Genomic DNA, 57,671 nt, shown 5'->3' with positions numbered 1-57,671 from the left:
GAATTTCATTGATGGAAACAATCGTTCCTTCAATTTCGGAAATGACAGCTTGACCTTTAGGGTTTCTTGCTTCAAATATTTCTTGGATACGAGGAAGACCTTGAGTGATATCGTCCCCAGCAACCCCACCTGTATGGAATGTACGCATCGTCAACTGTGTACCAGGTTCTCCGATTGATTGAGCGGCAATGATACCGACTGCTTCGCCCACTTCAACTTCTTGACCGGTAGCCAAGTTGCGTCCATAACATTTTTTACATACACCATGGCTGGTGTTACATGTAAAGGCAGAACGGATCCATGCTGTTTCGATTCCAAGTGATTCAATATAGTTAGCAAGATCTTCAGTAATAAGATCATTTTCAGCCACGATTACTTCATTTGTTTCTGGATGTCTGATCGCTTTTCTTGCATAACGGCCAACTAGGCGCTCTTCAAGATGCTCAATTATTTCAGTACCCTCTCTCAAGGCTGAAATTTTCAAGCCGCGGTCCGTTCCACAATCGTCATCACGGATGATGACATCTTGGGCAACGTCAACAAGTCGACGGGTAAGGTAACCGGAATCGGCCGTTTTAAGCGCTGTATCGGCAAGACCTTTACGCGCACCATGTGTAGAGATGAAGTACTCCAATACGGTTAAACCTTCACGGAAACTTGATTTGATCGGTAATTCAATGATACGTCCAGCCGGGTTGGCCATCAAACCACGCATACCAGCAAGCTGCGTAAAGTTGGAAGCATTACCACGGGCACCGGAATCACTCATCATGAAGATCGGGTTGCGTCGGTCCAGGGAGTCCATAAGTTTGGACTGAATGGTATCCTTGGCAGCACTCCAAATTGAAATGACGCGATCATAACGCTCATCCTCAGTAATAAGACCGCGTCTGAATTGTTTCAAGACGTTATCCACTTTGGTTTGAGCCTCAGTAATGATTTCTTGTTTTTCTTTTAAAACGACAATATCAGCCACACCAACGGTAATACCAGCTTTTGTCGAATATTTGAATCCAAGATCTTTCATCCGGTCAAGCATTTTGGATGTTTCGGTAATTTTAAAGCGTTTAAAGACTTCCGCGATGATATTTCCAAGAATTTTTTTCTTGAAAGGATCGATAGCAGGTTGTGACTTAATCAATTCAGGGATATTAGCGCCCTTTTCCACAAAATATTTCTCTGGAGTTTTGGTTTCCAGATTATAACGTGTCGGTTCGTTAATATACGGGAATGATTTAGGTAAAATTTCATTGAAGATCAATTTCCCAACAGTCGTAATTAGAAGTTGGCCGTTTTGTTCTTCAGTGAATGTTTCATTATTTAGTGACGATGCATGTACGGCACAACGGGAATGTAAGTGTACATATCCGTTTTGGTATGCAAGTAACGCTTCACTTGTATCTTTAAAGATCATACCCTCACCGATAGCGCCTTCTCTTTCCAATGTTAAGTAATAGTTACCTAATACCATATCTTGAGAAGGTGTAACGACAGGTTTACCATCTTTAGGGTTCAAAATGTTCTGTGCTGCAAGCATAAGCATGCGTGCTTCGGCTTGTGCTTCAGAAGATAGAGGAACGTGGACCGCCATTTGGTCACCGTCAAAGTCAGCGTTGTAAGCTGTACATACGAGCGGATGCAAACGAATTGCACGACCTTCAACCAACGTTGGTTCAAATGCTTGGATCCCAAGTCTATGAAGTGTCGGTGCACGGTTCAATAGTACTGGGTGTTCTCTAATAACTTCTTCTAGGACATCCCATATTTCAGGAGATAAACGTTCAATTTTGCGCTTAGCGGATTTGATGTTATGCGCTAGACCCCTCTGAACAAGCTCCTTCATTACGAATGGTTTGAATAATTCAATCGCCATTTCTTTCGGAAGACCACATTGGTACATCTTTAAGTTTGGTCCGACTACGATAACGGAACGGCCAGAGTAATCAACACGTTTACCAAGAAGGTTTTGACGGAAACGGCCTTGTTTACCTTTTAACATGTGAGATAAAGATTTTAACGGACGGTTACCTGGTCCAGTTACCGGACGGCCACGACGGCCATTATCGATAAGAGCATCGACAGCTTCTTGCAGCATACGCTTCTCATTTTGAACGATAATGCTTGGTGCTCCAAGGTCCAGTAATCTTTTCAACCGATTATTACGGTTGATAACACGACGATATAAATCATTTAAATCAGATGTGGCAAAACGTCCTCCATCAAGTTGAACCATAGGACGAAGCTCCGGTGGAATGACCGGAAGCACGTCAAGGATCATCCATGAAGGCTCATTTCCGGAGTTACGGAATGCTTCAAGCACTTCCAAGCGTTTGATTGCACGGGTTCTGCGTTGTCCTTGAGCTGTTTTAAGCTCCTCTTTCAACGACTCTACTTCCTTTTCCGTATCAATATCTTGTAAAAGTTTTTTAATAGCTTCCGCACCCATGGCAGCTTGGAATTTCTTACCGTATTTTTCACGGTATGTACGATATTCCTTTTCAGAAAGAAGCTGTTTCTTTTCTAAAGTTGTATCGCCCGTTTCAGTTACTACGTAAGATGCAAAGTAAATAACTTCTTCCAAAGCCCGTGGAGACATATCAAGAACAAGTCCCATACGGCTAGGAATTCCTTTAAAATACCATATGTGTGAAACTGGTGCTGCCAGCTCAATATGACCCATACGCTCACGACGCACCTTAGCACGGGTGACTTCAACGCCACAACGGTCACAGACTACGCCTTTATAACGAACACGTTTATATTTTCCGCAATGACATTCCCAGTCCTTTTGAGGTCCAAAAATTCTCTCACAGAATAAACCGTCTTTTTCTGGCTTTAACGTACGATAGTTGATTGTTTCTGGTTTTTTAACTTCTCCATGGGACCAAGAACGAATCTTGTCTGGTGAAGCAAGACCAATTTTCATATACTCAAAATTATTAACGTCTAACAAGGGGCCTACCTCCCTTTTAATCTCCAGGTTTAACCCTTGATTGCCGTCACGTTATGAGGCAATCTTACACCGGATGATGGTTGATTGAATCAATAAGGCTCTAACAAGGCAGCATGATTTTCTAATGAACATCTCGCTGCCAGTCAGAGCAGGTAATATATTACTGGATATGTTTATATTTAATTTTATTCTTTGACAGGTGCCCCTACTTCGGAAGCAACCATATCTTTAGTTTCTGAATCAAGGCTTAATTTGTCTGCTTGGTTGGCTTCATCTTCATCTTCCAAATCACGCATTTCGATTTCACGATCTTCGGCATTGAGGATTTTAACATCCAATCCCAAACTTTGAAGCTCCTTAATCAATACTTTGAATGACTCAGGAACACCTGGTTCAGGGACATTTTCACCTTTGACAATCGCTTCGTACGTTTTAACACGACCCACGACATCATCTGATTTAACGGTTAGGATTTCTTGTAATGTATAAGCGGCACCATAAGCTTCAAGTGCCCATACTTCCATCTCACCGAAACGCTGTCCACCAAATTGCGCTTTACCACCAAGTGGTTGCTGCGTAACAAGGGAGTAAGGTCCAGTTGAACGTGCATGAAGTTTATCATCGACCATATGCGCCAGTTTGATCATGTACATGACACCAACTGATACACGGTTATCGAATGCTTCACCTGAACGGCCATCATAAAGGACAGTTTTTGCATCACGGGACATCCCAGCTTCTTCAATTGTACCCCAAACGTCTTCCTCAGTGGCACCATCGAATACAGGAGATGCTACATGAATGCCAAGTGCGCGTGCAGCCATACCTAAGTGTAGCTCCAACACCTGACCGATGTTCATACGTGAAGGTACACCCAATGGGTTTAACATGATGTCGACTGGAGTGCCGTCCGGTAAATAAGGCATATCTTCTTCAGGAAGAATCCTGGAGATTACCCCTTTGTTACCATGTCGTCCGGCCATTTTATCGCCTTCATGGATTTTACGTTTTTGAACGATATATACACGTGCGAGTTGATTTACACCAGGAGGTAGTTCATCGCCGTCTTCTCTGTTAAATACTTTAACATCAAGAACGATCCCTCCGCCGCCGTGAGGTACACGAAGTGATGTATCCCTTACTTCACGTGCTTTTTCACCGAAGATTGCATGTAATAGACGTTCCTCAGCAGTCAGCTCCGTTACACCTTTAGGCGTGACTTTACCAACGAGAAGGTCTCCGTCTTTCACTTCAGCACCCACACGGATAATTCCGCGCTCATCAAGATTACGAAGCGCATCTTCCCCTACGTTAGGGATATCACGGGTGATTTCTTCAGGCCCTAATTTTGTATCGCGTGATTCAGATTCATATTCTTCAATATGAATGGAAGTGTACACATCATCTTTAACCAATCGTTCACTCATGATGATGGCATCTTCATAGTTATATCCATCCCATGTCATGAAGGCTACCAATACGTTACGTCCAAGTGCCAACTCACCTTTTTCCATTGAAGGACCATCAGCAAGAATTTCACCTTTTACGACGTTGTCGCCAACACTTACGATAGGGCGTTGATTATAGCACGTTCCTTGGTTGGAACGAATGAATTTTAATAGACGATATTTATCAAGATTTCCTTTTACTTGCTGCCCATCTACTTCACTTACCCTACGTACCCATACTTCACGTGATTCAACGTGCTCTACGATACCAGGGTGTTTACAGATTACTGCAGCACCGGAGTCTTTCGCTGAAACATACTCCATACCCGTTCCTACTCGAGGGGCTTCCGGTTGAAGCAAAGGAACTGCTTGACGTTGCATGTTCGCTCCCATAAGGGCACGGTTGGAGTCATCGTTTTCCAAGAAAGGAATACATGCAGTCGCGGCAGATACAACCTGTTTAGGAGATACATCCATGTAATCTACGCGGTCACGCGGAACAACGGTATTTTCACCGCGGAAACGTGCAACAACATCATTATCAAGGAATGAGCCGTCATCCGACAGTCGTACATTCGCTTGGGCAACTACATAGTTATCTTCCTCATCAGCTGTTAAGTAATCGATTTGGCTTGTAATTTTACCTGTTTCAGGGTCCACACGGCGGTATGGTGTTTCAATGAAGCCATATGGGTTAACCTTTGCAAAACTGGATAACGAGTTAATCAAACCAATATTCGGTCCCTCAGGCGTTTCAATCGGACACATGCGGCCATAGTGGGAATAATGAACGTCACGTACTTCAAAGCCAGCACGCTCACGTGTCAGACCACCAGGTCCCAATGCAGATAGACGACGTTTATGCGTCAATTCAGCCAACGGGTTCGTTTGATCCATGAACTGGGAAAGCTGGGAGCTTCCAAAGAACTCTTTAATGGACGCAATGACCGGGCGAATGTTGATTAGTTGCTGTGGAGTGATTGTGTTCGTATCCTGAATGGACATTCTTTCACGGACAACACGCTCCATACGGGATAAACCAATTCTGAATTGGTTTTGCAGCAATTCACCAACGGAACGCAGACGACGGTTACCTAAATGGTCAATGTCATCCGTGATTCCCACACCATGTAATAAATTAAAGAAATAACTGATGGAAGAAATGATATCAGCCGGTGTAATGTTTTTGACCTGGTCGGTCACATAAGCATTACCGATGATATTGATCACTTTTTCGCCTTCAGCATCGTTTGGTGCAAACACTTTAATAGGTTGAAGAAGAGTTTCTTCCTCTACTACACCACCTGATGGATGGAATGTTTTGAATCCTATTCCACCTTCGATATGAGGCAGAATCCTATCAAGAGTCCGACGATCAAGCATTGTACCTTTTTCAACAATGATTTCTCCCGTTTCAGGATCAATCAAAGTCTCTGCAATACGTTGTCCGAATAAACGGTTCTTAATATGCAGTTTTTTGTTTATTTTATAACGGCCTACATTAGCTAAATCATAACGTTTCGGATCAAAGAAGCGTGATACTAAAAGACTTTTCGCGTTTTCGACAGTAGGCGGTTCACCTGGGCGTAGACGCTCATAGATTTCTAGTAATGCTTTTTCCACACTCTCGGTGTTATCCTTTTCAAGAGTGTTGCGAAGGTATTCGTTGTCACCGATCAAATCGATGATTTCTTGATCTGTTCCGAATCCAAGGGCACGCATCAATACCGTGATCGGTAATTTCCTGGTGCGGTCGATTCGAACATACACAACATCCTTGGCGTCTGTTTCGTATTCGAGCCATGCGCCACGGTTAGGAATAACGGTCGCAGAGAACCCAAGCTTACCGTTTTTATCCATTTTCCCATTGTAGTAAACACTCGGTGAGCGCACTAATTGGGATACAATTACCCGTTCAGCACCATTGATGACAAATGTACCTGTTTCAGTCATCAGCGGGAAGTCGCCCATGAATACATCCTGGTCTTTTACTTCCCCTGTTTCTTTGTTAACAAGGCGCACTTTCACACGAAGTGGTGCAGAATACGTAACATCGCGTTCTTTTGTTTCTTCCACAGAATACTTCGGCTCAGCTAAGCTGTAATCGATGAATTCTAACGATAAATTACCTGTAAAATCCTCAATAGGAGAAATGTCCTGGAACATTTCCTTTAAACCTACATCTAGAAACCATTGATAAGAAGCTGTTTGAATTTCAATCAGATTCGGAAGGTCCAAAACCTCACTGATTCTTGCATAACTTCTACGTTGGCGGTGTCGTCCATACTGAACAAGTTGACCTGTCAACTGATTCACCCCTTAAATCAAGCGTTATAAGGATCCATTTGCCTCGGAAAAGGAATCATTTCCATAGACAAAAAGAAAATGGTTTTTATTTTAAAAACCACTATTTCTCATAAAACGAACTATTATTTATATATTTTTCCCATATTATCCATTGATTATACACCAATGGTATAAAAATTGCATAGTTACGGAATTATATATATGCATTTTATAATACTAACATAGCGAAAATTTAGAGTCAAACCTTTTTGGATAATAGTATATAGTAACCTTTTTTCTTAACAGGCACTTCAATATTTCCAAATAATTGCTCCATTTTATCCATTGCGGAGGGAGCCCCTTGTTTTTTTTGAATGACAACCCATAATTCTCCACCAGCTACCAAACTGCGATAGCTTTCTTCTAAAATTTCGTGGACTACACTTTTACCTGCGCGAATGGGAGGGTTCGTAAGAATCGCTGCGAATTGATTGGAGGCAACTTTGTCAAAACGATCGCTTTCGTAAATATTCACATTTGCGATCCCATTAGAAGCAGCATTCTCTTTTGACAATTCAACTGCCCGGCTATTTATATCAATCATTTCTATCGTTCTATCGGGATAAGCTGCCGCAATCGATATTCCGATCGGTCCATATCCGCAACCAACATCGAGAATATTTCCTTCCACAGCTTCATTAAGGTTAAAACTCTCAACCAAAAGACGCGATCCGAAATCAACTTCCTTTTTCGAAAAAACACCATTATCACTTTTGAAGCGAAATGTACGTCCCTTTAATGTGAAATCCCAAAATTTCGGATTGCTTACGACATCCGGTTTATGTGAGTAGTAATGCTCTGTCAGAGTCATCTCCCCCTATCAGAAAGGAATATTGAAGATTTAATGAGAGAAGAGAATTGAAGAATGGATGCTTGCACGCCGGAATGTTCCAGTAACGATATCCTCGTTACCAAACCATTAACGGCCAGTTCCCGTCATTTCTTTAAAAATGAAGAAAAAAAGCCCGCCAATGATAGCGAGCTTTTTGTTTATGCAAGATTACTTAACTTCAACGCCAGCTCCAACTTCTTCAAGTTTAGCTTTGATTTCTTCAGCTTCTTCTTTAGAAGCGCCTTCTTTGATTGCTTTTGGAGTGTTGTCAACAAGTTCTTTTGCTTCTTTAAGTCCAAGACCTGTAACTTCACGTACAGCTTTGATAACTTTGATTTTTTGATCTCCAGCAGATGTAAGAACTACATCAAACTCAGTTTTTTCTTCAGCAGCAGCGCCACCAGCAGCAGCTACAGCTACAGGTGCAGCAGCAGTTACGCCAAATTCTTCTTCGATTGCTTTTACAAGGTCGTTTAATTCTAAAACAGTCATGTTTTTAACTGCTTCAATGATTTGATCTTTAGTCATTTTTATTTCCTCCTCGAAATGGTTGGTTTTTTTTGAATCAGCAGGCTAAATAAGCGGTTAGCTTACGCGCCTTGTTCTTCTTTTTGCTCTGCAACAGCTTTTGTAGCAAGAGCAAGTCCGCGCATAGGTGCTTGTAGCACGCTGAGTAGCATTGAAAGTAGGCCTTCGCGTGAAGGTAGTTCTGCAAGAGCTTTAATTTCTTCAGCAGTTGCAACATTTCCTTCGATAACTCCAGCTTTGATTTCTAACGCTTCATGTTTTTTCGCAAAATCGTTAAGGATTTTTGCTGGCGCAATAACATCTTCTGTTGAGAATGCAATTGCGTTTGGACCTGTTAATGATTCGTTCAAAGCGCTAAGCTCAGCACTTTCAGCAGCACGGCGAGTCATAGAGTTTTTGTAAACTTTAAACTCAACGCCAGCTTCACGAAGTTGCTTACGAAGTTCTGTTACTTCAGCAACAGTCAATCCACGGTAGTCAACAACTACTGTTGATTGGCTTGAAGTTAACTTTTCAGAAATCTCAGCAACGATTTTTTGCTTTTGTTCAATAATTGCGTTCATCCTTACACCTCCTGTAGATTTGCTTGAAAACATTTATACCGTTTCAAAGAAAAAGCCTTCATCTCTATTGCAGACATGAAGGCAGTAATTTCAAAAGTCATAGTCCAGGACTATTATTATCGAATTACCTCGGCAGGGAATTAAGCTCGTAATGAGCACCTACTGTCTACGGTACAAATAGTATTCATTTATTCACAACAAAACTTATTATAACAATAATAGTTTTGGTATGTCAATTATTTATTTGAAAGAAGAAGGATCAACTTTCACGCCAGGGCCCATTGTAGTTGTTACAGAAACGTTTTTCATGTAAGTTCCTTTAGCAGCCGCAGGTTTAACTTTCAATAATGTATCATAGATAGTAGTGAAGTTTTCCACTAGTTTAGCATCTTCGAAAGATACTTTACCGATTGGAGCATGGATGTTACCAGCTTTATCTACGCGGTATTCAACTTTACCAGCTTTGATTTCATTAACAGCTTTCGTTACATCGAAAGTTACTGTGCCAGTTTTAGGGTTAGGCATTAAACCTTTAGGTCCTAACACACGGCCAAGTTTACCAACTTCACCCATCATGTCTGGAGTCGCAACGATTACATCGAATTCGAACCATCCTTGTTGGATTTTGTTGATGTAGTCAGATTCGCCAACGTAGTCAGCACCAGCAGCTTCCGCTTCTTTTGCTTTTTCGCCTTTAGCGAATACTAATACGCGTTGAGTTTTACCAGTACCATTCGGAAGAACAACAGCTCCACGAATTTGTTGGTCAGCTTTCTTAGGGTCTACGCCTAAACGGAAAGCAACTTCAACAGTCGCATCGAATTTTGCGAAGTTTGCTTTTTTAGCAACTTCGATTGCTTCAGTTACAGCATAAGCCTTAGAAACTTCTACAAGCTTAGCTGCTTCAAGATACTTTTTACCTTTTTTCGCCATGATATAAATCCTCCTAAATTGTGGTTTTAACGGAATGACCTCCCACGAATAAAGGTTGCGAGTATCAATCGCAACCCCGTAGAAACAAATAGCAATTACATGGATTAGTCTTCGATGACAATACCCATGCTGCGAGCAGTACCTTCAACCATACGCATTGCAGCTTCAACGCTTGCAGCGTTTAGGTCAGGCATTTTAGTTTCAGCAATCTCGCGCACTTGATCACGCTTGACTGTAGCAACTTTATTACGGTTAGGTTCACCAGAACCAGACTCGATACCAGCTACTTTCTTAAGCAATACTGCAGCCGGTGGAGTTTTTGTAATGAATGTAAATGAACGGTCTTCAAATACCGTGATTTCAACAGGAATAATTAGACCAGCTTGATCTGCTGTACGAGCGTTGAACTCCTTACAGAATCCCATGATGTTTACACCAGCTTGACCTAATGCAGGACCGACTGGCGGTGCCGGATTCGCTTTACCAGCAGGAATTTGCAATTTAACCATTTTAATTACTTTTTTAGCCACGAGACACACCTCCTTATAAGTCCGTGATGTGGTAATAGGGTAATACCCTCCCACTCATCTTGAATTCTTTATCTATTAATAAAGAATGCTTGTATCGTTGAGGCCTAAAAATTGAAACATACTGACCTTTGAAATTTTACCACTTTCAAAAGGCAATTTCAAGTTTTTTTCCGTTTATAATTTTTCCACTTGATTAAAATCAAGTTCTACCGGTGTATCACGGCCGAACATATTGACTAGGACCCTTACTTTCCCTTTGTCTTTATCAAGTTCTTCAATCGGTCCTGCAAAAGTTGCAAATGGGCCTTCTTTAACTTGAACCGTATCACCGATTTCAAAATCAACTTCGATTTTGCTTTCATCTACGCCCATTCGTTTAAGAACGACTTCAATTTCTTCCGGAAGCAACGCAGTCGGTTTTGACCCCGCTCCAGACGAACCCACGAAACCTGTTACCCCTGGCGTATTCCGGACAACATACCATGAATCATCCGTCATGATGATCTCAACCAACACATAACCTGGAAACACTTTCTTTTTGGTCACTTTCTTTTTGCCATCTTTCACTTCTGTTTCTTCTTCTTCTGGAACTACAACGCGAAAGATCTTGTCTTCCATCCCCATAGTTTCAACACGTTTTTCCAAGTTAGCTTTAACCTTGTTCTCATAACCTGAATAGGTGTGAACTACATACCAATTCTTTTCCATGTGTTAGGACTTTAACGTCCTTCCCTCCCTGCAATCGATCATTTTCTTTATTAATCTTTATCTTTGAACGTTTTAGCCAAAAAACCATACAGGCGTCATCCCGAACTTAACTAGAATATATTGTGATGATTCATATTACAGCAGCACTCGTTTTTGAACTTCTTCACTTATTAAAAAAGACAAATTAAAAAACCCGTTTCCGGGCTTTTCTGCTGACACATATTATTCTATCACTATTATACCTTATTTTCGAATCTCTTATTCAATAACTAAGCGAATTAATTCGGAAATACCCAAATCGACCACTGTAAAGAATAAAGCCATAAATACTACAGTCGTTACCACCACGATTGTATATTTGGTAAGCTCCTTGCGTTTCGGCCAGCTTACTTTTTGCATTTCGCGAGCGACTCCGCTGAAAAATTCGGTAAAACGTTTCATGAATGTACCTCCAAGCATTAGAAGCTTCTGTCAATCTATTTATAAAACGGTTATTTCGTTTCTTTATGAATCGAGTGTGAGTTGCAAGTACTGCAAAATTTCTTGATTTCCAGCCGTTCGCCGCTTGTCGATTGTTTGCTCTCATAACTATAATTTCTTGAACCGCAATCGTTGCAGGCAAGAACTATTTTTTTTCGCATTAGATACACCTATCCTATCTACTATATCCATAAAACCTTATCACGACTGTTTTTTATTGTCAATATCAAAGCGGGTTCCACCCATTATGGACAACGTAAATCAAAACATCGGCTTGCATCTAAAAATCTTAGTGAATAAAAAAACTTCCATGTGGAGAAGGGACAGATGAAATTAAGCGGAAAAAGCGGAGGGATTATAAACTGATTTCCCTTACTTCCAGATAGCGCTCGAGCTTTCTTTTCACCCGCTGAAGGGCGTTGTCGATTGACTTAACATGCCGGTTCAACTCTTCCGAAATTTCTTGGTAGGTTTGTCCATCCAGGTAAAGAGCTAACACTTTTCTCTCAAGATCACTCAGGAGCTCGGCCATCTTTAATTCGATATCGTCAAACTCTTCTTGGTTGATGATCAGTTCTTCCGGGTCCAAAACCTTCGTACCCGATATGATATCCATTAGAGTTCGGTCCGATTCCTCATCATAAATTGGCTTGTCCAGGGAAACATAGGAATTGAGCGGAATATGTTTTTGACGTGTTGCTGTTTTGATAGCTGTAATGATCTGCCTCGTAATGCATAGTTCTGCAAATGCTTTAAAAGAAGATAACTTATCCCCTTTAAAATCACGGACGGCTTTATATAAACCAATCATACCTTCTTGCACGATGTCTTCCTTATCGGCACCAATCAAGAAATAAGTCCTTGCCTTCGCTCTTACAAAATTACGATACTTTTGGATCAAATAATCAAGCGCTTCACTGTCTCCAGTGTGCACCAACCCTATCAATTCATCATCCTCAAACTGAAGATACTTTTCGTTCAGCTTCATTCCGAATTTGAGACCCACATTATATCCCCCTGACCTGACTCAGATAGAAATATTATACAGCAGGTAAATTTTACCCGTCAATGGTTCAAATTTTACCCCGGCGCCATTTTTCGAAAATTTCTGCCACTTCTTCACTTAAAGGAATTTTAGCAACGGGTCTTATCGTTGTTGTTTTTCTTACATCTTTCTTGATTTCGCCTTGAATTTCTTGCATTTCAATTAGCAGTTCACGAGCGGATTTCCTTAGGGCCCCTTGGCCAAAGATCACCCACTGTTCCGTGAAGTCAGAGGTTGCCACTTGAATTTGCGTTTTGACATTATTCAGTTCGATGGCCATCTTTTCTATTCTTTCATCCGCAGTTTCATTTTCTTTTGTAAAAATTACGTCAACTTTGTGATTTTTGAATATGCGGGCAATTCCCTGAACATATTGAGCATCAAATATGACAATTACACGGTATCCGGTAAATGCTTGATATTCCGCCATCATTTCTATCAATCGGTCCCTTGCAGCAGCAAGATCCCGTTCTTTTAATTCTCTCAGTTCCGGCCAAGCTCCAATAATGTTATAACCGTCCACCAACAGAATATTCATTTCGTCATTGCCCTAGGGGATTTCTTTTTCTATAAACCTCATACATCAATAAACCGGCTGCTACCGATGCATTTAACGAAGTTACTTTTCCTGCCATTGGAAGACGGATGAGAAAATCGCATTTCTCCTTCATTAACCGGGCCATGCCTTTTCCTTCGCTGCCGATAACAAGTCCAATAGGCATCTTTCCGTCCATGTTACGGTAATCATCGCTGCCTTTCGCATCGGTACCGACTATCCATACCCCTCGCTCTTTCAATTCTTCCACCGCTCTTGCCAAATTTGTAACGCGAGCTACAGGAATATATTCGATTGCACCAGTCGAAGCTTTAGCCACTGTTGCCGTCAAGCCCACTGCTCTTCTTTTCGGAATGATGATTCCATGGGCCCCGACTGCATCGGCCGTCCTCATGATCGAACCTAAATTATGCGGATCTTCAACCTCATCAAGAATCATGAAAAAAGGTGCTTCGTCCCGTTCAGCCGCATTTGCGAATAAGTCATCCAGCTCCACATATTCATATGCAGCCACTTGTGCGATAACGCCTTGATGGATGCCTTCTACCATTTGGTCAATTTTTTTCTTCGGTACGATTTGCACGAGCACCTTCTTTTCCTTCGCGAGACCGATAAGTGGTTGCATCGAGCCTTTTTGCGAGCCCTCGGCTATCCAAATTTTATTAACTTCCCGTTCGGAGCGAAGTGCTTCCAATACGGGGTTTCTGCCAATGATATATTCTTCGCTCATGGGTTACTCCCCTTTTCTTCTTCAATGTATTCAATGGATTTTTTGATGAGTTCTTCCATTCTTTCTATTCGACCGGATAAATACAAAAATCCCATAAGAGCCTCGAAGGCTGTACTGTAGCGATACGTTTGCACATCTGTATTCTTCGGTACCGTACCGGATTTCGCATTTCGGCCGCGCCGAACGACAGCGGATTCCTCTTCCGATAGCCAATCTGACTCCAGAAAGAAGTGGATGATTTTATTTTGCGCTTTAGCAGCTACAAAAGATGTAGCTTTTTTGTGAAGTAGATTGGGCTTGACCGCCCCTTTTTGAATGAGGTGATGCCGTATATACGTTTCGTATACAGCATCACCTATATATGCTAAAGCAAGACTGTTCAGCATTTTTGCATCTACCTTACTATCGTAATGAAGCATTGATTACCCTCTTTTCCATCTTGTACCTTGAGGGGTATCCTCTAATATGATATTCATGTTTTTCAAGCGATCGCGAATTTCATCAGATAATCCAAAATTGCGGTCTTTCCGCGCTTGAATCCTTTGCTGTATCAACCCTTCAATTTCCTCATCCAGAAGCCCCTCTTCTTCAAGGGACAAACCGAGGACAGAAAATAAGGTGTTGAATTTATCAAGGAAAGCATTGATCACTTCCGTGTCTGTGTTTTTCTCCATCAAGTAATAATTTGCCTGTTTGGAAAGTTCAAAAAGCATGGATATTGCATTAGCTGTGTTGAAATCATCGTCCATTTCCTTAATGAATTGTTCATGTAAATCATTCAGCTTCTCCAACCAAACATCATTATTCTCAGTCAATCCGTCACTTACTTGAAGGCGATGCTTTAAATTTTGATATGATGTCCTTAAGCGTTCAAGGGACGCTTTTACATTTTCAAGCACTTCTTCACTATAATTGATCGGATGACGGTAATGTACTGATAACATAAAGAAGCGTAACACTTGTGGATCATGCTTCTGAATGATGTCATGCACAAGGACGAAATTGCCTAAGGACTTAGACATTTTTTCATTCTCAATATTTATATACCCATTATGCATCCAATAATTCGCAAAGGTTTTACCCGTCAATGCTTCGGATTGTGCAATTTCATTTTCATGATGCGGGAATGCCAGATCTTGACCTCCTGCATGAATATCGATGGTATCCCCCAAATACTTTTTGACCATTGCGGAGCATTCGATATGCCAGCCAGGACGCCCCTTACCCCATGGGCTCTCCCATGATATTTCATCATCCTTGGCCGCTTTCCAAAGGGCAAAATCAAGGGCATCTTGTTTTTTCTCCCCTATTTCAATACGTGCCCCCACTCGAAGCTCATCGATGGACTGATGTGAAAGCTTGCCATATCCCTCAAACTTACGAGTGCGGTAGTACACATCCCCTTCCGATTCATAAGCGAATCCTTTCTCGATTAACGCCGAGATGAATTCAATGATTGCATCCATATTCTCCATTACGGTCGGGTGAGCATCCGCTTTTTTGCAGCCCAATGCCGACACGTCTTCAAAATACGCCTTGATGAAACGCTCAGATATGGTCGGGACATCTTCCCCCAATTCTTTTGCCGCACGAATCAGCTTATCATCCACATCCGTGAAGTTCGAAACGAATTGCACATCATATCCACGGTAATCCAAATACCTACGAACGGTATCGAATACGATTGCCGGTCTTGCATTGCCAATATGAATGTAATTATAGACAGTGGGTCCGCATACATACATCTTCACCTTTCCCTCTTCAATCGGGACGAAGGTTTCCTTTTTTCTTGTTGCTGTGTTATATATTTTAATCGCCATATTATAGACTCCTTTCTTCCTGCTTCTGTTCGGCCAACCTCGCCCTTAAGGCCCTGATTTCACTATCCAATTCCTTAAAGCGATCAGCGATTGGATCAGGAAGATCACAATGATTTAGGTCTTTATTGATTTTGATGCCATCTTGAATGACCACTTTACCTGGAATGCCCACCACTGTAGAATTAGGTGGCACTTCCTTTAAAACGACCGATCCCGCACCGATTTTCGAGTTTTCCCCAACAGTGATGGAACCCAGCACTTTTGCTCCTGTAGCTATCAAAACATTATCCTTTATCGTAGGATGACGTTTTCCCTTTTCCTTTCCGGTCCCCCCAAGGGTTACACCTTGAAAGACGGATACATTGTCGCCAATTTCACAAGTTTCGCCAATGACGATCCCCATTCCATGATCAATGAAGAAACGACGGCCAATCGTAGCCCCTGGATGAATTTCGATTCCGGTAAAAAACCGGCTGATTTGAGATATGCTTCTCGCCAGGAAAAAGAATTTCCTCTTAAATAGTGCGTGAGCCATCCTATGACTCCAAATCGCATGTAAACCCGCGTACGTCAATATGACTTCCAAATAGCTGCGCGCAGCAGGATCTTGATCAAAAACCACTTCGATATCTTCTTTAAACATCTTTAACAAAATGATTCCCCCCTATGTTCCGTCCTTTTTCAACATCCCCTTTTGAAGCTTTTAAAGCATATAAAAAAGCGTCTCTGTCCAAATAGACAGAGACGCTTGAAGCGCGGTTCCACTCTGTTTGGAATGTACGAACCAGGTAAAGCTTTTTCCTGTTTTTTCATCCCCAACTTTAATCCCTGTAACGGAGGACATTCCGCCTGTGCCTACTATAGGTTAGTTCAGCAAAGGACTCAAGGGTGCATTTCAGAAAACGAGAGGCCTGAACCACTTTCAGCAGGTTATGGTTCTCTCTAAAAAGCTTCGTTTACTTACTTCTCCCCATCTACGCGTTCTTTTGTAAGATTATTAAATACTATATTACATTTTCGACAAATTGTTAATATAAAATACTCTGAATACGCTGTTTAATTTTTTCTTTGCCAAGTAATGAAATTGCCTTAGGCAAGTCAGGACCATGTGTTTGACCCGTGACGGCAGCCCTTATCGGCATGAATAATTTTTTCCCTTTATGCCCTGTGCTTTTTTGTACGGCTTTAATCGACTTCTTGATTTCATCCGCATTAAATTCTTCAAGCCCTTCGATCTCCTGAAGGAAAGCTTTCATGACTTCCGGTACCTGTTCTTCAGCCAGCACTTCCTTAGCTTCTTGCTCGAACTCGACCTCATCCTTGAAAAACAGTTCAGAAAGCTCGACTATTTCCGCTCCATAGCTCATCTGCTCTTGAAAAAGTGAAACAATCCCATGTACCCACTCTTCTTCTTCGGCGGTCAGTGTCTCTGAAACCTTCCCGGCTTTAATTAAGTGAGGCAATGACAATTCCACTGCACGATTGACGTCCAATTGCTTCACATATTGATTATTCATCCATGTAAGCTTTTGCTTATCGAAAAGTGCAGGTGATTTAGACAGACGGTCAGCATCGAAAAGATTAATGAATTCTTCTTTTGTGAAAATCTCTTCCTCCCCGACCGGAGACCATCCTAGTAATGTAATGAAATTGAATAATGCTTCAGGTACATAGCCAAGCTCTTCATATTGCTCAATGAATTGAATGATCGACTCATCACGTTTACTCAGTTTCTTCCTGCTTTCGTTTACAATCAGCGTCATATGTCCGAATACCGGCGGTTCCCAGCCGAAAGCTTCATAAATCATCAATTGTTTTGGAGTATTGGAGATATGATCATCACCGCGAAGGACATGGGAAATCTTCATCAAGTGATCATCGACGGCCACTGCAAAGTTATAAGTTGGAATGCCATCTTTTTTAACGATAACAAAATCACCAAAGCCATCCGTTTCAAATGAAACCTCATCCTTGACCATATCTTTGAAAGTAAGGACCTTCCCAGCTGGAACGGCAAAGCGAATGCTCGGTTTTCTTCCTTGTGCCACTAGTTCCGCTTGCTCTTCCTCAGTTAAATGCTTGCACTTCCCAGAATATTTTGGCGTTTCATTGCGTTCGACCTGCCCTTCACGCTCTGCTTCCAGCTCTTCTTCCGTACAATAGCATTTATATGCTAACCCCTTATCCAAAAGCTCTTGATACAATTCCTGATAAAGGTCGTTCCTTTCGGATTGACGATATGGACCGTATTCACCGCCTACATCAACACCTTCATCCCAATCCATGCCAAGCCATTTCAAATATTTAAGCTGACTTTCCTCTCCGCCTTCAATATTTCTCTTTTGGTCGGTATCTTCAATACGGATGATGAATTTCCCGCCTTTATTTCGTGCGTATAAATAATTAAATAAAGCAGTCCGTGCATTACCAATATGTAAATGTCCAGTCGGACTCGGTGCATAGCGAACTCGAATATCGCTGCTCATGATATATATAGACCTCCCAGTCGTTCTATTCTATTGTTTATATTATCATTTAAATACATTGGGATAAAGGCATCCACTCTAAAAACGATTTAGTTTGATTTGACCAATAAGACAACAGCCTGTGCCGCGATTCCTTCGCCCCTGCCTGTAAATCCAAGTTTCTCCGTGGTGGTCGCCTTTACATTAATCCTGTCAATCGAGGCATCTAAAAGTTCTGCAATTCTGCCTCGCATTTCCTCGATATACGGTGCCATTTTCGGGCTTTGTGCAATGATTGTACAATCCGCATTGCCTAGGGAATATCCTTCTTTTTTTACGATCGCCCAAATATACTGCAGCAGTTTTGCAGAATCGGCATCTTTAAATTCAGGGTCGGTATCCGGAAAATGCTTACCGATATCCCCTGCACCAATTGCCCCCAAGCAGGCATCGGCAACAGTATGCAGAAGGACATCCGCATCCGAATGACCCAGCAGTCCTTTCTCATACGGAATCGTAATCCCGCCAATTATCAAAGGCCTGCCTTCCACAAGCTGATGAACGTCATATCCTTGTCCTATTCTATACATATCATTCTCCCCAATCATCTTTTTCCATGTTGTTGTTTATGTAAAATCGCTTCTGCAAAATAAAGGTCTTCCTGAGTCGTAATCTTAATATTATCATAATTGCCCTCAATAATAACTACCTGTTCATTGATCCGCTCTAGTAAACTTGCATCGTCCGTCCCTAAAAATCCTTCAGCTTCTGCCTGTTCATACGCACTTTTTAATATGGATACACGAAAAGCTTGTGGAGTTTGCACCGCCCACAAGCTTGATCGTTCCACTGTTTCCAATACCTTTTTGTTTGCCGCTTTTTTAATCGTATCCTTAACGGGCACTGCAATTACGGCACCTCCATTAAGGGAGGCGGCAGTAGTCAATTCACTGATTTGCCCTAGGGTAATAAAAGGGCGGGCACCGTCATGGACCAGGACGATGTCTTCTTCTGCATGTTGCAGTCCATTATAAACGCTTTGTTGGCGCTCCTTGCCACCCATGACCAGTTTCTTGACCTTTTTAAGCCCATTCGCTGCTATCAATTGATTGAAATAATCCTTTTCTGCCGGGTTTATCGAAAGGATAATCCCCCGACAGTCAGGATCTTCTTCAAAGACACGCAGTGTATAAACAATGATCGGGACACCCGATAGTTCAATAAAAAGTTTATTCTTGCCCGCTTTCATTCTTTTGCCTTGTCCAGCTGCAGGTATCACTACTTCATAAAACATAACGATTTCTCCTACTCTTCTTTATAATGCTTTTTCTAATAGTTTCGGTTTAGCGAATATCATCCGGCCTGCAGAGGTTTGCAATACACTTGTGACAAGTACATCGATCCGTTTCCCTATATGGTCACGGCCACCCTCGACAACGATCATGGTGCCATCGTCCAAATAAGCGATGCCCTGGTTCTGCTCTTTCCCATCCTTTATGACCTGAACGTTCATCTCTTCCCCAGGAAGTACAACAGGTTTTACGGCATTGGCCAGGTCATTGATATTAAGTACCGCCACATTTTGAAACTCGCATACTTTGTTTAAATTGAAATCATTGGTAACGACCATTCCGCCCGATATTTTGGCAAGCTTCACCAGTTTACTGTCGACTTCCTGAATGTCTTCAAAATCCCCCTCGTACATCTCCACTTTAATCGGTAGGTCTTTTTGAATCCGATTCAAGATATCCAAACCGCGCCTTCCACGATTCCTTTTCAATGCATCAGATGAATCGGCAATGTGCTGCAATTCGTTTAATACGAATTGAGGAATGACTATGGTACCTTCCAGAAAGCCTGTCTGACAAATATCCGCAATTCTGCCATCTATGATGACGCTTGTATCAAGAATCTTCAGGCGCTTGCTATACCCCTCTTCATCCTCTTCGCTTGCTTCATCATCCGTGTTCTTTTTCTTATTGCTTTTCGTGAATAAACTCAATAGCTCATCACGTTTTTTAAAGCCCACCTGAAAACCAAGATATCCAAATAAAAGCGTAAGGATGATAGGAACCACTGTATTCAAAATGGGAACCTTGATGGCACTGAATGCGGATCCAACCAAGAACGCTGCAAGCAGTCCAACTAAAAGACCTACGCTGCCAAAGATTATATCCGTAATCGGTATCTTTACAAGCTGTTCCTCCAGCCATTTCATAAAGTAGATCACATGATCTACTGCCCAAAAAGTTATAAGATAAAAGATAATGGCACCCAACAGTACACTTACATAAGGATTGTTTAATAAAGCAATATCGTCTGCATGTAAAACAATTAATAATTCCGGAATAAGCAACATACCAAGTGTTCCGCCGACTATTAAGAAGCATGCTTGTATAATGCGTTTTAACATCCCTTTCACCTCCTTCTACTCATTATTGACCAATAATATAAAATGAAACCTTCGAAAATTCGTTTTCACTATATACGTTAAATTCACTTAAGGATTTAGTGGATTTACAAATATGAATTCTTCTCTTTTTCGTAATATTAGCCTAGCACCCTGAGTTTTGAGTGTCAAAAATAAACACCAATCAATTTCAAGCCCGTTCAGGAGTTTTTTAAAAGCCGGCTGCACCTTACATCCTTCTATTTGTGACCAGCTGATTTTTCAAAATTCGGAGTCCTTCTTTAATTTTATTGGCCCGGACTTCACCTATACCCTCCACATCGTCAAGGTTTTCAACCGTAGCTTTATTGACTTCACTAAAGCTTCCGAACTGTTTCACTAAATTTTCGATGATTAAACCCGGCAAGCGTGGGATTTTATGAAGAATACGGTAACCACGGGGATGTACTGACTCATCAAGATGTATATATCCATGATAGCCCAGCACCTTAAGAAGAATGCTTTCATCCAGTTTTTCCTGCATGGCCAACTCTTGAAGCCTAAAAATGATTTCCTCGGGATTTTCATCATTACTGGAGGTATAATCCTTGATAAGCCATTTCCCTTCCGTTTCAATATCTGCCAGGATTTCATTCATTTGCAAACGGATCAGCCTTCCTTCCGTACCAAGTTCATTAAGGTACGTTAGCAGCTCCGCCTTGATCCTGAGCACCATCACATAACGGTGAAATACCTGCAAAAGATCGGCATAGGTCACGATTTCCTCAAACTCGAGCGCTCCTAAAACCGATATGCTCTGCTGCAGGACCACCTTGTATTTTTCCAAGGTCTGGATGGCTAAATTAGCCTTGGCAAGAATGACTCCTATATCTTTAAGGGCATACCGGAAATTGCCCTGATATAAAGTGATGACATTCCGGCGTTGTGAGATTGCGATGACCAACGACTTGGTCTCCCTTGCCACCCGTTCCGCTGTTCTATGCCTCATTCCCGTTTCAGTGGAAGGTGTACTGTTATCAGGCACTAATTGGGCATTTGCGAAAATGATCTTATCGGCGGTTTCATTTAAAATGATGGCCCCGTCCATCTTCGCCAACTCATATAATGTGCTGGGGGTACAGCTGCAGTTGATTTCGAAGCCGCCATCCACGATCGTTCGCACCTTCTCGTTATATCCGACCACTATCAAACCGCCCGTGTTCGCCCTCAGGACATTTTCAATACCCTCCCGAAGCGGGGTACCTGGTGCTACGATTTGCAGAATTTCCAATTTTGTTTTCTCATACCCTTTTTTATCTGTCATGCTTAACCCCCTAACGATTGTTTAAGAGCCTCCGAAACCGATGAAACACCAATGATCTTAATACCTTTCGGCGCGGTCCACCCTCCTATATTATTAGCCGGTATGATAACCCGCTCAAACCCTAATTTCGCTGCTTCCTGCACCCTTTGTTCAATTCGTGACACCCTTCTCACTTCCCCAGTCAGCCCCACTTCACCAATGATGCAATCGGCAGGGTTTGTTGGTTTATCACGGAAGCTTGATGCAATGCTTATTGCAACAGCGAGGTCAATTGCCGGTTCATCCAGCTTGACACCGCCAGCAACCTTTAAATACGCATCTTGGTTTTGGAGCAGCAAGCCCACTCTCTTTTCCAGGACAGCCATTAAAAGCGAAACTCGATTGTGGTCAATTCCCGTGGCCATCCGCCTAGGATTCCCAAAACTCGTAGGAGAAATCAATGCTTGAATTTCAACAAGCACCGGCCTTGTGCCCTCCATGGATGCGACGACTGTGGACCCCGAAGCTCCTTGCGACCGTTCTTCAAGGAAAATTTCCGATGGATTCGCCACCTCTTCCAATCCATGTTCTTTCATTTCAAAAATACCCATCTCATTCGTCGAACCAAAGCGATTTTTAACCGCACGTATAATTCGATATGTATGGTGTCTTTCACCTTCAAAATATAATACGGTGTCAACCATGTGCTCAAGCAGCCGTGGTCCCGCAATGGCCCCTTCTTTTGTAACGTGACCGACGATAAAAATCGCGATTCCGTTCGTTTTAGCAATGCGCATGAGTGAGGCTGTGCATTCCCTCACTTGTGAAACGCTTCCCGGGGCAGATGTAACCTCCGAATGATAAACCGTTTGAATCGAGTCAATAATGACCAAATCCGGTTTTACATCTGTAATTGCCTGTTGGATATAGTCCATATCGGTTTCAGAATAAACGAATAGATTTTCCGACATGGTCCCAAGCCGGTCCGCTCTCAATTTGGTCTGCTTGACTGATTCTTCACCTGATATATAAAGCACTTTTTTCTGTTTATGCGCCAATTGGGATGATACCTGTAAAAGCAGGGTGGACTTACCGATACCCGGGTCCCCTCCGATCAATACAAGTGATCCCTGAACGATCCCGCCCCCAAGAGCACGATTCAATTCCATTAAATCCGTCTTAATGCGTGGTTCTTTTTCTGATTGAATGGTCGTTATGGGTGCTGCCTTCTCCCGTTCCCCGGAACCTCTCACCTCTGAATGGGTAAAAGCGCCCTTTCTAGCAGGTTTAACGATTTCGGTTTCCTCGACCATTTTATTCCATTCACCGCAGCCTGGGCATTTCCCCATCCATTTCGCGGATTCATACCCACAAGACTGACAGATAAATTTAGTTTTCTTTTTTACAGCCATAAATTACTCCTCTTCCTTTGGAAAAAATATCTATATTAAGGATATTATATCTCTGTTTTATTTAAACCTTCTTAAGGCTAAGTTTTTTTAAAAAAATATTCACTTTGCTTGTCCCGTTTATACTCACATCTACCTATAGATAAAAAACAGAGGTACACTGCAAAAGAATCTGCGTGTACCTCGAAGTTTAGGATCAGGTTATTCACTTACATTAACAGGCTCGCCTTGTCGGATTGCAAACTCATTATTCACGACATCCATTACGACCGTTTGCCCTTTTTTCACGTTGCCTTTAAGCAACTCTTCGGATAGATAATCCTCTACATGCTTCTGAAGCGCCCTGCGGATTGGCCTTGCCCCATATTCCGGATCAAAACCTTCCGTGGCAATTTTTTCTCTAGCCGCATCTGTCAGCTCCAAGTATATCTCCTGTTCTTTCAAACGGGTAGTAAGCTGATTTGACATTAATGTAACGATTTGTTTCAAATGATCCTTCTCTAATGAGTGGAACACGATAGTTTCATCAATACGATTCAGGAATTCCGGACGGAATGCACGTTTGAGTTCTTCCATCACTTTCCCTTTCATATTTTTATAGTCCTGACCAGTATCCTGGATGTTAAAGCCGACATACTTATCAGTTTTCAAGGCAGACGCCCCTACATTCGATGTCATGATCAAAATGGTATTCCTGAAATCGACAGTACGCCCCTTTGAATCTGTCAGTCTTCCGTCTTCCAACACTTGAAGAAGAATATTGAAGACATCCGGATGCGCCTTTTCTATTTCATCAAGCAGAACGACGGAGTATGGTTTCCTCCGCACTTTTTCCGTTAACTGACCGCCTTCTTCGTACCCAACATATCCTGGAGGCGATCCAACAAGACGTGAAGTCGAATGTTTCTCCATATATTCGGACATATCGATGCGGATCATGGCATCTTCATCACCAAAAATGGATTCAGCCAAAGCTCGGGCTAGCTCGGTTTTACCGACCCCTGTAGGCCCCAAGAAGATGAATGAACCAATTGGACGCTTAGGATCTTTCAATCCTGCCCTTGCACGTCGTACTGCTTTAGAAACCGCAATGACGGCCTCTTCCTGCCCAATTACACGATCATGGAGGATTGACTCCATATTAAGCAGTTTGTCTGACTCCGTTTGCGCCAATTTAGTGACCGGCACTCCCGTCCAGCTGGATACGACATGTGCAATGTCATCCACAGTCACTTCACTGTTTTCCTGCCCTTGTTTTTCTTTCCAAGTTTTTTTCGTTTCTTCCAATTGTTCTCTTAAGCGTTGTTCTGTATCGCGAAGCGAAGCAGCTTTTTCAAATTCCTGACTCTGAACGGAAGCATCCTTTTCCTTGCGAACATCATCTAGTTTCACTTCAAGTTCCTTTAGGTTGGGTGGCGTTGTGTATGAGCGCAGCCTAACTTTGGAACCAGCTTCATCAATCAAGTCAATCGCTTTATCAGGTAAAAAGCGATCGGAAATATAACGGTCTGATAATTTGACTGCAGCATCAATCGCTTCGTCAGTGATCGATACGCGGTGATGTGCCTCATAACGGTCACGAAGACCTTTGAGAATTTGGATGGATTCCTCAATTGTCGGCTCATCGACTTGGATTGGCTGGAAGCGACGTTCAAGGGCAGCATCCTTTTCAATATACTTGCGGTACTCATCCAAAGTTGTAGCACCGATACATTGTAATTCACCACGGGCCAATGATGGTTTAAGGATATTGGAGGCATCGATGGCACCTTCTGCACCACCTGCACCAATCAATGTATGCAATTCGTCGATGAATAGGATGATATTACCCGCCTGGCGTATTTCATCCATGACTTTCTTCAACCGGTCCTCAAATTCACCCCGGTATTTAGTGCCAGCCACAACAGTACCCATATCAAGTGTCATGACGCGTTTATCACGTAAAATCTCAGGTACCTCATTATTGATAATCTGTTGGGCAAGCCCTTCAGCAATGGCTGTTTTACCAACGCCGGGTTCACCGATCAATACTGGGTTATTTTTTGTACGACGGCTTAATACCTCAATGACACGCTGTATTTCCTTACTTCTTCCGATAACCGGATCCAAGCTTCCTTCCCTGGCAATCGCCGTTAAATCACGGGCAAGGCCATCCAGTGTCGGCGTGCTTGCATTTGCAGCGGCTGAACCTTGATGACCACCTGATTCATTGCTGCCCAAAAGTTGTAATACTTGTTGTCGAGCTTTATTTAAACTTACTCCCAGATTATTCAATACGCGGGCAGCGACACCTTCCCCTTCTCGTATAAGACCTAGAAGGACATGCTCTGTCCCAACATATGAGTGACCTAATTTTCTTGCTTCATCCATGGAAAGCTCAATGACCTTCTTGGCTCTTGGGGTATAATGTATCGTTTGAGCCGTATCCTGTCCACGGCCAATTAAATTTTCCACTTCTTTCTGAATCTTCTCCGGACCCAATCCAAGAGCATATAACGCTTTGGCTGCAATACCATCACCCTCTCGGACCAGGCCCAGTAAAATATGTTCCGTGCCAATATTATTATGACCTAAACGGATTGCCTCTTCTTGGGCTAATGCTAATACTTTCTGGGCTCTTTCAGTAAAACGACCAAACATCATAGGGAATTCCTCCTTAAGAATTTTCGTTTTGAATAAAATTGCTGGCAATTCTCTAAGTAATGGCAGAAGCTTATTCTTGCTCCATATCTATTAATGAAATTTAATTCTCCCTAAAGAGGTCAATAACCTCTATGAGGAGGAAGATTCCGTGAAATTCAAGCGTTCCCGGATGAGTGCTGCTCTACGGATATCCCTTTCATGGGGTCTTAAAGGGCCGCCTGCGTACTTTTGTAAAAATCCCGACTGCGTCAAAATCATCAATTCATTTAGAATGCTTTTGGAAATATTCTTTATATACCCAAGATCTATCCCTAACCTAACATCGGAGATACATGTAGCTGCTTCCTTGGTCTCGATGATTCGAGCATTGGACAAAACCCCATATGAACGGAAAATTCTATCTTCTAATTGTATGTGGGAAGTCCTCGCTAATGCATCCCTCGCTGACCGTTCCTGGGCTATGATTTGTTGCACTACACTCGTTAGATCTTCAACGATATCCCTTTCCGATTTTCCAAGGGTGATTTGATTGGAAATTTGAAAAATATTCCCCAACGCTTGACTGCCCTCTCCATAAATCCCTCGAACCACCAACCCCAATTGGTTGATAGCCGGTATGATATTATTCATCTGCTGTGTAAGGACCAGGCCCGGCAGATGCATCATGACTGAAGCCCTTAACCCTGTTCCCACATTAGTCGGACAACTAGTCAGGTATCCTCTTTCTTCATCATATGCATAGTCTATGGATTCTTCAATCCAATCGTCAAGAACATTTGCAATCTTTAAGGTTTCCTTTAGCTGCAACCCCGACATTAAACATTGAATACGGAGATGGTCCTCTTCGTTTATCATGATACTTATTTCTTCATTTTCCGAAAGGAGACATGCGCTTTTCGCTGAATCTTCAACTAAATGAGGACTGATTAAATGTTTTTCAACCAGAACGCGCTTTTCCAGTGGCTGCAATTGGTCAATCTCTAATAGCTCCAATTTTCCAATCTCCGGGGTTACTTCCTCTTCGATTCTTTTTTTGACCAATTCAATGATTTTATTAGCTTCTTCGTTCGAAAAGGAGGTTGGGAAGGTAAAGTCTTTGAAATTCCTGGCCAGCCGAATCCGCGAACTCAATACAATATCGATTTCCGGCCCTTCGGCACTCATCCAGGAACTCAAGGCGTTTTCTACAAACTTTTCCAAGCTCATAATTCCTCGCCTCCCTCTTGTGCTTCAAACCTTTTTTCAAGGGAACGAACCTTATCTCTTACTTCTGCCGCTTTCTCAAACTCCTCTTGATCAATGTGGACCTTTAAAACTTCTTTCAAATCCAAAATTTGTTTTCGAAGATATATGGCGCCGCCAATCCTTTTTGGAATTTTCCCTATGTGTGCTGTATTGCCGCTATGAACCCTCTTTAAAATGGGATTTAACTGTTCATTGAACGTTTTATAACATTCGGCACAGCCAAACTTGCCAATATGGACAAATTCTTTATAAGATCGATGACAATTCGGGCAACGCCTCTCTTCCGTTTTCGGAAATGCATTTGCCTTTGTCTGTTGAATATTCGACTCCATATTCAACAATCCTGCTAATAAATTATTTATTGAAAAACCAGGTCCACCTGCCTCCATGAACATTTCACCTTTTTCCTGAGCACATTTCTCACAAATCATGACTTCAGTCTTTTTTCCATTGATGATTTTGGTGAAGTGCAGGGTAGCAGGCCTTTGATGACATTCTTGGCAAATCAACGTTCATCACCTCTGCCAGTTTCATTTATATTTTAAAGTCGTAAGCATCGCAGTTAAAATTCTTGCCCTAAGCTCATCGCGGTCAGGCAGGTCGATATAAATCACCGATCTATCTATGACGCTCATCATAATCTTTGCTTCTCTTTCATTAATGACGTCTTCATTCATCAGTCGTGAAATTACTCCTTCAGCCATCGATTGAGTTACCCTGGAACCAATAAGCGATAATAATTGGTTGATAAGTTGCACGGAATCCTGTGATTCCACTTTCATGATGCGTATATAACCTCCGCCTCCACGCTTACTCTCTACAACATAACCTCTCTCGATGGTAAACCTGGTATTGATTACGTAATTGATTTGAGAAGGAACACACTGAAATTTATCTGCTATTTCACTTCTTTTAATCTCCAAGATATCTTTTTGACTTATTTCAAGTACTTGCTTCAAATAAGTTTCGATAACATCAGATATGTTTCTCACTCAGCCTCCTCCATTCTGACTTTGACTATATTTGACTATTATTATACAAGGAATAATGCATTTTGCAACTTAAACGCACTTTCTTTCTGTAATATCCATTTTCTCCAAATTATATGTAGTTACATACCCCATTGAACATAAAAGATGAAATATCTTACATAAATACCCTATATAAATGGATGTAAAACCTGAAATTTTTCTTCTGCTTAAGGTTTCATCACTTAAATTCTGCCCCATTTACCCAGCTCATCCATTCCTCCTCATGATATGGCAACCAATTCAAATAAGGCCAGCCCGTGCTGTCCCTGAAAACGGGAAAATTTTTTTTACATACACAAAAAAGACCAGCCGGATGGCTGATCTTTTTAAATGGCTTGGCGGCGTCCTACTCTCACAGGGGGAAACCCCCAACTACCATCGGCGCTGAAGAGCTTAACTGCCGTGTTCGGAATGGGAACGGGTGTGACCTCTTCGCTATCGCCACCAAACATAAAAGGAACGTTGTTCCTTCAAAACTAGATAATAAGAAGGTATTTCATTTTTTAAAAAGCGTTGGTTAAGTCCTCGATCTATTAGTATCAGTCAGCTCCACATGTCACCATGCTTCCACCTCTGACCTATCAACCTGATCATCTTTCAGGGATCTTACTAGCTTGCGCCATGGGAAATCTCATCTTGAGGGGGGCTTCATGCTTAGATGCTTTCAGCACTTATCCCGTCCGCACGTAGCTACCCAGCTATGCCTTTGGCAAGACAACTGGTACACCAGCGGTGCGTCCATCCCGGTCCTCTCGTACTAAGGACAGCTCCTCTCAAATTTCCTGCGCCCGCGACGGATAGGGACCGAACTGTCTCACGACGTTCTGAACCCAGCTCGCGTACCGCTTTAATGGGCGAACAGCCCAACCCTTGGGACCGACTACAGCCCCAGGATGCGATGAGCCGACATCGAGGTGCCAAACCTCCCCGTCGATGTGGACTCTTGGGGGAGATAAGCCTGTTATCCCCGGGGTAGCTTTTATCCGTTGAGCGATGGCCCTTCCATGCGGAACCACCGGATCACTAAGCCCGACTTTCGTCCCTGCTCGACTTGTAGGTCTCGCAGTCAAGCTCCCTTGTGCCTTTACACTCTACGAATGATTTCCAACCATTCTGAGGGAACCTTTGGGCGCCTCCGTTACTCTTTAGGAGGCGACCGCCCCAGTCAAACTGCCCACCTGACACTGTCTCCCACCCCGATAAGGGGCGCGGGTTAGAATTTCAATACAGCCAGGGTAGTATCCCACCAACGCCTCCACCGAAGCTGGCGCTCCGGCTTCTCAGGCTCCTACCTATCCTGTACAAGCTGTACCAAAATTCAATATCAGGCTGCAGTAAAGCTCCACGGGGTCTTTCCGTCCTGTCGCGGGTAACCTGCATCTTCACAGGTACTATAATTTCACCGAGTCTCTCGTTGAGACAGTGCCCAGATCGTTACACCTTTCGTGCGGGTCGGAACTTACCCGACAAGGAATTTCGCTACCTTAGGACCGTTATAGTTACGGCCGCCGTTTACTGGGGCTTCGGTTCAAAGCTTCGCTTGCGCTAACCTCTCCCCTTAACCTTCCAGCACCGGGCAGGTGTCAGCCCCTATACTTCGCCTTGCGGCTTCGCAGAGACCTGTGTTTTTGCTAAACAGTCGCCTGGGCCTATTCACTGCGGCTTTTCTGGGCTATTCACCCTAAAAAGCACCCCTTCTCCCGAAGTTACGGGGTCATTTTGCCGAGTTCCTTAACGAGAGTTCTCTCGCACACCTTAGGATTCTCTCCTCGCCTACCTGTGTCGGTTTGCGGTACGGGCACCTTACATCTCACTAGAGGCTTTTCTTGGCAGCGTGGAATCAGGAACTTCGGTACTATATTTCCCTCGCCATCACAGCTCCGCCTTAATGGAAACGGGATTTGCCTCGTTTCCGGCCTAACTGCTTGGACGCGCATATCCAACAGCGCGCTTACCCTATCCTTCTGCGTCCCCCCATCGTTCAAACGATGTATAGGTGGTACAGGAATATCAACCTGTTGTCCATCGCCTACGCCTTTCGGCCTCGGCTTAGGTCCCGACTAACCCTGAGCGGACGAGCCTTCCTCAGGAAACCTTAGGCATTCGGTGGAAGGGATTCTCACCCTTCTTTCGCTACTCATACCGGCATTCTCACTTCTAAGCGCTCCACCAGTCCTTCCGGTCTGACTTCAACGCCCTTAGAACGCTCTCCTACCATCGACACCATACGGTGTCAATCCACAGCTTCGGTGATACGTTTAGCCCCGGTACATTTTCGGCGCGGAGTCACTCGACCAGTGAGCTATTACGCACTCTTTAAATGGTGGCTGCTTCTAAGCCAACATCCTGGTTGTCTAAGCAACTCCACATCCTTTTCCACTTAACGTATACTTTGGGACCTTAGCTGGTGGTCTGGGCTGTTTCCCTTTCGACTACGGATCTTATCACTCGCAGTCTGACTCCCAAGAATAAGTATTTGGCATTCGGAGTTTGACTGAATTCGGTAACCCGTTGGGGGCCCCTAGTCCAATCAGTGCTCTACCTCCAATACTCTCATCTTGAGGCTAGCCCTAAAGCTATTTCGGAGAGAACCAGCTATCTCCAGGTTCGATTGGAATTTCTCCGCTACCCACACCTCATCCCCGCACTTTTCAACGTGCGTGGGTTCGGGCCTCCATTCAGTGTTACCTGAACTTCACCCTGGACATGGGTAGATCACCTGGTTTCGGGTCTACGACCTCATACTCATTCGCCCTATTCAGACTCGCTTTCGCTGCGGCTCCGTCTCATCAACTTAACCTCGCATGAAATCGTAACTCGCCGGTTCATTCTACAAAAGGCACGCCATTACCCATTAACGGGCTTTGACTACTTGTAGGCACACGGTTTCAGGATCTATTTCACTCCCCTTCCGGGGTGCTTTTCACCTTTCCCTCACGGTACTGGTTCACTATCGGTCACTAGGGAGTATTTAGCCTTGGGAGATGGTCCTCCCTGCTTCCGACGGGATTTCTCGTGTCCCGCCGTACTCAGGATCCACTCAGGAGGGAACGAAGTTTCAACTACAGGGTTTTTACCTTCTTCGACGGACCTTTCCAGGTCGCTTCATTTACCCCGTTCCTTTGTAACTCCATGTTGAGTGTCCTACAACCCCAAGAGGCAAGCCTCTTGGTTTGGGCTAATTCCGTTTCGCTCGCCGCTACTCAGGAAATCGCGTTTGCTTTCTCTTCCTCCGGGTACTTAGATGTTTCAGTTCCCCGGGTCTGCCTTCAGTACCCTATGTATTCAGGTAAAGATACTGTTCCATTACGAACAGTGGGTTTCCCCATTCGGAAATCTCCGGATCAAAGCTTACTTACAGCTCCCCGAAGCATATCGGTGTTAGTCCCGTCCTTCATCGGCTCCTAGTGCCAAGGCATCCACCGTGCGCCCTTTCTAACTTAACCGTTAAAAAAGATCTTACAGATGCTTTGAAAAAAATTAATTGCCTTCTATCTATTATCTAGTTTTCAAGGAACAAAGCAGAAAGAATCCATCACATCGTGATGACTGTCTTTCCTATTTGAATGAATTACTCATTCAAAACTGAACAAAACAAAAGCGCTCTCGTAATTATCCTTAGAAAGGAGGTGATCCAGCCGCACCTTCCGATACGGCTACCTTGTTACGACTTCACCCCAATCATCTGTCCCACCTTAGGCGGCTGGCTCCATGAAGGTTACCTCACCGACTTCGGGTGTTACAAACTCTCGTGGTGTGACGGGCGGTGTGTACAAGGCCCGGGAACGTATTCACCGCGGCATGCTGATCCGCGATTACTAGCGATTCCGGCTTCATGCAGGCGAGTTGCAGCCTGCAATCCGAACTGAGAATGGCTTTATGGGATTCGCTTACCTTCGCAGGTTTGCAGCCCTTTGTACCATCCATTGTAGCACGTGTGTAGCCCAGGTCATAAGGGGCATGATGATTTGACGTCATCCCCACCTTCCTCCGGTTTGTCACCGGCAGTCACCTTAGAGTGCCCAACTGAATGCTGGCAACTAAGATCAAGGGTTGCGCTCGTTGCGGGACTTAACCCAACATCTCACGACACGAGCTGACGACAACCATGCACCACCTGTCACTCTGTCCCCCGAAGGGGAAAGCCCTATCTCTAGGGTTGTCAGAGGATGTCAAGACCTGGTAAGGTTCTTCGCGTTGCTTCGAATTAAACCACATGCTCCACCGCTTGTGCGGGCCCCCGTCAATTCCTTTGAGTTTCAGCCTTGCGGCCGTACTCCCCAGGCGGAGTGCTTAATGCGTTAGCTGCAGCACTAAAGGGCGGAAACCCTCTAACACTTAGCACTCATCGTTTACGGCGTGGACTACCAGGGTATCTAATCCTGTTTGCTCCCCACGCTTTCGCGCCTCAGTGTCAGTTACAGACCAGAAAGTCGCCTTCGCCACTGGTGTTCCTCCAAATCTCTACGCATTTCACCGCTACACTTGGAATTCCACTTTCCTCTTCTGCACTCAAGTTCCCCAGTTTCCAATGACCCTCCACGGTTGAGCCGTGGGCTTTCACATCAGACTTAAGGAACCACCTGCGCGCGCTTTACGCCCAATAATTCCGGACAACGCTTGCCACCTACGTATTACCGCGGCTGCTGGCACGTAGTTAGCCGTGGCTTTCTGGTTAGGTACCGTCAAGGTACCAGCAGTTACTCTGGTACTTGTTCTTCCCTAACAACAGAACTTTACGACCCGAAGGCCTTCTTCGTTCACGCGGCGTTGCTCCGTCAGACTTTCGTCCATTGCGGAAGATTCCCTACTGCTGCCTCCCGTAGGAGTCTGGGCCGTGTCTCAGTCCCAGTGTGGCCGATCACCCTCTCAGGTCGGCTACGCATCGTCGCCTTGGTGAGCCATTACCTCACCAACTAGCTAATGCGCCGCGGGCCCATCTATAAGTGACAGCGTAAACCGTCTTTCCATCTTCTCTCATGCGAGAAAAGAACGTATCCGGTATTAGCTCCGGTTTCCCGAAGTTATCCCAGTCTTATAGGCAGGTTGCCCACGTGTTACTCACCCGTCCGCCGCTAATCTCAGGGAGCAAGCTCCCATCGATTCGCTCGACTTGCATGTATTAGGCACGCCGCCAGCGTTCGTCCTGAGCCAGGATCAAACTCTCCGAAGAAATGTTTGACTTGCTCATTTGCTTTTTTGATAGTGTGTGCTCACTTAAAATTTAACGTTGGCGCTTTGTTTTGTTCAGTTTTCAAAGAGCAATTTGACTCTTCTTAAAGAATCAACTTTCATATCATAACAAACCCAAATCGGCTTGTCAAGTTTTTTTGGTGGAGCCTAGCGGGATCGAACCGCTGACCTCCTGCGTGCAAGGCAGGCGCTCTCCCAGCTGAGCTAAGGCCCCAAAAAATAATGGTCGGGAAGACAGGATTCGAACCTGCGACCCCTTGGTCCCAAACCAAGTGCTCTACCAAGCTGAGCTACTTCCCGAAAAAAACATGGTGCGCCCGGCGGGAGTCGAACCTACAACCTTCTGATTCGTAGTCAGATGCTCTATCCAATTGAGCTACGGGCGCATATTAAGATGGTGCCGAGGACCGGAATCGAACCGGTACGGTAGTCACCTACCGCAGGATTTTAAGTCCTGTGCGTCTGCCAGTTCCGCCACCCCGGCATAAATAAATAGTGGAGCGGAAGACGGGATTCGAACCCGCGACCCCAACCTTGGCAAGGTTGTATTCTACCACTGAACTACTTCCGCGAACATGCGGGTGAAGGGACTTGAACCCCCACGCCTTGCGGCGCCAGATCCTAAGTCTGGTGCGTCTGCCAATTCCGCCACACCCGCATAATAAAATGGTGAGCCATGAAGGATTCGAACCTTCGACCCTCTGATTAAAAGTCAGATGCTCTACCAACTGAGCTAATGGCTCATATAAACTATTTATATATGCTATATCAAGCTTGTATGAAAATGGTGCCGGCAAGAGGACTTGAACCCCCAACCTACTGATTACAAGTCAGTTGCTCTACCAGTTGAGCTACACCGGCAAGTGTAAAAATGGTGGAGGATGACGGGATCGAACCGCCGACCCTCTGCTTGTAAGGCAGATGCTCTCCCAGCTGAGCTAATCCTCCATATATAACTGCTTGGCGGCGTCCTACTCTCACAGGGGGAAACCCCCAACTACCATCGGCGCTGAAGAGCTTAACTGCCGTGTTCGGAATGGGAACGGGTGTGACCTCTTCGCTATCGCCACCAAACATAAAAGGAACGTTGTTCCTTCAAAACTAGATAATAAGAAGGTATTTCATTTTTTAAAAAGCGTTGGTTAAGTCCTCGATCTATTAGTATCAGTCAGCTCCACATGTCACCATGCTTCCACCTCTGACCTATCAACCTGATCATCTTTCAGGGATCTTACTAGCTTGCGCCATGGGAAATCTCATCTTGAGGGGGGCTTCATGCTTAGATGCTTTCAGCACTTATCCCGTCCGCACGTAGCTACCCAGCTATGCCTTTGGCAAGACAACTGGTACACCAGCGGTGCGTCCATCCCGGTCCTCTCGTACTAAGGACAGCTCCTCTCAAATTTCCTGCGCCCGCGACGGATAGGGACCGAACTGTCTCACGACGTTCTGAACCCAGCTCGCGTACCGCTTTAATGGGCGAACAGCCCAACCCTTGGGACCGACTACAGCCCCAGGATGCGATGAGCCGACATCGAGGTGCCAAACCTCCCCGTCGATGTGGACTCTTGGGGGAGATAAGCCTGTTATCCCCGGGGTAGCTTTTATCCGTTGAGCGATGGCCCTTCCATGCGGAACCACCGGATCACTAAGCCCGACTTTCGTCCCTGCTCGACTTGTAGGTCTCGCAGTCAAGCTCCCTTGTGCCTTTACACTCTACGAATGATTTCCAACCATTCTGAGGGAACCTTTGGGCGCCTCCGTTACTCTTTAGGAGGCGACCGCCCCAGTCAAACTGCCCACCTGACACTGTCTCCCACCCCGATAAGGGGCGCGGGTTAGAATTTCAATACAGCCAGGGTAGTATCCCACCAACGCCTCCACCGAAGCTGGCGCTCCGGCTTCTCAGGCTCCTACCTATCCTGTACAAGCTGTACCAAAATTCAATATCAGGCTGCAGTAAAGCTCCACGGGGTCTTTCCGTCCTGTCGCGGGTAACCTGCATCTTCACAGGTACTATAATTTCACCGAGTCTCTCGTTGAGACAGTGCCCAGATCGTTACACCTTTCGTGCGGGTCGGAACTTACCCGACAAGGAATTTCGCTACCTTAGGACCGTTATAGTTACGGCCGCCGTTTACTGGGGCTTCGGTTCAAAGCTTCGCTTGCGCTAACCTCTCCCCTTAACCTTCCAGCACCGGGCAGGTGTCAGCCCCTATACTTCGCCTTGCGGCTTCGCAGAGACCTGTGTTTTTGCTAAACAGTCGCCTGGGCCTATTCACTGCGGCTTTTCTGGGCTATTCACCCTAAAAAGCACCCCTTCTCCCGAAGTTACGGGGTCATTTTGCCGAGTTCCTTAACGAGAGTTCTCTCGCACACCTTAGGATTCTCTCCTCGCCTACCTGTGTCGGTTTGCGGTACGGGCACCTTACATCTCACTAGAGGCTTTTCTTGGCAGCGTGGAATCAGGAACTTCGGTACTATATTTCCCTCGCCATCACAGCTCCGCCTTAATGGAAACGGGATTTGCCTCGTTTCCGGCCTAACTGCTTGGACGCGCATATCCAACAGCGCGCTTACCCTATCCTTCTGCGTCCCCCCATCGTTCAAACGATGTATAGGTGGTACAGGAATATCAACCTGTTGTCCATCGCCTACGCCTTTCGGCCTCGGCTTAGGTCCCGACTAACCCTGAGCGGACGAGCCTTCCTCAGGAAACCTTAGGCATTCGGTGGAAGGGATTCTCACCCTTCTTTCGCTACTCATACCGGCATTCTCACTTCTAAGCGCTCCACCAGTCCTTCCGGTCTGACTTCAACGCCCTTAGAACGCTCTCCTACCATCGACACCATACGGTGTCAATCCACAGCTTCGGTGATACGTTTAGCCCCGGTACATTTTCGGCGCGGAGTCACTCGACCAGTGAGCTATTACGCACTCTTTAAATGGTGGCTGCTTCTAAGCCAACATCCTGGTTGTCTAAGCAACTCCACATCCTTTTCCACTTAACGTATACTTTGGGACCTTAGCTGGTGGTCTGGGCTGTTTCCCTTTCGACTACGGATCTTATCACTCGCAGTCTGACTCCCAAGAATAAGTATTTGGCATTCGGAGTTTGACTGAATTCGGTAACCCGTTGGGGGCCCCTAGTCCAATCAGTGCTCTACCTCCAATACTCTCATCTTGAGGCTAGCCCTAAAGCTATTTCGGAGAGAACCAGCTATCTCCAGGTTCGATTGGAATTTCTCCGCTACCCACACCTCATCCCCGCACTTTTCAACGTGCGTGGGTTCGGGCCTCCATTCAGTGTTACCTGAACTTCACCCTGGACATGGGTAGATCACCTGGTTTCGGGTCTACGACCTCATACTCATTCGCCCTATTCAGACTCGCTTTCGCTGCGGCTCCGTCTCATCAACTTAACCTCGCATGAAATCGTAACTCGCCGGTTCATTCTACAAAAGGCACGCCATTACCCATTAACGGGCTTTGACTACTTGTAGGCACACGGTTTCAGGATCTATTTCACTCCCCTTCCGGGGTGCTTTTCACCTTTCCCTCACGGTACTGGTTCACTATCGGTCACTAGGGAGTATTTAGCCTTGGGAGATGGTCCTCCCTGCTTCCGACGGGATTTCTCGTGTCCCGCCGTACTCAGGATCCACTCAGGAGGGAACGAAGTTTCAACTACAGGGTTTTTACCTTCTTCGACGGACCTTTCCAGGTCGCTTCATTTACCCCGTTCCTTTGTAACTCCATGTTGAGTGTCCTACAACCCCAAGAGGCAAGCCTCTTGGTTTGGGCTAATTCCGTTTCGCTCGCCGCTACTCAGGAAATCGCGTTTGCTTTCTCTTCCTCCGGGTACTTAGATGTTTCAGTTCCCCGGGTCTGCCTTCAGTACCCTATGTATTCAGGTAAAGATACTGTTCCATTACGAACAGTGGGTTTCCCCATTCGGAAATCTCCGGATCAAAGCTTACTTACAGCTCCCCGAAGCATATCGGTGTTAGTCCCGTCCTTCATCGGCTCCTAGTGCCAAGGCATCCACCGTGCGCCCTTTCTAACTTAACCGTTAAAAAAGATCTTACAGATGCTTTGAAAAAAATTAATTGCCTTCTATCTATTATCTAGTTTTCAAGGAACAAAGCAGAAAGAATCCATCACATCGTGATGACTGTCTTTCCTATTTGAATGAATTACTCATTCAAAACTGAACAAAACAAAAGCGCTCTCGTAATTATCCTTAGAAAGGAGGTGATCCAGCCGCACCTTCCGATACGGCTACCTTGTTACGACTTCACCCCAATCATCTGTCCCACCTTAGGCGGCTGGCTCCATGAAGGTTACCTCACCGACTTCGGGTGTTACAAACTCTCGTGGTGTGACGGGCGGTGTGTACAAGGCCCGGGAACGTATTCACCGCGGCATGCTGATCCGCGATTACTAGCGATTCCGGCTTCATGCAGGCGAGTTGCAGCCTGCAATCCGAACTGAGAATGGCTTTATGGGATTCGCTTACCTTCGCAGGTTTGCAGCCCTTTGTACCATCCATTGTAGCACGTGTGTAGCCCAGGTCATAAGGGGCATGATGATTTGACGTCATCCCCACCTTCCTCCGGTTTGTCACCGGCAGTCACCTTAGAGTGCCCAACTGAATGCTGGCAACTAAGATCAAGGGTTGCGCTCGTTGCGGGACTTAACCCAACATCTCACGACACGAGCTGACGACAACCATGCACCACCTGTCACTCTGTCCCCCGAAGGGGAAAGCCCTATCTCTAGGGTTGTCAGAGGATGTCAAGACCTGGTAAGGTTCTTCGCGTTGCTTCGAATTAAACCACATGCTCCACCGCTTGTGCGGGCCCCCGTCAATTCCTTTGAGTTTCAGCCTTGCGGCCGTACTCCCCAGGCGGAGTGCTTAATGCGTTAGCTGCAGCACTAAAGGGCGGAAACCCTCTAACACTTAGCACTCATCGTTTACGGCGTGGACTACCAGGGTATCTAATCCTGTTTGCTCCCCACGCTTTCGCGCCTCAGTGTCAGTTACAGACCAGAAAGTCGCCTTCGCCACTGGTGTTCCTCCAAATCTCTACGCATTTCACCGCTACACTTGGAATTCCACTTTCCTCTTCTGCACTCAAGTTCCCCAGTTTCCAATGACCCTCCACGGTTGAGCCGTGGGCTTTCACATCAGACTTAAGGAACCACCTGCGCGCGCTTTACGCCCAATAATTCCGGACAACGCTTGCCACCTACGTATTACCGCGGCTGCTGGCACGTAGTTAGCCGTGGCTTTCTGGTTAGGTACCGTCAAGGTACCAGCAGTTACTCTGGTACTTGTTCTTCCCTAACAACAGAACTTTACGACCCGAAGGCCTTCTTCGTTCACGCGGCGTTGCTCCGTCAGACTTTCGTCCATTGCGGAAGATTCCCTACTGCTGCCTCCCGTAGGAGTCTGGGCCGTGTCTCAGTCCCAGTGTGGCCGATCACCCTCTCAGGTCGGCTACGCATCGTCGCCTTGGTGAGCCATTACCTCACCAACTAGCTAATGCGCCGCGGGCCCATCTATAAGTGACAGCGTAAACCGTCTTTCCATCTTCTCTCATGCGAGAAAAGAACGTATCCGGTATTAGCTCCGGTTTCCCGAAGTTATCCCAGTCTTATAGGCAGGTTGCCCACGTGTTACTCACCCGTCCGCCGCTAATCTCAGGGAGCAAGCTCCCATCGATTCGCTCGACTTGCATGTATTAGGCACGCCGCCAGCGTTCGTCCTGAGCCAGGATCAAACTCTCCGAAGAAATGTTTGACTTGCTCATTTGCTTTTTTGATAGTGTGTGCTCACTTAAAATTTAACGTTGGCGCTTTGTTTTGTTCAGTTTTCAAAGAGCAATGTCTTTCGGAACAGCTTACTTATAATAACATTCCCTTTACTCTGAGTCAACAACTTTTTTAAAAACTTTTTAAAGTTTGTAATCTGTTTGCAACTCGTTCGTAACGACAGATATAAATATAACACCATTACGTTAACTGTGCAATACCTTTTATAAAGTTTTTTGAGATAATGTTGTTTTTCTTTCAAACCCTAGAATTCGTACTATATAAAAGATATGAAATTATAATTAAAAAACAAAAACCGAATTGGACTTACCAGGATCAGAGGTTGCCCCCAATGATCCCAGCCATCCGAATTCGGCATGCAATCAAAACTCATTTTACTTATATTAGCGATGTCTCATTAAAGGGAATAGCAGGACGTCACGTATGGAAGGAGAATTGGTCAATAGCATAACCAAACGGTCAACGCCAATTCCGAGTCCGCCAGTAGGCGGCATTCCGTACTCTAACGCCTCCAGGAAATCTTCATCCATTTCATGAGCTTCATCATTACCTTGCTCTCGTTCTTTTAATTGAGCTTCAAAGCGTTGACGTTGATCAATCGGGTCATTAAGTTCAGTGAACGCATTTGCATGCTCCCTACCTACAATGAATAACTCAAAACGATCTGTGAAACGGGAATCTTCCGGATTTTTCTTTGCTAAAGGAGAGATTTCCACTGGATGTCCATAGATGAATGTAGGTTGAATTAACTTATCTTCCACCTTTTGTTCAAAGAATTCATTTACGATATGGCCAAATTCCATGGATTCCTTAATTTCAATCCCATTTTCTTTAGCAAGCTGCTGGGCTTCTTCTTTACTCATTTCATTCCAGAAGTCCACACCGGTATATTCTTTTACAGCGTCAACCATGTGAAGTCGTTTCCATTCCGGTTTTAACTCTATCTCATACTCCCCATACTGGATGGTAGTCGTGCCCAGAACTTCCTGAGCAATATGGGCAATCAGGTTTTCCGTTAAACTCATGATATCTTGGTAATCCGCATAAGCCTCGTATAATTCAATCAATGTGAATTCAGGGTTGTGTCTTGTGGATACCCCTTCATTTCTGAAAACCCGGCCAATTTCATAAACTTTCTCCAATCCGCCAACGATCAAGCGTTTCAGATGAAGTTCAATGGCAATCCTTAAATTCAAAGGCATATCCAAAGCATTATGGTGAGTAAGGAATGGGCGTGCAGCTGCTCCACCAGCAACAGAGTGCAATAGCGGCGTCTCCACTTCAAGGTACCCATGATCATCCAAATACCTTCTCATGGCTTGTACAATGCGACTGCGCATGATCAACGTATTTTTGCTTTCCTCATTTGTAATTAAATCGACATAACGTTTCCGGTAACGTTCTTCAACATCCTTTAGGCCATGAAATTTATCAGGCAACGGGCGAAGCGCTTTAGCAAGGAAAACATATTCTTTAGCTTTAATGGAAAGTTCCCCGACTTTAGTTTTGAAAATAACGCCAGTTACTCCTACGATGTCGCCAAGATCCGTTTGATTGAAAATTTGGTAAGAATCTTCACCTATGTTATCTAAACGGACGTAGATTTGGATTTGACCGCTAATATCCTGGATATGGGCAAATCCCGCTTTCCCTTTTCCTCGCTTCGTCATGACACGGCCAGCGATCGTAACTTCAATTTCTTTTTCTTCAAGATCTTCCTTTTCTAATTCACCATAAGCACTGATTATCTCTTGAGTGTTATGTGTGCGCTCGAATCTGCTCCCGAAAGGGTCTTGTCCATTATCCATCATAGCCTGCATTTTATCGCGCCTTACCTGCAGTTGGTCATTCAATTCTTCATGACTCACGAAAATCATCTCCATCTTTATTAATAAATGCTTTATATAATTAATCAGAAATTCTTTTGCATACATATTTATTCTTACATAAAGTTAAGGAATTCAACAGCTTTTTATCATAAAACATTGTTTATGTACATATAAAAACTGCCAGGATTACTGGCAGTTAAGATAAGCGTATTATAGGAAAATAGGAAGGTGATGTCAAATTCAGACCATTTGGATATTTTGTTGCTTCGCTTCCACTTCATCAACAAGTCCATAGAGAAGCTTCACAACATCTTCCCTTGTTTCACAATCATTAATTCCTTTGCGAGCCGTAGCATTCCCTTTAACACCCTTCAAATACCAAGAAGCATGCTTACGCATTTCACGAACGGCGACATTTTCATTTTTCAACGCAATCAGACGATCCATATGAAGCACGCAAACATCCATCTTTTCACGAACTGAAGGCTCATCCATCAGTTGACCGGTTTCAAGATATTTTACAGTCCGGTAAATCATCCATGGGTTACCTAGAGCTGCACGGCCGATCATGACTCCATCAACACCCGTTTCCTTGAGCATTCTTTCCGCATCCTGTGGAGTTTCCACATCACCGTTACCGATAAGGGGAATATTAATCGATTTCTTCACTTCACGGATGATGTCCCAGTTAGCTTTTCCTTCATACATTTGAACACGTGTTCTGCCATGCATGGAAACAGCTTTACCACCTGCGCGTTCAACAGCCTGAGCATTTTGAATCGCAAAAACGTGTTCATCATCCCAGCCTATGCGCATTTTTACCGTTACCGGCTTTTCAACAGCATCAACCACCGCTGAAACCATCTCATAAATTTTGTTTGGATCGAGAAGCCACTTCGCACCCGCATCACATTTAGTGATTTTAGGGACAGGACAGCCCATGTTGATATCGATGATGTCAGCAGTTGTATTTTTATCTACAAATTGCGCAGCTTCAACCAAAGATTTCTTCTCACCGCCAAAGATTTGCAAACTTAACGGCTTTTCTCTTTCATCTATATAAAGCATATTCATCGTTCTAGCATTTTTAAGAACGATTCCCTTGTCACTGACCATCTCCGCACAAACAAGACCAGCTCCAAATTCCTTGACAGTCAAGCGGAATGCCGAGTTACAGACTCCCGCCATCGGTGCCAGCACTACCTGGTTCTTCATTTCTATATCGCCTATTCTTAACACCTTGTGACCCCCTATAACATTCTTTCATTTATCCTCAGGTGGCTGAAGCTCCTCAATGGAAATATGAAGAATTTCCGCCACTTCCAGTAAAAATGCTTCTGAAGGGTTACGGTTCCCTCGTTCAACTTCTCCCAGCAAGGAAACGGAAACACCTATCTCCCTCGCAAACCCTTCCTGGGTATAACCCTTTAACTTTCGAAAAGCGCGAATACGCCTTCCCCATTTTTCACCTTCCATAATCGAACTCCTTCTTTATCCGAAATCTGTTCAAGCAGGTCGCTCAAAGGTGCATGCATTTGCGGAAGTGATATATCTGGGTCCACTTCCATTAAAGGCACGATAACAAAAGCCCTCTCGTGCATACGAGGGTGCGGGACTGAAAGAATCTCTGTCTCAATATTTTCATGATTATATAACAAAATGTCAAGGTCTAAAGTACGAGGACCCCACCTAATTTCCCTTTTTCTCCCTAAATCCTGTTCAATTTTCATACAAGCGTGAAGTAATTGTTCGGCTTCTAAATCGGTTTTCACTTTAAGGACAGCATTTAAAAAACAGTCCTGGTCTTCATATCCTATCGGGTCCGTTTCATATAATGAGGAGCATGACACCAATTTGATATGCGGGCTTTCAGACAATAATTGGAAAGCCTTTCTGAATGTTTCAAGGCGATCACCTAAGTTCGAGCCTATTGAAAGGTAAGCAATATTTCTCACAATCAGCGTCCCCTTACAATCTCTATAGCAACCGAATCATAGTGACCTGCTATTGGAGGATCTGGTTTATAAACCTTGACGGTGCATGTATCGATGGAAGAATATTTATTAAGCAGTTCAGAGGCGATTTTTTCAGCGACAGCTTCCACTAACTTAAAAGGTTCTCCCTCAACAACATTTTTACACACTTCATATAACTCGCCATAGTTGATTGAGTCTTCAAGGTTGTCACTCTTCCCTGCCTTGGCTAAATCAGTCTGGACGATTAAATCCACTTTAAATCGCTGACCAAGCTTCGTTTCTTCCGGAAAAACTCCATGATAACCGTAAAACTCCATTTTATTCACATATATCTTATCCATATCATTCACCTTTTCCTAATAGAGCATCCATCATCTTTGCAGTCCGTGCCATTTCCTTCACATCATGTACGCGAACCATTTGACAGCCTTGTTGAATGCCATGACAGATAGTGGCGGCCGTTCCTTCCATTCGCTCACCAGGCGGCAGGTCCAGAACATGTCCAATCATGGACTTTCTTGATGTGGCTAACAGAACTGGATAACCTAACGATACCAGCTTATCAAGATTCCTCATCATTTCTAAATTTAACTTTAAATCTTTCGCAAAGCCAATTCCTGGATCGAGTATGATGTTTTCATCCTTGACACCTGCATCCTTCACCAACATGATGCTTTCGAATAAATCTTGAAGTACATCCCGAACAAAATGTCCGTATTCCATATTACCCCTGTTATGCATCAAGATGACCGGCACCTTATATTCCGCAGCAACCTTCGACATCAAGGAGTCGGCTTTACCTCCCCAAATGTCATTTAATATATGGGCTCCTGCTTTTACCGCCACTTCCGCCACTCTTGATTTATACGTATCGACCGATATTGGAACCTCAATATTACGGGATATGGCCTCTATAATCGGGGCGACTCTCTCTATCTCCTCTTCCTCCGATATCCTCTCATAATTAGGTCGGGTGGACTCTCCGCCTACATCCAATATATCCGCTCCATCGTTGACCATCCGTTCGGCATGCTTCAAAGCAGCATCTATCCGATTATATTTCCCGCCATCCGAAAAGGAGTCCGGGGTAACATTCAAAATCCCCATAATTAAGGTTTTATTGCTGTAATCCAAATCAAATGAACCGCATTTTATTTTTGACGCTCCAGCTAATGACATCCAACGTTCTCCTTCACTTAAAGAAATCTATATATACGAGTTTACCCATTTACACAGGCATAGTGCAAGCTCCATGAAGATTCGGAACATCTCTGCAGACATTACTGCAAAAAGAAAAGCAAAGCCCCTAAGGAACTTCGCTTCTCATTTTTAGCGTCTTGTCTTACTCAAAGTTATATAATGGCGTACTTAAGTAGCGTTCACCATTACTTGGTATGATGGCAAGTACCTTTTTGCCTTTTCCCAGTTTGTCAGCCACTTTAATGGCAGCTGCGATTGCACCTCCAGAAGAAATTCCGCCAAGGATTCCTTCTTCTTTTGCTGCGCGGCGTGCATAATCAAAAGATTCCTCTGTATTGACTTGAATGATTTCGTCATAGAGATCTGTATTCAATATACTTGGAATGAAGCCTGCTCCGATTCCTTGGATTTTATGAGGTCCTGGCGTCCCGCCCGATAATACTGGGGAATCCGCAGGTTCAACAGCGTAAATTTTAATGTCAGGGAATTTCTGACGCAGGACTTCACCGGCACCTGTAATGGTTCCGCCAGTACCGATTCCGGCAACGAATGCATCCAGTCCTTCATCTCCAAAGGCTTCAACGATTTCAGGGCCAGTAGTGTTCCGATGTACTTCAGGGTTGGCTTCGTTTTCGAATTGCTGTGGAATGAAGTAACCTTTTTCTTTAGAAAGCTCAGTCGCCTTTGCGATTGCACCCTTCATTCCTTCAGGCCCAGGAGTAAGAACTAATTCTGCGCCATAAGCGCGAAGCAAGTTACGGCGTTCCAAGCTCATCGTCTCCGGCATAACCAGAATTGATTTATAGCCCTTTGCCGCAGCTACCATCGCCAGGCCTATTCCAGTATTTCCGCTTGTAGGTTCAATGATCGTATCACCTGGCTTAAGGGTACCATTTTTTTCTGCCGCTTCGATCATCGCAAGGGCGATACGGTCTTTTACACTGCTGCCTGGGTTAAAATACTCAAGTTTCAAATAAATATCTGCACTGTTTTCATTTTGAAGCTTGTTTAACTTAACAATAGGTGTTTGTCCAATTAAATCGATTACAGAATTAGCTATACGTGCCATTTTCTCCACTCCCTTATCATTTCAATACCGAGTATGTTTATTGGTTTTATAATTTTAAAGTTACCAGTTTTAATAGTTCATTGTCAATGATTATATACTATATTCTAAATTTTCTCACACAACCATTGACCTACTTTTCTTCCTTCAATCCATAAAACCATTCTACATCAAATTCGTCCCAGAAAATTTTCCCTGAGACCGGTGCCTGAATCTGTTCAAGAGCTATTTGGCGGTGAATCTTGTCTTTAACTTCTTCATATTCATATTGCTTGCCCTCTATTCTTTCATGCAGGTAGAGAACGGCCCAGCCATCCTCCGTTTGGATTGCATCACTCCACTTTTTCACCTTCAATTTCTCGGCAGCGGTAATGTATTCCTTGGATACTTGCTCGTTATCCTGTGATATATAACCCATGTCGCCCCCTTGATTGGCAGTAAATTCATCAAGGGACTTTTCCATCGCCAAGACATCAAAGGAGACACCTTTCTCCAGTTCACGTATGACTTGGTCTGCCTGCTTTTTTGTAGACGTGGTAATATGGGAAATATGGAAAGCAGTAGGGATTCTATAGATATCCTTATTATTATCATAATAATTCCGCATTGCCGTTTTGGAAACCGAAACGTCCTTGGTGAGGAGCTTCTCGAGGAGGAGACTCGACTGAATTTCCTGCCTCAATTGATCGTTACTTTTATTAAGGTTCTGACCGGCAGTCCCATACATCGTTTTCATCATTTTAAGTTCCCGATCTAGCTCTTCATCCGAAATTTTCACTTTGTATTTTTCAGCTGCCTGTTTCACTACCTCTTTATCGACCATTTCCTCAAGTACATCTTCCCCATATCTTTTTTCGAGCTCATTCATCCATGCGTCCCGGGAAATATCCTTCGACCCGACCTTCGCGGCCGTTTCTTCCCCAATGACGGTTTTTGAAATGATTAGTGGTTTTATGACAAAGATAATGATAGTCAATAGGTTCAACAAGGCAAGGCCAGCAATAATTGCCCGAAGCTTGTGTTTTGGCAAACCCTTATCCCCCGTACATTATTTTTTGGTTTCCGCTTCCAGTTCCTCAAGTTGTTCCTTAGAGAATTGGTAGGTCTGATTACAAAAATGACAATGCGCCTCCGCTTGTCCGTCTGTCTCAATAATATCCCGAATCTCAGCCTGCCCCAGGCTGATCAATGCATTCGCAATTCTTTCCCTTGAACATTGACAGGAGAACTGGACATCCACTTTTTCTAATATATTCACATTGCCCTCACCTAAAATTTCGGTTAGGATTTCTTCAGGAGTCATGCCGTTTTGAATCATCTTGGAAACTGGAGTAATCGTGCTTAGTCTTTTTTCGATTTTGGAAATCGTATCATCGGATGTACCCGGCATCAACTGAATGATAAATCCACCCGCTGCAAGGATTGAATTATCCGGATTCACCAGGACCCCAACCCCCACTGAAGAAGGCACCTGTTCGGAAGTAACAAAGTAATAAGTGAAATCTTCACCCAGTTCTCCCGATACAAGCGGTACTTGCCCTGAAAAGTAATCACGAAGACCAATATCTTTCACAACAGTCAACAATCCATCGGTACCCACCGCTTTCCTGACATCCAGCTTACCTTGCTCATTCAAATCAAAGTGGGTTTGCGGATGAGTGACATATCCGCGGACTTCTCCCTTTGCATTGCTGTCGACCAGGATGGATCCAATCGGACCACCGCCCTCGATTTTAATCGTCAGCTTTTCTTCACCTTTTAACATTCCACCCATCATAACGCCTGCCGTCATAGCCCGTCCAAGGGCAGCCGAAGCAGTAGGCCATGTATAATGGCGTCGCTGAGCTTCTCCTACGGTGTCTGTTGTTGAAACAGCATATGCACGAACCTGTCCTTCATAACCTAACGCCTTTATTAGATAATCCTTCATTTATATTGCTCCTTTCATGCTTTGTGTTACTTCTTCACTTGCTCACGATTACGTTTATAAATCAGCTGCAACCCCTTCAAGGTCAAAAATGGCTCCACAACGTCAATAACAGTAGACTCGTTAGCAATTAAGGTAGCCAGTCCGCCTGTCGCTATTACCGTTGGTTCTAGATTACTTTGCGCTTTAATTCGATTAACGATTCCTTCTACCTGCCCAACATACCCATACAAAATACCAGCCTGCATGGCGGACACCGTGTTTTTCCCAATAATTCCTTCCGGCCGGCTGATTTCTATTCTCGGAAGTTTGGCTGCCTTTGAATAAAGTGCCTCAGTAGAAATATTTATACCCGGGGCAATGGCTCCGCCCATGTATTGTTTATCCTCATTTATGTAGCAATATGTCGTTGCCGTACCAAAATCCACGATAATGAGAGGGCTTCCATATTCCTGAATGCCAGCAACAGCATTAACGATTCGGTCCGCTCCCACCTCACGGGGATTTTCGTATTTAATATTCAATCCAGTTTTTATTCCAGGTCCAACTATAAGCGGTTTAATTCCAAAGTATTTTTTGCACATGCGTTCAAGTGCAAACATAATTGGCGGAACTACCGAAGAAATAATGATTCCATCAAATTGATCAAACGTAAGACTTTCATGCTGCAACAAAGACTTTATGATCATTCCATACTCATCTTCTGTCTTATGACGGTTAGTCTCAATTCGCCAATGATATTTTAAAATATCTTCATCGTATACGCCTAATACGGTATTCGTATTCCCAACATCCAATACAAAAATCATCGTTTCATCACTCCGGTAAATTATTCTCCAACATCATACCACACTGTTATTTCCCACGCTATTAGTCGCACTTTTCGAAAGGTATCCCAGGAACTATATCATAATTAATTTAAGAGTTAAGAAAAGGGTATTTCCGAGGCGGAAATACCCTTTTGAATTTAGTCGATTAAGACTTTTTATTGTCGTCTTCGTTCGGGAAGGAAAGCGGCTGATCTTGAGGTGCACCTTCTTTGATTGGAGGAGTATTCAATCCTTCCTCCGTTATTTCAAGGTCCTCAGGTCCTCTCTTATCCAATGGATCCAATAGGGCCTCTTTTTCTTCCTTCTTCTTATTGATGTTCACCTTGACATTCTCATCAGTGGTTAAATTCCCATTCAGGGCCGTATAATCCCGATCTGGCAATTTACCATTATGGAATAAACCTTTGATTTGTTCCGCATCAAGTGTTTCCACTTCAAGCAGGGTTTTTGCAACCAAATCAAGTTTTTCACGATTTTCAGTAAGGATCTTCTTACATCTTTCGTATGCTTCCTTGATGATACGTTGAATTTCAAGATCGATTTCATATGCTATTGCATCTGAATAGTTTTGATCATTGTTGAAATCGCGGCCTAGGAAGACCTGACCTTGAGAATTACCGAATTGAAGCGGTCCGAGCTTACTCATTCCATATTCCATAACCATGCTACGAGCTATGCCCGTTGCACGCTGGAAGTCGTTATGCGCACCGGTACTCACTTCTCCGAATGTAACTTCTTCGGCTACACGGCCACCCAATAGTCCTACGATTTTATCTTTTAGCTCAGGTTCCGTCATGAAGAAACGATCTTCTTTCGGCAGCATAACTGCATAACCGCCAGCTTGACCACGAGGGACAATCGTAACTTTATGAACGACTTCGGCATCATCCAGAACCAGCCCAATAATGGTATGGCCCGCTTCATGCCACGCTACGATATTTCTTTCCTTTTTGGAAATGACACGGTTTTTCTTGGCAGGTCCGGCGATAACGCGATCCGAAGCTTCATCCAAATCGGACATATCGATCTTCTTCTTATCTTGACGGGCAGCAACAAGAGCCGCTTCATTCAGTAAGTTTTCAAGATCTGCACCAGAAAATCCTGGAGTACGCTGAGCGATCGCTTTCAAATCGACTGTTTCTGCTAATGGTTTATTGCGTGCATGCACTTTCAGCACTTCTTCACGGCCCTTAACATCAGGGCGGCCTACCGTTATTTGACGGTCAAAACGTCCCGGACGCAATAATGCCGGATCCAATACATCAGCACGGTTAGTCGCAGCGATGATTATGATTCCTTCATTACCACCGAAACCATCCATTTCCACCAGTAATTGGTTCAATGTCTGTTCACGTTCATCGTGACCGCCACCTAGACCTGCGCCACGTTGACGACCGACTGCATCAATTTCATCGATGAAGATGATACATGGTGCATTCTTCTTAGCATTTTCAAACAAATCACGAACACGGGATGCACCGACACCCACAAACATTTCAACAAAATCAGAACCACTGATTGAGAAGAAAGGAGTTCCGGCTTCACCAGCTACTGCTCGTGCAAGTAAAGTTTTACCTGTACCAGGAGGCCCTACTAAAAGTACCCCTTTAGGAATACGGGCTCCAAGCTCGGCATATTTGCGAGGGTCTTTCAAGAATTCAACGACCTCGACAAGTTCCTGCTTTTCTTCGTCCGCCCCGGCAACATCATTGAAGCGAACTTTTTTCTTATCATCATTATACAATTTCGCCTTACTTTTCCCGAAGTTCATGACGCGGCCACCACCGCCGCCCTGAGCTTGGTTAAGTAAAAAGAAGAAGAGGATAAAAATGATTACAAATGGAATGATGGAAGTGAAAAATGTCACCCAGCCACTTGTTTTTTCTGGAGGTTCCACAGTGATGATGTCCTTATCCAACTTGGTTACGGCATCATTTATCCGACTTTGCGAATATTCACTGAAAGGCACGTACGTCACAAAGAATTTGTTTTCCTCATAACCTTTGAGCTTTCCTGTGATTTCAAATACACTGCTTTCGGGCTGCATCGTAAGTGCAGTAACGTCCCCATTCTCCAAATGCTTATAGAATTCATCTTGGGTCATTTTCTCCGTTGGTTCATTGTTATTATTAAAAATGCTTACAATCCCAATGATGACCAAAAAGATCAGTAAATAAAATATGGTATTACGGAAGATCCGATTCATCCCTTACCTCCTCCCACGGGTAAACAAACTATAGTAAATACTATCATACAAAATTAATGAATTACAATAATTTAACACCGCTGTTTTTATCTGGTCTTCCCTTTCAAACAGGTACGATTAATTCGAGTAAATTTCAGGCTTCAATATGCCGATATACGGGAGATTACGATACTTTTCCGCAAAATCAAGACCATATCCGACAACAAATGCATCCGGAACGATGAACCCGGCATAGTCCGGAGTGATATCCGCTTTCCTGCCTGTTGGTTTATCCAATAAAGTAACGATTTTAATTGATTTTGCTTTTCGATAACGGAAAAGTTCCGCAAGATAGCTAAGAGTCAAACCGCTGTCGATAATATCTTCGATGATTAAAATATCCCGGCCTTCAACCGATGTATCAAGATCCTTGATGATTTTCACTTCACCGGAAGATACAGTGGAGTTACCATAGCTCGAAACATCCATAAAGTCCATTTCAAGATGTGTATCCACACGTTTCAGTAAATCTGACATAAATGGCATGGCGCCTTTCAGCACTCCGATGGCCAACGGGAACTTACCTTGGTAATCAGCTTCAAGCTGCGCGCCCAATTCCCTTATTTTCAATTGAAGTTCTTCCTCTGTTATTAAAACTTTTTCAATGTCGTTTTGCATGGTCATTGTAATTATTGCCCCCCATGAAGAATTAAGCTTTTTTATATTCTAAGTAAATTAAAGATTTTTCATCAGAAATTATATCCGGCTCAACATTCGACTTCTTTAAACCAGGCAGCCAAATCGCCGTACCCGTTTGATCGATGATGACCGGCCACACATTTCTTTCTAGCATCGGGATCTTTTCATTAATAAAAATATCCTTTAACTTTTTAGTTCCACCTAATCCCTTGACGGCCATCCGTTCGCCTTCATTCCTGGTTCGGACTGTAAGCGGAAACTGAACAGCTGATTCGGGAAGAATAAAAGAATGATTTCCCCTAAGTACCGGAATTTCTTCTTTTATATAGTGCGCTTTAATCTTATATCCATTCGGAAGAATAGTCTCACCGGGAATTTGTAATTTAAGGGAATATTCACGGCTTTTTTGCCGGAAAAATCTAAACGTGCAAGTTTGATATGATTTTTCCGCAATAAGGCCCTCCGGAAGATGCAATTCTGCAGATGGTTGAGGATTCAAAAACAAAACTAAAAGTTGGTCAATATGTAATGCCGAAAGCGATGAAGGTCTCTCCAAATAAAGATAGTTTAATATTAGTTGAATCGCCCTTCTTTGTAAAGGTTTAGGCATCGCGAGAACCTTATCAATCTGAATAACCGCTTGATCTTTATCCTGCTGGATCCAAACCTCGGACATTTTGCTTGAAACCAGGTTCAAAAAAAACTCTTCATCTTCATATAGCTCTTCACTGAATCGTTGAAAATGCTCATGAACCTTTCTATTTTCTTTCTTTAAAAACGGAAGAACTTCATGTCTAAAACGATTTCTTGCATAGACACCCGTTTCATTGCTCGGATCAAACCTTGGTTCAATATCATGGAGGCCTGCATATTCGATTATTTGGCTTTTCGTGATTTCAAGAAAAGGCCTGATCAGATTCCCTGTATGAAAACGTCTCTTTATGGGAATACCCGCTCTTGCCTTGCCTGTCGCCCCTCTTGTTAAACGCATGAGCATCGTTTCTATTTGATCATCTCCATGATGCCCCAGGACAAGCGTGGAGGCTTGATGCTTATCCATGACTTCCTCATAGAAAGCAAAACGCAGCTTTCTTGACGTTATTTGTGAACTTTCCCCCGTCTGCTCCATCCGGGCAGGAACATCGATCCTTTTTCCCTCAAATGTAATGCCCCACCGTTCACAAATATGCTCGACATATTTATAATCCCCATAGGATTCTTCACCACGAAACATATGGTCAACACTTGCTACGATCATCTCGTAATGAAAAAGAGGCTGAATTTCCTTAAGGATATGGAGAAGCACCAGCGAGTCCGGTCCTCCGGAAACGCCTATTAGCAACTTCGAGTTTTCCTTAATCAATTCGTTTCTATAAATGGTGCTCAGAACTTTTTCCTTTAACATACAATCTTCCTTCTTTATGGACAGGCATTAGTTTTATACGATTCAATCATGAAATGGTTTCAACCATTTCATGGCATTCACCTAATAACTATATCATAACAACTGTTCATATATGTAAAGAACATAGAGCATCGATATGATGGCAACCAACAAAAACGTTTCAAAAAAACCGCCGCTTTTCTTTTTTGATTGGTTTTGGGACCTTCTTGCTTGTCTTGTTGAAGGTTGCGCGGTTTGCTGCTGACCCGTCGCTGTCTGGTTCGGGCCCTTTTTCTTCGAATGATTTTGCTTACTTAGCACAGTGACCAGATCCTCCCGCATTTGGACGGCTGAATCATACTGCCCGCGGAGCGCCTTATCCAACATCTTCCTGTATGGATGCAATTCCTTTTTCTGCTTAATCAAGTCGTTAAGCTGTTTATACCCCTCCCCTTTCTTCTGGAAACGTCCGGGATAGGCAGAATTGATTATAATCATCGCCACAGCGAACAAGTCATATTGCGGATCGGCCTTTCTTGATCCAAGTCCCCAGTACCCCCTGTCAAAGAACTCGGTGAATTCTTTAACAGACCGCCCGATCAAGGTGGTTCCGCCAACATCCACGCACCGAACCTTATAGGCTGGTGATGTCACGATCAAGTTCTCGGGTTTCAAATCACCGAACACCCAGCCATTGGAGTGCAAGGCAGACAAGCTTGTTAAAAGCTGAAGCATCAAGACTCCAATCCATGACGACCCTTTCTTATCGATGAAACGCAAAAAATCGTGTCCATGGATATATTCCATGACATAAAAAGGGAGCTGCTTTCCTGTTTTCATGAAATCATCCGCTTCCAAAAAGGAAGGTCCAAGGGTAGACCCCTGGACCTTTGAAAAGGATTTTAGGATATTCATCTCCGAAATAATGGACGTCCCATTATCACTGAGCTTTAAAGCATAATGACGATTTCCGCTTTCAACCAAATAAACGATCCCGTTCGCTCCACACCCCAATTCCTTAATTATTTTGTACTGGTTTTTATTCCATTTTCCAGTGACCAAACTGCCAGGCAGAAGTTTACATTGATTCCTCAAAGTATTGTTCATCATCATGTGATAACAATCCCCTCAATGAACGTTTTTTGTTGAAATGAGTTAAAGCTTCACGAATGGCTGGACCTGTCGGAGTGAGTCCCCCTGTACTAAGCTTAGGAAAAGTTGCCGTCAAGGCTTCGAGGTTCGGGGTCCAATCCAGCAACTTTTCAACGTCATTTCTTTTCCCAGGAAATACGAATACGGAAAAACGGCTGTCACCCATCCTTGCATTCATACTAAGGGAAAGATCTAATAAGGAATCTTTTACTGTAGGCAGTTTATGTTTCATGCTTGCACTGGTGTCAACAAGAATCAGTACTTCGAGCTTGCTTGTTTCCCCAAGCTCATCGACCACCTCCATCACTTCTCCCCGTTTATCCGGCGGAAGATCCTCCATCGTTTTTGAATCTCCGAGTATTTGTTGAAGTTCACGATTGATGACTCCCTGTATCGTTTGAGTCATCGCCTTTTGTGTCACCATCTGGACGGTTTGGGACAACTGCTGCGAATAGACTACTTGACTTACGCCACCTCCTGAACCAGCAATCTTCTCGATTTCCTTAAGTCCTTTTTCATCTATCACATCATTTTCCATTACACCTATGACATTGATGGTTATGCCTTGCTCCCTTGCTAATTCAGCCATGGCAGACGGCTCCTCACCATGATTTGAACATCCGTCGGTTATAAGCAAAATCTGTCTTAATGTTCCTGCTTTCATGTTTTGCTCTCCCTTCCTATCAATTTGTTACCATAATTGACTAAAAAAGGGTAATTTATACGCAATAGACATTACATCAAGTCATATCATGGAGCGGAATGATTGAAAAGAGTTCATCCCATTACCTTTTATCCTTCTTCCATTTACACCACCTCATTTTGGGTTTTATTTATTTTATATATAAACGGCCTTTACTGGGCCTTTTTGCGTTTTGGGGAAACGGGAATGGATGCCCATTTCGGTGTGTTATGCTTAATTTTCGATGTCACCACTGTCATGTCATCATCTATGATGCCTTTTGTTCGGATGACCTCTTCCAATATTAAATCAGAGATTTCCTGCGGATCGTCAGTTTCCATTTCCTTGATTTTTCGTTTTAGCCAGAACTCGATATTTTCGACATGTGAGGGGCCATCGAACACTCCATCGCTCATCATGATTAATATATCCCCTGCCTTCAGCTCTTCTGATACTACATCAACATCGAAATCCTGGATGATCCCCATAGGGAGGTTACTTGATTCAATTTTTATTATCCTATCCCCCCTTTTAATGAAACTCGGTATCGAACAGATTTTTAAAAACTTAGCCCTTGCGTCCTGAAGATCAATCATTGCCAAATCAAGAGTCGAAAATATTTCATCGGTAGTGCGTAGAGATAATACGGAGTTTACGGATTTAATGGCTATTTTTTCTTCTATTCCCGATTGTAAAAATTTTTGTAGCAGCTTCAATGTTTCTGTACTTTCAAAATGGGCCCTTTCCCCATTTCCCATTCCATCACTAATGGCTATTGCGAATTTGCCGCAGCCAATTTCCATGGTCGTAAAACTATCTCCTGATACAAGCCCTCCCCCCTTGGCAGCATGAGCCACACCCGTTTCGACCGTGAATTTTTTTGCTGACCTAAATATCACCTCACATTGCCCGCTTGGATACGTTGCACACTCTTCTGAATGAACGACTATCGTTTCACCTAAAATGTCAGAAAGCATAGGTGCAATCAACTTTTCACATTCCCCTCTGCCCTGGCAGTATGGGACACTCATCTCTATATCAACATTTCCTTGTTCTAGACTGTATATTTCCACATGGCCTATGTGCAGGCCAAAATCCTGGATGGCTTCCAAAATGGATTCTTCATGTACATGATGATTCTTCCTTTCCCTTTGAATTTCTTTTGCAAAATCATCCATTACTGCCGAAACGCCCCGCAGTTGATCCGCCACTAGCTTCCGACTCTCCTTCACCTGCCTTTTTAATTTTTGGTTAGCTTCAAAATAAGTAAGCTCCTGTGATATCGCCCCGATCACCTGAGGCCCGCGACTGCAATATTTCCCCCATTCTTTCGAAGTTTTTTGGGGGAGCTGACCATTATTTTCACTTAATTGAAGCATAATTTCCTGCATGCCGTCATAGGTTGTATTAAAGTTCTTGGACCAGCATTGTTCCTTTTTAAAACAAAGCTGACACGTCTTTTCCGTTACATTACTTAAGAAGTAGTCGAATTCTTTCTCATCTTCCTCCAATCTTCCCCTTTCATCCACTTGGGAAAAGCTATTAGAGAGCGCCTCAAATACATGTGAGAATTGCTCCACCCTTTGAGCGGTGACATCCCTCACTTTTCGGGCATACTGCTGCTGTTCATCAGAATTCTCGACTGTTCCCGGTATATGTTTCGCTATTTTGTTGATGATGGATGACGGTGTCAATATAAATAGGGCCACAGCTATAAGTGATTCATAAAGGGTCACCATAATATTATTGGTGCCCTCACCATATAAACCTATCAGTAATGTGGCAATCAAGAGGCCGCTCGCAACCCCTATCTTCCTTCCCTCCTTCAATAGTCCGCCCAGAAGCCCTGAAAATGCGAGAAGGCTCATCTGATATAGACTGGCAATACTTGCCAAGCTGAATATCAATCCAGTAACTACACCTACAGTGGAGCCTATGGCGGCCCCTCCCGCCAGCCCGAAGAGGAGGACCAGGTATCGCGAGAATATATGGTCGAGTGATAAATCGTATATCATCCAGCCGATGGTTCCGGTCATCACCGAAGCCAGCAAGATGATGATGCTGACAATTTCCTCCGTCTTTAATGATTGGGACTTTGTCCTAACGGTCAGCATCGGGATGGACTGTATGAAGATTAAAGTTAAAATCATCGCGAGTCCCGCCTCTACTCCTACCATCATCAAGTCGTACAGCTGAATCGTTCGAAATACCAGATATTGCTCGGCCAGGTTGACCAGGAATAGTGAAGCGAAGACGTACATCGACATCGTCTTGAATTGTCCTTCCACGGCGGGCTTCTTGATCTTATGAAATAACAGGAGCAGGAACGCCGATGCAAAGATGACTAAACTATTCGAATAGTGAACGGTCAGCCCACCTGCAATCAATCCGAATAATGCCAGTGGAGCCCTATCACGCCTCATGAGAAAAACGGCTGCGAAAAACGGAAGTCCAAATGGTGCCAGCTGCGAAAGAATTAAAGCCCTTCCTAATAAGAAACCGATGATTGCTAAAGAGATACCTTTTTTTATGAATATGTCTTCACTCTTCATTTGCAGTTGTTGGATCCAATTGATGGCCCCTGCCTTCGCTTCTTTTAACTGAACATCTCCTAGAGGTTCCATCATAGGTCTTTCCACTTTTTCCATTTCAACACCCCATTCGTATTAGTGATTTTTATTATAAAGAGGGCTTGTCTATTTTTTTGTCAGAATTTTATAAGCGGATAAGAAAAACGTTCGACGAAATTCTTGTTGAATAATCATTTGTATACAGGTTTTTGTGCCTTTTTTTCCAATACAGAAACAGGTGTTCTTTTTTTTTTGAAGAAAAGCAAAGTTTTTAGGTTATTTTTGCGGAAAATAACCCGAATAAATAATCAGGAAATGGAAACCGACAAACTTTAATATTTTTGTTGACATTTTTTCTTCACGAATGTAAGATATAACTTGTGCTTCAGTAGCACTTACCATCATGGCGGCGTAGCTCAGCTGGCTAGAGCGTACGGTTCATACCCGTGAGGTCGGGGGTTCGATCCCCTCTGCCGCTATCTTTTATCATGAAACTTACGGCCCGTTGGTCAAGCGGTTAAGACACCGCCCTTTCACGGCGGTAACACGGGTTCGAATCCCGTACGGGTCATCAAATACCAAAAGCGCCTCTGCACACTTATATCAGTAAGTGTACAGAGGCGCTTTTTTTATGTCGTTGATAATAAAAGAAGACAAGCCGGCAAGCTTGCCTTTATCTACACTATGAATAATTTCACAGGAAAAGTTGCTAAACTATTATTTTTCAGCAGCAGTTTTATCCGCGTCTTCCTCCTCGACCTCCCCGTTTCGTTTCGGTGCTACGTTTTAGGGTCGTTAAGCGGTCTTCGCTATCTTTTAAGAATTTAGCCATTTTTTGCTCAAAGTTTTCTTTCGGTTGGAAACCATTACCTTTCGAGCGGAAGTCTTTGGAGCGGCTGTCATTCCCTCTACCTTGGCGCGGACGTGGTGTGTATGCAGGTTTTTGTTCAACTTCAGGACGGTCTATCGCTTTTTTTATGGACAAGCCAATCTTGCCATCTTTAACGTTGATGACTTTCACCTCAACTGTATCGCCCACTTTTAAATGATCATTGATATCCTTGACATAGTTATCAGCCACTTCACTGATATGGACAAGACCCGTTGAACCTTGAGGTAGCTCTACAAATGCACCAAAATTAGTTATGCCTGTTACTTTACCTTGTAACTTGCTGCCTACTTC

43 protein-coding genes, 11 tRNA genes, 6 rRNA genes and 2 other annotated features (2 of these 62 only partly in view) are annotated in these 57,671 nt (G+C 43.9%); of the genes, 2 read left to right on the top strand and 58 right to left on the bottom strand.

What is annotated here, in order from left to right; all coding sequences use genetic code 11:
• The 57 genes from rpoC to spoIIE all read right to left on the bottom strand — a co-directional run.
• Positions 1–2,953 carry the 5' portion of a DNA-directed RNA polymerase subunit beta' gene (gene rpoC / locus MHB45_RS25200; RefSeq protein ID WP_048677876.1) on the bottom strand. It extends 644 nt beyond the left edge of the window, so 2,953 of the gene's 3,597 nt are visible here — the first part of the coding sequence; its start codon is at positions 2,951–2,953; its stop codon lies beyond the left edge, outside the window.
• Positions 2,954–3,138: 185 nt separating this feature from the next.
• Positions 3,139–6,708, bottom strand: a complete 3,570-nt coding sequence (rpoB, locus tag MHB45_RS25195; protein ID WP_048677874.1) for a DNA-directed RNA polymerase subunit beta — start codon at positions 6,706–6,708, stop codon at positions 3,139–3,141.
• 238 nt (positions 6,709–6,946) lie between these two features.
• Positions 6,947–7,552 carry a class I SAM-dependent methyltransferase gene (locus MHB45_RS25190; RefSeq protein WP_048677932.1) on the bottom strand — a complete coding sequence of 202 codons (606 nt, stop codon included), beginning with the start codon at positions 7,550–7,552 and terminating at the stop codon, positions 6,947–6,949.
• 195 nt (positions 7,553–7,747) lie between these two features.
• A complete protein-coding gene (rplL, locus tag MHB45_RS25185; RefSeq protein ID WP_048677872.1) occupies positions 7,748–8,107 on the bottom strand; it encodes a 50S ribosomal protein L7/L12 in 360 nt (119 codons plus the stop codon).
• A 62-nt stretch (positions 8,108–8,169) separates the two neighbouring features.
• Positions 8,170–8,670, bottom strand: coding sequence for a 50S ribosomal protein L10 (gene rplJ, locus MHB45_RS25180; RefSeq protein WP_048677870.1), 501 nt, complete (start codon positions 8,668–8,670; stop codon positions 8,170–8,172).
• A gap of 39 nt (positions 8,671–8,709) precedes the next feature.
• Positions 8,710–8,860, bottom strand: a sequence feature (ribosomal protein L10 leader region).
• 50 nt (positions 8,861–8,910) lie between these two features.
• Complete coding sequence (gene rplA / locus MHB45_RS25175) at positions 8,911–9,603, bottom strand: 50S ribosomal protein L1 (protein ID WP_048677868.1); 693 nt, start codon at positions 9,601–9,603, stop codon at positions 8,911–8,913.
• Positions 9,604–9,707: 104 nt separating this feature from the next.
• Positions 9,708–10,133 carry a 50S ribosomal protein L11 gene (gene rplK, locus MHB45_RS25170; RefSeq protein WP_034305057.1) on the bottom strand — a complete coding sequence of 142 codons (426 nt, stop codon included), beginning with the start codon at positions 10,131–10,133 and terminating at the stop codon, positions 9,708–9,710.
• A gap of 174 nt (positions 10,134–10,307) precedes the next feature.
• A complete protein-coding gene (nusG, locus tag MHB45_RS25165; protein ID WP_048677866.1) occupies positions 10,308–10,841 on the bottom strand; it encodes a transcription termination/antitermination protein NusG in 534 nt (177 codons plus the stop codon).
• A gap of 258 nt (positions 10,842–11,099) precedes the next feature.
• Positions 11,100–11,282, bottom strand: coding sequence for a preprotein translocase subunit SecE (gene secE, locus MHB45_RS25160; protein WP_034305062.1), 183 nt, complete (start codon positions 11,280–11,282; stop codon positions 11,100–11,102).
• A gap of 50 nt (positions 11,283–11,332) precedes the next feature.
• Entirely contained in the window at positions 11,333–11,482 is a 150-nt protein-coding gene (gene rpmG / locus MHB45_RS25155; protein WP_072273931.1) for a 50S ribosomal protein L33, read from the bottom strand.
• 194 nt (positions 11,483–11,676) lie between these two features.
• Positions 11,677–12,309 carry an RNA polymerase sporulation sigma factor SigH gene (gene sigH, locus MHB45_RS25150; RefSeq protein WP_094246690.1) on the bottom strand — a complete coding sequence of 211 codons (633 nt, stop codon included), beginning with the start codon at positions 12,307–12,309 and terminating at the stop codon, positions 11,677–11,679.
• Between the two features lie 85 nt (positions 12,310–12,394).
• Entirely contained in the window at positions 12,395–12,904 is a 510-nt protein-coding gene (locus MHB45_RS25145) for an NYN domain-containing protein (protein WP_340908132.1), read from the bottom strand.
• 4 nt (positions 12,905–12,908) lie between these two features.
• Positions 12,909–13,652, bottom strand: coding sequence for a 23S rRNA (guanosine(2251)-2'-O)-methyltransferase RlmB (rlmB, locus tag MHB45_RS25140; protein ID WP_072273932.1), 744 nt, complete (start codon positions 13,650–13,652; stop codon positions 12,909–12,911).
• The gene (locus MHB45_RS25135; RefSeq protein WP_034305071.1) at positions 13,649–14,071 is read right to left on the bottom strand and encodes a Mini-ribonuclease 3; all 423 of its coding nucleotides are present in this window, start codon (positions 14,069–14,071) and stop codon (positions 13,649–13,651) included. Before MHB45_RS25135 ends, rlmB begins: the two co-directional genes overlap by 4 nt.
• Positions 14,072–14,074: 3 nt before the next feature.
• A complete protein-coding gene (cysS, locus tag MHB45_RS25130; RefSeq protein ID WP_048677861.1) occupies positions 14,075–15,472 on the bottom strand; it encodes a cysteine--tRNA ligase in 1,398 nt (465 codons plus the stop codon).
• 1 nt (position 15,473) lies between these two features.
• On the bottom strand, positions 15,474–16,124 hold the full coding sequence (gene cysE, locus MHB45_RS25125; RefSeq protein WP_034305073.1) for a serine O-acetyltransferase: 651 nt from the start codon (positions 16,122–16,124) through the stop codon (positions 15,474–15,476).
• Between the two features lie 85 nt (positions 16,125–16,209).
• Positions 16,210–16,458: a binding site (T-box leader), on the bottom strand.
• Positions 16,459–16,500: 42 nt separating this feature from the next.
• Complete coding sequence (gltX, locus tag MHB45_RS25120; protein WP_048677859.1) at positions 16,501–17,958, bottom strand: glutamate--tRNA ligase; 1,458 nt, start codon at positions 17,956–17,958, stop codon at positions 16,501–16,503.
• 89 nt (positions 17,959–18,047) lie between these two features.
• Entirely contained in the window at positions 18,048–18,527 is a 480-nt protein-coding gene (gene ispF / locus MHB45_RS25115; RefSeq protein WP_048677857.1) for a 2-C-methyl-D-erythritol 2,4-cyclodiphosphate synthase, read from the bottom strand.
• A 14-nt stretch (positions 18,528–18,541) separates the two neighbouring features.
• On the bottom strand, positions 18,542–19,231 hold the full coding sequence (gene ispD, locus MHB45_RS25110) for a 2-C-methyl-D-erythritol 4-phosphate cytidylyltransferase (protein ID WP_048677855.1): 690 nt from the start codon (positions 19,229–19,231) through the stop codon (positions 18,542–18,544).
• 21 nt (positions 19,232–19,252) lie between these two features.
• Positions 19,253–20,350 carry a PIN/TRAM domain-containing protein gene (locus MHB45_RS25105; RefSeq protein WP_048677852.1) on the bottom strand — a complete coding sequence of 366 codons (1,098 nt, stop codon included), beginning with the start codon at positions 20,348–20,350 and terminating at the stop codon, positions 19,253–19,255.
• Positions 20,351–20,576: 226 nt separating this feature from the next.
• Entirely contained in the window at positions 20,577–21,650 is a 1,074-nt protein-coding gene (gene disA / locus MHB45_RS25100) for a DNA integrity scanning diadenylate cyclase DisA (protein WP_063595517.1), read from the bottom strand.
• A 2-nt stretch (positions 21,651–21,652) separates the two neighbouring features.
• The gene (gene radA / locus MHB45_RS25095; protein ID WP_048677848.1) at positions 21,653–23,041 is read right to left on the bottom strand and encodes a DNA repair protein RadA; all 1,389 of its coding nucleotides are present in this window, start codon (positions 23,039–23,041) and stop codon (positions 21,653–21,655) included.
• 198 nt (positions 23,042–23,239) lie between these two features.
• Positions 23,240–25,681: an ATP-dependent protease ATP-binding subunit ClpC gene (gene clpC, locus MHB45_RS25090; protein WP_034305090.1), complete on the bottom strand. Its 2,442-nt coding sequence runs from the start codon at positions 25,679–25,681 to the stop codon at positions 23,240–23,242.
• Positions 25,682–25,810: 129 nt separating this feature from the next.
• Entirely contained in the window at positions 25,811–26,887 is a 1,077-nt protein-coding gene (locus MHB45_RS25085; protein ID WP_053537034.1) for a protein arginine kinase, read from the bottom strand.
• Positions 26,884–27,435, bottom strand: coding sequence for a UvrB/UvrC motif-containing protein (locus MHB45_RS25080; RefSeq protein ID WP_072273933.1), 552 nt, complete (start codon positions 27,433–27,435; stop codon positions 26,884–26,886). Before MHB45_RS25080 ends, MHB45_RS25085 begins: the two co-directional genes overlap by 4 nt.
• Before the next feature lie 21 nt (positions 27,436–27,456).
• On the bottom strand, positions 27,457–27,918 hold the full coding sequence (locus MHB45_RS25075; RefSeq protein ID WP_048677843.1) for a CtsR family transcriptional regulator: 462 nt from the start codon (positions 27,916–27,918) through the stop codon (positions 27,457–27,459).
• 372 nt (positions 27,919–28,290) lie between these two features.
• Positions 28,291–28,406, bottom strand: a 5S ribosomal RNA gene (gene rrf / locus MHB45_RS25070).
• Between the two features lie 64 nt (positions 28,407–28,470).
• Positions 28,471–31,403: ribosomal RNA gene (locus MHB45_RS25065) — 23S ribosomal RNA — on the bottom strand.
• Between the two features lie 176 nt (positions 31,404–31,579).
• Positions 31,580–33,130 (bottom strand): 16S ribosomal RNA (locus MHB45_RS25060).
• A gap of 158 nt (positions 33,131–33,288) precedes the next feature.
• Positions 33,289–33,364 (bottom strand) — tRNA-Ala (locus MHB45_RS25055).
• Positions 33,365–33,373: 9 nt separating this feature from the next.
• Positions 33,374–33,450 (bottom strand) — tRNA-Pro (locus MHB45_RS25050).
• A 9-nt stretch (positions 33,451–33,459) separates the two neighbouring features.
• Positions 33,460–33,536, bottom strand: a tRNA-Arg gene (locus MHB45_RS25045).
• Between the two features lie 9 nt (positions 33,537–33,545).
• Positions 33,546–33,634, bottom strand: a tRNA-Leu gene (locus MHB45_RS25040).
• Positions 33,635–33,646: 12 nt separating this feature from the next.
• Positions 33,647–33,721, bottom strand: a tRNA-Gly gene (locus MHB45_RS25035).
• 5 nt (positions 33,722–33,726) lie between these two features.
• Positions 33,727–33,808: transfer RNA gene (locus MHB45_RS25030), tRNA-Leu, on the bottom strand.
• A 9-nt stretch (positions 33,809–33,817) separates the two neighbouring features.
• Positions 33,818–33,893: transfer RNA gene (locus tag MHB45_RS25025), tRNA-Lys, on the bottom strand.
• Positions 33,894–33,935: 42 nt separating this feature from the next.
• Positions 33,936–34,011 (bottom strand) — tRNA-Thr (locus MHB45_RS25020).
• An 11-nt stretch (positions 34,012–34,022) separates the two neighbouring features.
• Positions 34,023–34,098, bottom strand: a tRNA-Val gene (locus tag MHB45_RS25015).
• 10 nt (positions 34,099–34,108) lie between these two features.
• A 5S ribosomal RNA gene (gene rrf, locus MHB45_RS25010) occupies positions 34,109–34,224 on the bottom strand.
• A gap of 64 nt (positions 34,225–34,288) precedes the next feature.
• Positions 34,289–37,221 (bottom strand): 23S ribosomal RNA (locus tag MHB45_RS25005).
• 176 nt (positions 37,222–37,397) lie between these two features.
• Positions 37,398–38,948: ribosomal RNA gene (locus MHB45_RS25000) — 16S ribosomal RNA — on the bottom strand.
• Together the 16S, 23S and 5S rRNA genes with 9 tRNA genes alongside form the textbook arrangement of a ribosomal RNA operon.
• Positions 38,949–39,371: 423 nt before the next feature.
• Positions 39,372–40,865 (bottom strand): lysine--tRNA ligase, encoded by a 1,494-nt coding sequence (gene lysS, locus MHB45_RS24995; RefSeq protein ID WP_161798638.1) that lies wholly within the window; start codon positions 40,863–40,865, stop codon positions 39,372–39,374.
• A 192-nt stretch (positions 40,866–41,057) separates the two neighbouring features.
• Positions 41,058–42,056, bottom strand: coding sequence for a tRNA dihydrouridine synthase DusB (dusB, locus tag MHB45_RS24990; protein ID WP_048690049.1), 999 nt, complete (start codon positions 42,054–42,056; stop codon positions 41,058–41,060).
• Positions 42,057–42,080: 24 nt separating this feature from the next.
• Positions 42,081–42,293, bottom strand: coding sequence for a helix-turn-helix domain-containing protein (locus tag MHB45_RS24985; RefSeq protein WP_034316283.1), 213 nt, complete (start codon positions 42,291–42,293; stop codon positions 42,081–42,083).
• Complete coding sequence (gene folK, locus MHB45_RS24980) at positions 42,245–42,772, bottom strand: 2-amino-4-hydroxy-6-hydroxymethyldihydropteridine diphosphokinase (RefSeq protein ID WP_072273916.1); 528 nt, start codon at positions 42,770–42,772, stop codon at positions 42,245–42,247. Before folK ends, MHB45_RS24985 begins: the two co-directional genes overlap by 49 nt.
• A gap of 2 nt (positions 42,773–42,774) precedes the next feature.
• Entirely contained in the window at positions 42,775–43,134 is a 360-nt protein-coding gene (gene folB, locus MHB45_RS24975; RefSeq protein WP_048690042.1) for a dihydroneopterin aldolase, read from the bottom strand.
• 1 nt (position 43,135) lies between these two features.
• Positions 43,136–43,972, bottom strand: coding sequence for a dihydropteroate synthase (gene folP / locus MHB45_RS24970; RefSeq protein WP_340908131.1), 837 nt, complete (start codon positions 43,970–43,972; stop codon positions 43,136–43,138).
• A 163-nt stretch (positions 43,973–44,135) separates the two neighbouring features.
• Positions 44,136–45,062, bottom strand: coding sequence for a cysteine synthase A (gene cysK / locus MHB45_RS24965; protein ID WP_048690037.1), 927 nt, complete (start codon positions 45,060–45,062; stop codon positions 44,136–44,138).
• A 130-nt stretch (positions 45,063–45,192) separates the two neighbouring features.
• Positions 45,193–46,089, bottom strand: coding sequence for a peptidyl-prolyl cis-trans isomerase (locus tag MHB45_RS24960; RefSeq protein WP_048690035.1), 897 nt, complete (start codon positions 46,087–46,089; stop codon positions 45,193–45,195).
• An 18-nt stretch (positions 46,090–46,107) separates the two neighbouring features.
• On the bottom strand, positions 46,108–46,989 hold the full coding sequence (gene hslO, locus MHB45_RS24955; RefSeq protein ID WP_034316295.1) for an Hsp33 family molecular chaperone HslO: 882 nt from the start codon (positions 46,987–46,989) through the stop codon (positions 46,108–46,110).
• 26 nt (positions 46,990–47,015) lie between these two features.
• On the bottom strand, positions 47,016–47,795 hold the full coding sequence (locus MHB45_RS24950; protein WP_048690032.1) for a type III pantothenate kinase: 780 nt from the start codon (positions 47,793–47,795) through the stop codon (positions 47,016–47,018).
• Between the two features lie 166 nt (positions 47,796–47,961).
• Positions 47,962–50,022, bottom strand: a complete 2,061-nt coding sequence (gene ftsH / locus MHB45_RS24945; RefSeq protein ID WP_081088801.1) for an ATP-dependent zinc metalloprotease FtsH — start codon at positions 50,020–50,022, stop codon at positions 47,962–47,964.
• A 117-nt stretch (positions 50,023–50,139) separates the two neighbouring features.
• Entirely contained in the window at positions 50,140–50,679 is a 540-nt protein-coding gene (hpt, locus tag MHB45_RS24940; RefSeq protein ID WP_048690059.1) for a hypoxanthine phosphoribosyltransferase, read from the bottom strand.
• A gap of 31 nt (positions 50,680–50,710) precedes the next feature.
• Positions 50,711–52,105 (bottom strand): tRNA lysidine(34) synthetase TilS, encoded by a 1,395-nt coding sequence (gene tilS, locus MHB45_RS24935; RefSeq protein ID WP_048690031.1) that lies wholly within the window; start codon positions 52,103–52,105, stop codon positions 50,711–50,713.
• Positions 52,106–52,198: 93 nt separating this feature from the next.
• A complete protein-coding gene (locus MHB45_RS24930) occupies positions 52,199–53,197 on the bottom strand; it encodes a protein kinase domain-containing protein (protein ID WP_309247755.1) in 999 nt (332 codons plus the stop codon).
• A complete protein-coding gene (locus MHB45_RS24925; RefSeq protein WP_034316300.1) occupies positions 53,163–53,900 on the bottom strand; it encodes a VWA domain-containing protein in 738 nt (245 codons plus the stop codon). The genes MHB45_RS24930 and MHB45_RS24925 overlap by 35 nt, the downstream gene beginning before the upstream one ends.
• Positions 53,901–54,091: 191 nt before the next feature.
• Positions 54,092–56,566 (bottom strand): stage II sporulation protein E, encoded by a 2,475-nt coding sequence (gene spoIIE, locus MHB45_RS24920; protein ID WP_048690029.1) that lies wholly within the window; start codon positions 56,564–56,566, stop codon positions 54,092–54,094.
• 327 nt (positions 56,567–56,893) lie between these two features.
• Here spoIIE and MHB45_RS24915 point away from each other — a divergent pair.
• A tRNA-Met gene (locus MHB45_RS24915) sits at positions 56,894–56,967 on the top strand.
• 20 nt (positions 56,968–56,987) lie between these two features.
• A tRNA-Glu gene (locus MHB45_RS24910) sits at positions 56,988–57,059 on the top strand.
• Between the two features lie 165 nt (positions 57,060–57,224).
• Here the strand turns inward: MHB45_RS24910 and MHB45_RS24905 are convergent.
• A protein-coding gene (locus MHB45_RS24905) for a S1 domain-containing RNA-binding protein (protein ID WP_034316303.1) crosses the window boundary here: on the bottom strand, positions 57,225–57,671 show its 3' portion. The gene runs 9 nt beyond the window's last position; the window shows 447 of its 456 coding nt (coding positions 10–456); the start codon falls outside the window, past its right edge; its stop codon occupies positions 57,225–57,227.

Source organism: Peribacillus sp. FSL K6-5616, assembly GCF_038008245.1.
Lineage (GTDB): Bacteria > Bacillota > Bacilli > Bacillales > DSM-1321 > Peribacillus > Peribacillus frigoritolerans.
This window is presented reverse-complemented; position numbering and strand designations above follow the sequence as displayed.

Coding starts and splice junctions, on each gene's coding strand:
- MHB45_RS24950 (WP_048690032.1), bottom strand. CDS start 47,795: ATGATTTTTGTATTGGATGTTGGGAATACGAATACCGTATTAGGCGTA.
- rpmG (WP_072273931.1), bottom strand. CDS start 11,482: ATGCGAAAAAAAATAGTTCTTGCCTGCAACGATTGCGGTTCAAGAAAT.
- clpC (WP_034305090.1), bottom strand. CDS start 25,681: ATGATGTTTGGTCGTTTTACTGAAAGAGCCCAGAAAGTATTAGCATTA.
- MHB45_RS25105 (WP_048677852.1), bottom strand. CDS start 20,350: ATGTTAAAACGCATTATACAAGCATGCTTCTTAATAGTCGGCGGAACA.
- rplA (WP_048677868.1), bottom strand. CDS start 9,603: ATGGCGAAAAAAGGTAAAAAGTATCTTGAAGCAGCTAAGCTTGTAGAA.
- lysS (WP_161798638.1), bottom strand. CDS start 40,865: ATGATTTTCGTGAGTCATGAAGAATTGAATGACCAACTGCAGGTAAGG.
- spoIIE (WP_048690029.1), bottom strand. CDS start 56,566: ATGGAAAAAGTGGAAAGACCTATGATGGAACCTCTAGGAGATGTTCAG.
- MHB45_RS24985 (WP_034316283.1), bottom strand. CDS start 42,293: ATGGAAGGTGAAAAATGGGGAAGGCGTATTCGCGCTTTTCGAAAGTTA.
- folB (WP_048690042.1), bottom strand. CDS start 43,134: ATGGATAAGATATATGTGAATAAAATGGAGTTTTACGGTTATCATGGA.
- MHB45_RS24925 (WP_034316300.1), bottom strand. CDS start 53,900: ATGAAAGCAGGAACATTAAGACAGATTTTGCTTATAACCGACGGATGT.
- MHB45_RS24930 (WP_309247755.1), bottom strand. CDS start 53,197: ATGATGATGAACAATACTTTGAGGAATCAATGTAAACTTCTGCCTGGC.
- secE (WP_034305062.1), bottom strand. CDS start 11,282: ATGAAACGTTTTACCGAATTTTTCAGCGGAGTCGCTCGCGAAATGCAA.
- cysK (WP_048690037.1), bottom strand. CDS start 45,062: ATGGCACGTATAGCTAATTCTGTAATCGATTTAATTGGACAAACACCT.
- tilS (WP_048690031.1), bottom strand. CDS start 52,105: ATGTTAAAGGAAAAAGTTCTGAGCACCATTTATAGAAACGAATTGATT.
- ispD (WP_048677855.1), bottom strand. CDS start 19,231: ATGTTTTATGAAGTAGTGATACCTGCAGCTGGACAAGGCAAAAGAATG.
- MHB45_RS25145 (WP_340908132.1), bottom strand. CDS start 12,904: ATGAATATTCTGTTGGTGGACGGTTATAACATTATTGGAGCTTGGCCG.
- rlmB (WP_072273932.1), bottom strand. CDS start 13,652: ATGAGCGAAGAATATATCATTGGCAGAAACCCCGTATTGGAAGCACTT.
- sigH (WP_094246690.1), bottom strand. CDS start 12,309: ATGAAGCTGAACGAAAAGTATCTTCAGTTTGAGGATGATGAATTGATA.
- MHB45_RS25085 (WP_053537034.1), bottom strand. CDS start 26,887: ATGAGCTTGGAAAAGTTTGTAGAAAACGCCTTGAGTTCCTGGATGAGT.
- nusG (WP_048677866.1), bottom strand. CDS start 10,841: ATGGAAAAGAATTGGTATGTAGTTCACACCTATTCAGGTTATGAGAAC.
- radA (WP_048677848.1), bottom strand. CDS start 23,041: ATGGCTGTAAAAAAGAAAACTAAATTTATCTGTCAGTCTTGTGGGTAT.
- ftsH (WP_081088801.1), bottom strand. CDS start 50,022: ATGAATCGGATCTTCCGTAATACCATATTTTATTTACTGATCTTTTTG.
- rplJ (WP_048677870.1), bottom strand. CDS start 8,670: ATGAACGCAATTATTGAACAAAAGCAAAAAATCGTTGCTGAGATTTCT.
- cysS (WP_048677861.1), bottom strand. CDS start 15,472: ATGGCGATTAAAATATATAACACAGCAACAAGAAAAAAGGAAACCTTC.
- rplL (WP_048677872.1), bottom strand. CDS start 8,107: ATGACTAAAGATCAAATCATTGAAGCAGTTAAAAACATGACTGTTTTA.
- hpt (WP_048690059.1), bottom strand. CDS start 50,679: ATGCAAAACGACATTGAAAAAGTTTTAATAACAGAGGAAGAACTTCAA.
- ispF (WP_048677857.1), bottom strand. CDS start 18,527: ATGTATAGAATAGGACAAGGATATGACGTTCATCAGCTTGTGGAAGGC.
- disA (WP_063595517.1), bottom strand. CDS start 21,650: ATGACAGATAAAAAAGGGTATGAGAAAACAAAATTGGAAATTCTGCAA.
- MHB45_RS25135 (WP_034305071.1), bottom strand. CDS start 14,071: ATGCTTCATTACGATAGTAAGGTAGATGCAAAAATGCTGAACAGTCTT.
- gltX (WP_048677859.1), bottom strand. CDS start 17,958: ATGAGCAGCGATATTCGAGTTCGCTATGCACCGAGTCCGACTGGACAT.
- folP (WP_340908131.1), bottom strand. CDS start 43,972: ATGTCATTAGCTGGAGCGTCAAAAATAAAATGCGGTTCATTTGATTTG.
- hslO (WP_034316295.1), bottom strand. CDS start 46,989: ATGAAGGATTATCTAATAAAGGCGTTAGGTTATGAAGGACAGGTTCGT.